This is a genomic window from Kitasatospora sp. NPDC058046 (assembly GCF_042885595.1).
In the GTDB taxonomy this organism is placed as follows: Bacteria; Actinomycetota; Actinomycetes; order Streptomycetales; family Streptomycetaceae; genus Kitasatospora.
Genome location: NZ_JBHVRS010000001.1, coordinates 136706 through 193501, shown reverse-complemented (window position 1 = coordinate 193501; position 56796 = coordinate 136706). Strand labels below are relative to the sequence as shown.

Sequence of the window (56796 nt, the reverse complement as noted above, 5' to 3'; positions counted from 1 at the left end):
GCATCCAGGTGCTGCCGCCGGACGTCAACGAGTCGGACTCGGACTTCACCCCGCACGGTGACACCCTGGTCCGGTTCGGCCTGACCGCCATCCGCAACGTCGGCGGGCCGGTCGTCGACTCGATGATCCGGACCCGGAAGGCGAAGGGGAAGTTCGCGTCCTTCCCCGACTTCCTGGACAAGGTGGAGTCGGTGGTCTGCAACAAGCGGACCGTCGAATCGCTGATCAAGGCCGGCGCCTTCGACTCGCTCGGCCACACCCGCAAGGGCCTGAGCGCCCAGTTCGAGCCGATGATCGACAACGTCGTCGACGTGAAGCGCAAGCAGGCGGTCGGACAGTACGACCTCTTCGGCGGCGACACCGCCTCCGAGGAGCCGAGCTTCGGACTGGACGTCGTCTTCTCCGAGGAGGAGTGGGAGAAGTCCTTCCTGCTCACCCAGGAGCGGGAGATGCTCGGCCTGTACGTCTCCTCGCACCCGCTGCACGGCATCGAGCACGTGCTCGCCGACAAGGCGGACTGCGCGGTGGCCGACCTCGCGGAGCGGCCGGACGGGACGATCGTCACCATCGGCGGCATCATCTCGGGCCTCCAGCGGAAGATGACCAAGCAGGGCAACGCCTGGGCGATCGCGACCGTCGAGGACCTGGCCGGCTCCATCGACTGCATGTTCTTCCCGGCCAGCTACCAGCTGGTCTCCTCGCAGCTGGCCGAGGACGCCGTCGTCTTCGTGCGCGGCAAGCTGGACAAGCGGGAGGACGTGCCGCGGCTGATGGGGATGGAGCTGTCCGTCCCCGACCTGTCGAACGCGCACGCCGAGGCGCCGATCACCATCCTCATCCCGAGCGCGAAGGTCACCCCGCCGCTGGTGGCCCGGCTCGGCGAGGTGCTCGGGAGCCACCGGGGCACCACCGAGGTGCGGGTGCGGCTGGAGGGCCGCGACAAGACCACGGTGCTGCGGCTCGACCGGCACCGGGTGAAGTCCGACCCGGCGCTGTTCGGGGACCTGAAGCAGCTGCTCGGGCCGAGCTGCCTGGCGGGCTAGGACGGAGACGGAAGGCCCGGGGCGTTCGCTGCGGCGGACACCCGGGCCTTTCGCGTACGGGGGAGGGGCCCGTCTCAGGTGCCGCCGCCGAGGCCCGGGGGGACCGCCGTGTGCAGCGCCGAGACGAAGGCGGAGATGGCCGGGTGGGAGCCGGCGCCGGCGCGGAACGCGGCCCGGGTGCGGCGGTACATCGGCAGGCGGGTGAGGACGACGCCGGGCGGGAGGCCGGCCGTGCCCAGCTGGGGGACCAGGGCGACGCCCTGGCCGGCCGCCACCAGGGCCAGCACGGTGGTGAAGTCGTCGATCTGGTGCCGGATGCGGGGCGCGAAGCCCGCCGCCTCGCAGGCGCGGACGGCCATGGTGTGGCAGAGCGTGCCGGGCGAGGACATGATCCACGGCGCGCCGCGCTGCTCGGCGACGGTGCCCGGGACGCGGGCGGCCAGGTACATGGGCTCGGTGAAGACCGGGCGGGTCACCGCGAGGCCCGGCTCCGGGTCGGTCGGGACGAGGTCGTACTCGTGCACCAGCGCCACGTCCAGCTCGCCCGCCCGAAGCGCCGCGCCGACGGCCGCCGGGTCCACCTCGGTGACCATCGGCTCCAGCCCCGGGTGCCAGCCGGCCAGCTCCGCGAGCACCGCCGGGATGATCGCCCGGGCCGCCGAGGGGTAGGTGCCGATCCGCAGCGGACCGGCCAACCCCCGCTTGGCGTGGGCGAGTTCGGCACCGGCCTGCTCCAGCAGGGCGAGCACCGCCTCGGCGTGCCGGACGAGGTTGCGCCCCGCCGGGGTGAGGGTGACCCGCCGCCCGGTGCGCTCCAGCAGCGGGACGCCCGCCTCCTTCTCCAGGACGGACAGCTGCTGGGACACCGCCGAGGGGCTGAAGGAGAGCGCCTCGGCGACGGCCGCGATGGTGCCGAGGTGGGCGAGTTCGCGCAGCAGGCGCAGGCGTCGGACGTCCAGCATCCGTCCAGGCTAGCCGAGCATCGGCTGAGCTTACGAGAAGCGTCGGAAATGTGAACTGGACCTGGGCGATCAGCGGGCCGCAGGATCGTGGACATGGAACTCAAGGGCATCCACGTCCCCCTGATCACCCCGTTCGCCGCCGACGGCTCCGTCGCCCTCGACGCGCTGGAGAAGCTCGCGCACGAGGTCCTGGACGCCGGGGCGGCCGGGCTGGTCGCCCTCGGCACCACCGGCGAGCCGGCCGCGCTGACCGCGGGGGAGCGGGACGCGGTGGTCGACGTCGCCGCGGCCGCCTGCGCCGCGCGGGGGGCCCAGCTGACCGTCGGCGCCTCCGGCGGCGACACCCGGACCGTCGGCGAGGCGCTGGCCGCGCTCGGCGCGCGGGTGCCGGGGGCGGCGGCGCTGGTCACCACGCCGTCCTTCGTCCGGGCCGGCGAGGCCGGGACGGTCGCGCACTTCCGGGCGCTGGCCGCGAGCAGCCCGCTGCCGCTGGTCGTCTACCACATCCCGTACCGCACCGGGCAGCAGCTCTCCACCGCCGCGCTGCGCGAACTCGCCGCGATCGAGGGCGTGGTGGGCGTCAAGTACGCGACCGGCGGGCTGGACCAGACGGCCGCCGAGCTGCTCGCCGACGCCCCCGAGGGGTTCGCCTTCCTCACCGGCGAGGACGCCTTCCTCTCGCCGATGCTGGCGCTCGGCGCGGCCGGCGGCATCCTCGCCTCCGCGCACCTGGCGACCGCCCGGTTCGTCGAGCTGACGGAGGCCTGGCAGGCCGGGGACGTGGCGCGGGCCCGGGCGCTCGGGCACCGGCTGACCGGGCTGGCGCTGTCCGCCTTCACGGCGCCGAACCCGACGGTGACCAAGGGCGTGCTGCACGCCCAGGGCCGGATCCCGACCCCGGACGTGCGGCTGCCGCTGCTGCCGGCCGGGCGGGCCGAGGTGGAGGCGGCGCTGGCCCTCGCCAGTGGTCTGGACCACTAGCGCACTCTCACGTCGTGGAACGCCAGGTCGTACGACGCCCGTGACAAGGCATGATGGGCGGAGTGCGGCTGTGAACAGCACCTTTCAGAGGAGTAGTCGGAGATGAAGATCGGCATTGTCGGTGCCACCGGCCAGGTCGGCGGCGTGGTCCGCGAGATCCTGGCGGAGCGCAACGTTCCGGTGGAGCAGCTGCGGCTGTTCGCCTCGGCCCGCTCGGCCGGGCGCACGCTGCCCTGGCAGGGCACCGAGGTCACCGTCGAGGACGCGGCCACGGCCGACTACACCGGCCTGGACATCGTGATCTTCTCGGCGGGCGGCTCGACCTCCAAGGCCCTGGCCCCCAAGGTCGCCGCGGCCGGTGCCGTCGTGATCGACAACTCCTCCGCCTGGCGCCGCGACCCCGAGGTCCCGCTGGTCGTCTCCGAGGTCAACCCGGAGGCCGTCGCGGACCGCCCCAAGGGCATCATCGCCAACCCGAACTGCACCACCATGGCCGCCATGCCCGTGCTGCGCCCGCTGCACGAGGAGGCCGGCCTGGCCGCGCTCGTCGTCTCCACCTACCAGGCCGTCTCCGGCAGCGGTGTGGCCGGCGTCGCGGAGCTCCAGGACCAGGCCGCCAAGGTCGTGGAGCTCGGCGCCGCCGCGCTCGCCCACGACGGCGCCGCCGTCGAGTTCCCGGAGCCCAAGGTCTACCAGCGGCCGATCGCCTTCAACGTGGTGCCGCTGGCCGGCTCCCTCGTGGACGACGGCTCCAACGAGACCGACGAGGAGCAGAAGCTCCGCCACGAGAGCCGCAAGATCCTCGGCATCCCGGAGCTGAAGGTCGCCGGCACCTGCGTGCGCGTCCCGGTCTTCTCCGGCCACTCGCTGCAGATCAACGCCCGCTTCGAGCGCCCGATCAGCCCCGAGCGGGCCGTCGAGCTGCTCACCGGCGCCCCCGGCGTCGAGCTGTCCGACATCCCCACCCCGCTCCAGGCCGCCGGCCAGGACCCGAGCTACGTCGGCCGCATCCGGGTGGACGAGACGGTGGACAACGGCCTGTCGCTGTTCGTCTCGAACGACAACCTGCGCAAGGGCGCCGCGCTGAACGCGGTCCAGCTGGCCGAGCTGGTCGCCGCCGAGCTCGAGGGCTGAGCGCCCCTGAGCTCAAGGGCTGAGCACCTCCGGGTGAACCCCATCGGCTGAGCGCCACCGGGGTGAAGCACCGGCCGGGACATTGGCCGGACCACCGCCGCGTGACCTCGGGCGGGCCCCGTCGTTGTACGGGGCCCGCCTTCGCTTTTGTTTGCTCCTCGTTGGGACGGCCGTTGCGCTACCGGGACAACCGGCGAGGTTCGGCAGGCGAACCGCGGGTAAAAGGTGACCCAACGATCGGGCGACGACGGGGGCCCCTCACCTCGGCACGCCCGGACGGCGGGCGGACCGCCCATTCCCGAATCGACCCACCCGACTGATTCCGAGGGCGAGCGAAAAGAGGTGCGCGATGGACCGCTGTGTCGTCCTGGTGGACGCCGGATATCTGCTGGGCGCCGCCGCCAGCCTGCTCGCGGGGGATCCGTCCCGCTCCAAGGTCACCGTGAACCACACGGCCCTGATCGCCGCACTGCGCGAACGCGCCGAGGCCGAGACAGGCCTGCCGCTGCTGCGGATCTACTGGTTCGACGCCGCGCCCGACCGGCGCCCGATGCCCGAGCACCGGCGGCTGCGGGTACTGCCCCGGGTCACCGTACGGCTCGGCGCCCTCACCCGGGCCGAGGGGCGCTGGGTGCAGAAGGGCGTGGACGCCGCGATGCACGCCGAACTCTCCGAACTCGCCCGCAACCGGGCCTGCGCCGACGTCGTGCTGATCACCGGCGACGGGGACCTGCTGCCCGGCATGATGACCGCCAAGGAGCACGGGGTGGCCGTCCACCTGTGGGCCCTCCAGGCCGCCGACGGCGACTTCAACCAGTCCGAGGACCTGGTCGGCGAGGCGGACGAGCGGCGGGTGCTCGACCGGGAGTGGATCGAGGGGTCCTTCTCCCTGCGGGAGCACTCCAGCATGTTCCCGGCCCCGGGGGCCCGGCAGGAGATCGCCAAGATCCTCGCCGCCCCGCCCGCCGCCCCGCTGCCCACCGTGGTGCCGCCGGTGGTCCGCCCGGCAGCCACGGCCGCGGCCCCGGCGGACGCCCCCGCCACCGACGGACAGCCGCAGCCGGCCGCGGCCGCGCTCAAGGTCGTACCGACACCGAAGGACCTGGCCGGGCGGGCCTCCTCCGTCACCCCGGTCACCGCGCTCACCCCGGTGGCGAACGGCAGCAACGGCCACGGCGTGAACGGGAACGGGGCCGTCGCGCAGACCGGGCCGGTGCTGCGCTGGTCCTCCGACCGCGGCTGGGTGGACCGGCCCGTCCCGGAGCCCGCCGTCACCGCCGGCGACAGCCTGCCCACCCTCGCCCAGCTCACCACCGCCGAGCAGCGCTGGGCCGACCGCGAGGAGGACATCACCTCCATCGGCGGCGACGCCCACGAGGTCGGGCAGGTCTTCGCCCGCCGCTGGAGCGAACGCGTCGGCGACGCGGAAAGACTGACCATGCTCTGGCCCGACTACCCGCGCATCCCGCACCGGGTGGACGGCGAGCTGCTGCGCTACGCCGCCCGCTTCGGGCTGCTGGCGCACAAGGACGACCAGATCGACGAGCACGACCGCTACGCCATCCGGGCCGGGTTCTGGAAGGAACTGGCGGCGCGGGTGCCGGGCGGGTCGATGGTCGTCGACGACTGAGCCGGGCGGCGGACCGAGCGGGCCCGACGGCCGGGGCGGCGCGACGACCCAGGGGGTCCGAGGGCCGCGGCGGCCCGGCGGACGACCCGCCAGGTCGGCGGCCCGGGCGCGGGCGGGGCCCCGTTGTCCGGTTCGCCCGTATGAGCGCGTAGAGTCTTCGGTCGTGAGCGAGACGGCGGGGCGAGCACCCGAGGAACCCCTGCCGTGCGTGGCCGTGCGCGACCTGGTCAGGACGTACCGCAGCGGACGCGGCGCGGCCGCCACCGAGATCCGGGCCAACGACGGGATCAGCCTCACCGTCCGCCAGGGCGAGGTCTTCGGGCTGCTCGGGCCGAACGGAGCCGGCAAGTCGACGCTGGTGCGCCAGCTCACCGGACTGCTGCGCCCCGACTCGGGCTCCGTCGAACTCCTCGGCCACGACATCGTGCGGCACCCCGAGCGGGCCGCCCGGCTGCTCGGCTACCTCGGGCAGGAATCCACCGCGCTGGACGAGCTGACGGTCGCGCTCGCCGCCGAGACCACCGGACGGCTGCGCGGACTCACCCGGGCGCAGGCCCGCGGCGCGGCCGCCGACGTGCTGACCGAACTCGGGCTGGAGCCGATCGCCGCCCGGCCGCTCGCCAAGCTGTCCGGCGGACAGCGGCGGCTCGCCTGCTTCGCGGCCACCCTGGTGGGGGAGCGCCCGCTGCTCGTCCTGGACGAGCCCACCACCGGCATGGACCCCGTCGCCCGGCGGGCCGTGTGGAGCGCCGTGGACCGGCGGCGCGCCGAGCACGGGACGACGGTGCTGCTGGTCACCCACAACGTGATCGAGGCCGAGACGGTGCTCGACCGGGTCGCCGTGGTCGACGACGGCCGGGTGATCGCCTGCGACACGCCCGGCGGGCTCAAGGCGCTGGTGGACGGCGACGTCCGGCTCGACCTGGTCTGGCGGGACGAGGCGCCGCTCGGCGTGCCCGCCGTCGCCGCGCTGCGCGAACGGGCCGAGTGCACCGGGCGCCGCTGGACCGTCCGCACCACCCCCGAGCAGGCCCGCGAACTGGTCGCCGCCGTCACCACCGGCCCGGCCTTCGCCGCGCTCGACGACTTCACCCTCGCCACCCCGAGCCTTGAGGACGCCTACCTCAAGCTGGGCGGCCGCCACGGAGGACTGGCCAAGTGACGCTGCTCTCGGTGCCGCCGCGGACCGACCGGTCCACGGCCGCCCCCGCCCCGCTCGCCCCCGCGGCCAGGCTGCTGCCGGCGCTCGCGGCCGTGTACCGGGCGCAGCTCGCCCGGGCACGGGTGGCGCGCATCCCGCTGCTGTTCGTGGCCACCTTCCAGTCCGTCGGCATCCTGGTGATGATGCGGGGCGTGGTGGACGCCGGGCAGTCCTCGGCGGCGCGGTCGGTGGTCGCCGGGTCGAGCGTGCTGGTGGTGGCGTTCGTCGCGCTGAACCTGCTCGCCCAGTACTTCGGGAAGCTGCGGGCCACCGGCGGGCTCGACCACTACGCGACGCTGCCGGTGCCGGCCGCCTCGGTGGTGCTGGGGACGGCCGCCGCGTACGCCTCCTTCACGCTGCCCGGGACGCTCGCCACGGCGGCGTTCGGGGCGGTGATGTTCGGGCTGCCGCTCGGGCAGCTGTGGGTGCTGCTGGCGGTCGTGCCGCTGGCCGGGGCCGCGCTGTCGGGGCTGGGGGCGGCCTGCGGGCTGCTGGCGCCGCGCCAGGAGCTCGCGACGATGCTCGGGCAGCTCGGGATGTCGGCCGCCCTGCTGCTGGGCGTGCTGCCGGTGGACCACCTCCCGCAGCCGGTGCAGTGGCTGCGGGACCTGCTGCCGTCCACGTACGGGGTGGACGCCTTCGCGCGGACCTTCGCGCCGGACCCGGACTGGGCGCTGGTGCTCGTGGACCTGGCGGTCTGCGCGGGGGTGGGCGTGGTGTCGCTGGCCGTCGCCACCTGGGCGTACCGGCGGGCGGTCTCGCGGTAGGGCGTCCCGCGGCCGGGCGTCCGGTAGCGGGCCCACGACCGGTGGGCACGGTGGCGGGTACGGGTGGGTCGTCCGGGTGGCCGTCGTGAAACGATGGGGCGCGTGACCGTACCGAACACACCTCCGGATCCCGCGCCCGCCGATGTGCAGGCGGTGCCGGACGCAGCGCCCGACCCGTTCGCGCCGCCGTACGGGGCCACCGCCCTCGGGCACGGGACGATTCCGCTGGGGCGGCGGCTGCTGCCGGAGGTCCGGGTCGGGGCGGGCGTCGTGGTCGCCTGCCTGGTGGCCGGTCTGGTGATGGCCGGGCTGTGGGCCTGGCTGGCGCCGAAGGTGCCGCTGGTGGTGGACGGCGACCGCATCCTCTACGCCGACCCCGAGGGCGAGCAGCGGGCCGGGGCCGACGCGGTGTTCGTGCTGATCGGCCTGGGGGCCGGGATCCTGACCGCGCTCGGCGCCTTCCTGGTGACCCGGCGGCGCGGCGGCGGCATCGCGGTCGCGCTGGGACTGGCCGTCGGCGGGCTGCTCGGATCGATCGGGGCCTGGCGGATCGGGCGGTGGCTCGGGCCGAGCGGCGACCTGATCGGCGAGGCCCGGCGGGTCGGCAACGGCGGGCACTTCGACGCGGGCATCGACCTGGGGGCGCTGGGGGCGCTGCTGGTCTGGCCGATGACGGCGATGGTGGTGCTGCTCCTGCTCTCGGCCGCGTTCGGGAAGCGGGAGGAGGACCCGCCGCCGTACTGGGCACCGGTGGCGCAGGCTCCGCTGGCGGGGCCCCCGGTGATGCCCCCGACGGGGCCCTCGGCGGGGCCCTCCGCGGAGGCGCCGGCCGGGCCGTGGGCCGGGCCGGGTGCGGGCAGCGGCGCCGGAAACGGTCCGGGGAGCGGTACGGAGCGCTGAGCGTGGTCGGGCGCGGGGTGGTGCGGGTCGTCCCGCACCGGCCCCGCGCCCTCGCTTTTCCCCCGGGGAGGGGCATTCCCCCGGGGACGGTGCTTCAGCGGGCGATGGGGGCGGTGTCGGCCCTCGTGAGGGCGACGAGGTCGGTGGGGGCCAGTTCGACTTCGAGGCCGCGGCGGCCCGCCGAGACGTAGACGGTGGGGTGGCCGAGCGCGCTGACGTCGACGACGGTGCGCAGCGGCCGGCGCTGGCCCAGCGGGGAGATGCCGCCGAGGACGTAGCCGCTGCTGCGCTCGGCGGCGGCCGGGTCGGCCATGGCGGCACGCTTGCCGCCGACGGCCGCCGCCAGGGCCTTGAGGTCGAGCTGGCCGGCGACCGGGACCACACCGACGGTGAGGGTGCCGTCCACGTCGGCGACGAGGGTCTTGAAGACCCGCTCGGGGGCGATGCCGAGGACCTCGGCGGCCTCGCCGCCGTAGGAGGCGGCGGCCGGGTCGTGGTCGTAGGCGTGCACCGTGAACGGGACGGCGGCGGCTTCCAGGGCGACGGTGGCGGGTGTGCCCTGGCCGCCCTTCCTGGTCTTCTTGGCCATGCGGGGTCCTCGGGGTCCTTGAGGTCCTTGGGGTCCTCGGTCAGTTCGGGCTGAAGGACTGGCGGGTGAGGTCGACCGCGGGCAGCGACGGCAGCCAGCTGAGGACGGCCGACTCGCGGCGCAGCAGGTCGAGCTCGGCGCGCAGCCGTTGGGCGGTGTCCGGGCAGGCGAGCAGCTGCTGCTTGACCGGGGTCTCGAACACCGAGGCGGCGGCGACCAGGTAGGAGAGCACCTGGGGGTCGTCCGGGAGCTCCTGGTGGCCGACGGTGCTCGCCTCGCGGGCGCCGGCCAGGCGCTTCTGGTAGACCCGGAACGCCCGCTCGACCTCGGAGGCCAGCGCGCCGGAGCCCTCGCCCGGGCGCTCCTCGATCAGCTCCGTCTCCCCGGTCAGGTACGGGCCGGAGACGTCCACCGAGCGCAGCCGGAACCGGGTGGTGCCGGTGACCAGCAGCTCGTAGCGGCCGTCCGGCTGGTGCTGGACGGAGGCGATGTCGGCGACGCAGCCGACCTGGAAGACCGCCTCCAGCGGGTCCCCGGTGACGGTGCCGAGGCCGTCCAGCGGACCGGCCGGGCCCTCCTCGGGCCTGACCCGGGCGACCTCCCGGCCGTCCCTGATCGCGAGCACGCCGAACCGCCGGGGAGTCTCCTCGGGCTGTTCGAGCAGATCGGCGACGAGACGGCGGTAGCGCTCCTCGAAGACGTTCAGGGGCAGCACCAGGCCCGGGTAGAGCACGGTGTTCAGCGGGAAGAGCGGCAGCCGTTCTGTCACGGCGGACAGCGTAGTTCCCCGGACGGGGGCCTTGTCGCACGGTGGACGGGCCCGGCCGCTCGCCGGGCCCGTCCACCGGAGGGCTCAACCGCGCTGGAGCATCCGCGTGGCGCCGGCCACGACCGTGGAGGCGAGCAGCCAGCCGACCACGACCAGCCCGGCGGAGATCCACTGGGTGAGGCCGCCGGGGTTCCAGCCGCCCTGGTTGAGGTCCACGATCGGCAGCAGCTGGTTGAGGGTGTACAGCACCGGGTTCCAGTGCGGGCGCTCGTCGGCCTTGAGCGGATCCAGCGGGTGGGTGGCGAACCAGAGGCTGCCGAGAACCCAGGCGAGCAGCAGCCACAGGCCCGCCCGGCCCGGGCGGTAGCCGTAGCCGACGGTCGCGTCCTGGACCGCGCCCCAGACCCGGGCCGGCAGCGGCAGGGTGCGGCGGCGCCGGCGCTGCTTGGCGTACAGCACCTCGCGGGCGTCGTCGTCGGCGCCGTCGCGGCGCAGGGCGGCCGCGAGCTGCTCGTAGGACTCGGGCTGGAAGTCCACCGAGGAGCCCTCCAGCCAGGCGATCCGCTGCTGGACGGGGAAGGCGCCGACCGGGCGCAGGTTCTCGTAGACGAAGCCGGTGAGGCCCAGGTGCTTGCCGAGCGGCCAGGCCTCCGGGGTGTCGACCAGGTTGCCGACCCGGGCCCGGGAGAGCGAGACGGTGCCGGTCGGGCGGACCTTGCAGGTGAAGCGCAGCTCCGGGGTGTGGATGCGGCGCAGCGAGAGCTCGTCCTCGCCCTCCAGGTGGAACTCGCCGGAGACCAGGCAGGCGCCGTCGAAGCGGCTGTCGGACAGCCGTACCCGGCCGAAGGCGCGGAACGGGGTGACGGGCCCGTCGGGCGGCGGGTTCTCGCCGTAGCCGGAGCCGTAGTAGCCGCGGGAGCCGACCCAGCCGAGGTCGGCGGAGCCGGTCAGGTAGAGGGTGTGGCCGACGGTGACCCGTACGGCGTTGAGGCAGGTGGGATTGTGCCGCCGGTCGGCGCGCAGCTGGGCGCCGCGCAGCGAGAGCCGGCCGCCTATCCGGGCGGTGCGCACGCTCAGCTCGCCCCGGGTCTCCAGGCGTTCGGCCTCGAAGTCCTGGTTGACGGTGATCCCGTCGGCGGAGACGGCGCGGCCGTGGCGGTCGCCGCCGACGACGGTCTGGTTGAGCAGCAGGTCGGTGCCGATCCGGGCGTCGGTGAGCCGGATGCCGTCGGGGACGCGGCAGCGGGCGAGGTGGAGGTCGCCGGTGGTGGAGAGCCGGGAGGCCTCCAGCCGGGGGATCAGGCAGTTCACGAAGCGCAGCGTGGAGGCCGCCGCCTCGGAGATGAGGATCTTGTGCGCGAAGCGGCAGTCGTGCAGCTCGACGTAGTCGTCGATGGCGCCCCCGGCCAGGTTGAGCGCGCCGGTGACCAGGACGCCGCTGAACCGCAGCGAGGCGACCCGCCCGGGGGCGGGCTCCGGTCCTACCAGCAGCAGATGGGCGAGCACCTCGGCGCGGACGGTGCGGTCGGGGCCCCAGGGGGCGTCGCCGAAGGGGTCGTCGGTGTTGGCTTCGCCACTGCGGCGGTCCAGGATCTCGCCCTGGCGGTAGGCCTCCCAGAGCGCGCGTTCCGTGTCCGTCCAGCCCTCTGGAGCGCGCTCCGCCATGGTTTTCCCCGTCCCCCCGGTCGTCTCGCCTTTCGTATCACGGACTGAAATGCGGGACCAGCGGTTCCGGCCACTCCTTACACTGGGTGGCGTGATCTCTCGAATCGACCTCCGCGGCTCGCTGGACGACCCGCGTGACCTGCTGCCCCGTGCCGAGTTCGACGTCGCGGCCGCCCTGGAGAAGGTGCGGCCGATCGCCGAGGACGTACGCCATCGCGGGGTCGCGGCGCTGATCGAGATCACCGAACGCTTCGACGGCGTCCGGCTGGAGTCGACCCGGGTCCCGGCCGAGCAGCTGACCGAGGCCCTGGAGACGCTGGACCCGAAGGTGCGGGCCGCCCTGGAGGAGTCGATCCGCCGGGCCCGCGCCGTGCACGCCGACCAGCGCCGCACCGGGCACACCACCCAGGTGGTGCCGGGCGGCACGGTCACCCAGCGCTGGGTGCCGGTCGAGCGGGTCGGCCTGTACGTGCCGGGCGGGCTGGCGGTCTACCCGTCCTCCGTGGTGATGAACGTGGTGCCGGCCCAGGAGGCGGGCGTCCGGGGCATCGCCGTCACCTCGCCGCCGCAGAAGGAGTTCGGGGGGAGCGTCCACCCGGCCATCCTGGCGGCCTGCGCGCTGCTCGGCGTGGACGAGGTCTACTCCGTCGGCGGCGCCCAGGCGGTCGCGATGTTCGCCCTCGGCACCGAGGAGTGCGCGCCGGTGAACGTGGTCACCGGCCCCGGCAACATCTACGTGGCCGCCGCCAAGCGCTACTTCGCCGGCCGGATCGGCATCGACTCCGAGGCCGGCCCGACCGAGATCGCCGTCCTCGCCGACGACAGCGCGCTGCCGTCCGACGTCGCCGCCGACCTGATCAGCCAGGCCGAGCACGGCCCGACCTCCGGCTCGGTGCTGGTCACCGACTCCCCGGCGCTCGCCGACGCGGTCGAGGCCGAGCTGGCCGTGCAGGTCGCGCGGACCAAGCACGGCGAGCGGGTGGCCGAGGCGCTCGGCGGCCGGCAGTCCGGCATCATCCTGGTCGACGACCTGGAGCAGGGCCTCGCCGTGGTCAACGCGTACGCGGCCGAGCACCTGGAGATCCAGACCCGCGACGCCCACGCGGTGGCCGCCCGGGTGGTCAACGCCGGCGCGATCTTCATCGGCCGCTGGACCCCGGTCTCGCTGGGCGACTACGCGGCCGGCTCCAACCACGTGCTGCCGACCGGCGGCTGCGCCTGCCACTCCTCCGGGCTGTCGGTGCAGACCTTCCTGCGCGGCGTCCAGGTCGTCGAGTACGACCGGGAGGCGCTGGCGGACGTCGCCGCGCACGTGGTCAACCTGGCGAACGCCGAGGACCTGCCGGGGCACGGGGACGCCATCAAGGCTCGCTTCGATTGGACGGTTCCGGGATCGTGACTGCCATCGACGACCTGCCGATCCGGGACGAGCTGCGCGGCCAGTCCCCGTACGGCGCGCCGCAGCTGGACGTGCCCGTCCAGCTGAACACCAACGAGAACCCGTACCCGCTGCCCGAGGAGCTGGTCGCCCGGATCGCCGAGCGCGTCGCCGAGGCCGCCCGCGGGCTGAACCGCTACCCCGACCGGGACGCGGTCGAGCTGCGCGAGGGCCTCGCCGCGTACCTCGGGAAGACCACCGGCTTCCCGGTCGCCCGGGAGCAGGTCTGGGCCGCCAACGGCTCCAACGAGGTGCTCCAGCAGCTGCTGCAGACCTTCGGCGGCCCCGGCCGCAGCGCGCTCGGCTTCGAGCCCTCGTACTCGATGCACGCGCTGATCTCCCGGGGCACCGGCACCGCCTGGATCTCCGGCCCGCGCAACGACGACTTCACCATCGACGTGGACGCCGCCGTCACCGCCATCGCGGAGCACCGGCCGAACGTGGTGTTCATCTGTTCGCCCAACAACCCGACCGGCACCGCCGTGGACGCCGACACCGTGCTGCGGCTGTACGAGGCCGCGCAGGCCGCCCGGCCCAGCCTGGTCGTGGTGGACGAGGCGTACGTCGAGTTCTCGCACCGCGCCTCGCTGCTGCCGCTGATCGAGGGCCGCCCCAACCTGGTGGTCAGCCGCACCATGTCCAAGGCCTTCGGCGCGGCCGGCCTGCGCCTGGGCTACCTGGCCGCCGACCCGGCCGTGGTGGACGCCGTCCAGCTGGTGCGCCTGCCGTACCACCTGTCGGCCGTCACCCAGGCCACCGCGCTGGCCTGCCTGGAGCACACCGACACCCTGCTCGGGTACGTCGGGCGGCTCAAGCAGGAGCGCGACCGGCTGGTCGACGCGCTGCGGGGGATGGGCCTGGAGGTCACCGACTCGGACGCCAACTTCGTCCAGTTCGGCCGCTTCGCCGACACCCACGCGGTGTGGCAGGCCATCCTCGACCAGGGCGTCCTGGTCCGCGACAACGGCGTCCCCGGGTGGCTGCGCGTCACCGCCGGCACGCCCGCCGAGAACGACGCCTTCCTGGACGCCGTCCGTTCTGTGATCAAGGAGCTCTAACCCCATGTCCCGCATCGGACGCGTCGAGCGCACCACCAAGGAGACCTCGGTCCTGGTCGAGATAGACCTCGACGGCACCGGGAGGACCGACATCTCCACCGGCGTCGGCTTCTACGACCACATGCTCGACCAGCTCGGCCGGCACGGCCTGTTCGACCTCACCGTCAAGACCGACGGCGACCTGCACATCGACACCCACCACACCATCGAGGACACCGCCCTCGCGCTCGGCGCCGCCTTCAAGCAGGCGCTCGGCGACAAGGTGGGCATCTACCGCTTCGGCAACTGCACAGTGCCGCTGGACGAGTCGCTCGCCCAGGTCACCGTGGACCTCTCCGGCCGGCCGTACCTGGTGCACACCGAGCCCGAGGGCATCGCCCCGATGATCGGCTCGTACGACACCACGATGACCCGGCACATCCTGGAGTCCTTCGTGGCCCAGGCGCAGGTCGCGCTGCACGTCCACGTGCCGTACGGGCGCAACGCGCACCACATCGTGGAGTGCCAGTTCAAGGCGCTGGCCCGGGCGCTGCGCTACGCCGCCGAGCGCGACCCGCGCGCGGCCGGAATCCTCCCGTCCACCAAGGGTGCGCTGTGAGCAATACTGCGATGATCCTCATCTTCGTCGGCCTCTTCCTGGCCGGCGGAGTCATCTCCTTCTGGAAGCAGAAGCAGTCGAAGAGCGTCATCCTGGTGCTGGCCTTCGGCGCCGTGATGTGCCTGGCCTCCGGCCTCATGCGCCTGTAACACCCGCCGTAGAGAGACTGGACACCTGAACATGGGCAAGAACGTCGTCGTCCTCGACTACGGCTCCGGCAACCTCCGCTCCGCGCAGCGCGCCCTGGAGCGGACCGGGGCGGACGTCACGGTCAGCTCCGACTACGACACCGCGATGGCCGCGGACGGCCTGCTCGTCCCCGGCGTGGGCGCCTACGAGGCCTGCATGCGCGGGCTCAAGTCCGTCCGCGGGGACTGGATCATCGGCCGCCGGCTCTCCGGAGGCCGACCGGTCATGGGCATCTGCGTCGGCATGCAGATCCTCTTCGAGAAGGGGGTCGAGCACGGCGTGGAGACGGCCGGCTGCGACGAGTGGCCGGGCGTCGTCGAGCCGCTGGAGGCCCCCGTCGTCCCGCACATGGGCTGGAACACCGTGGACGTCCCCGAGGGCAGCCGGATGTTCGCCGGCCTCGACCCGGAGACCCGCTTCTACTTCGTGCACTCCTACGGGGTGCGGCACTGGGAGCTGGAGACCCACAGCGCGCGGATCAACCCGCCGCTGGTCACCTGGGCCACCCACGGGCAGCCGTTCGTCGCGGCCGTCGAGAACGGCCCGCTGTGGGCCACCCAGTTCCACCCCGAGAAGTCCGGCGACGCCGGCGCCGCCCTGCTGACCAACTGGGTCAACACCCTCTGACTTTCTGAGAGTTGGATCTCTGATGAGCCTCGAACTGCTGCCCGCCGTCGACGTCCGTGACGGCCAGGCCGTCCGCCTGGTCAAGGGCGCCTCCGGCACCGAGACCTCCTTCGGCGAGCCGCTCGCCGCCGCCCTCGCCTGGCAGAACGCCGGCGCCGAGTGGCTGCACCTGGTCGACCTCGACGCCGCCTTCGGCACCGGCAGCAACTACGAGCTGCTGCGCGAGGTCACCGGACAGCTGGACGTCAAGGTCGAGCTGTCCGGCGGCATCCGCGACGACGAGTCGCTCGCCCGCGCGCTCGCCACCGGCTGCACCCGGGTCAACCTCGGCACCGCCGCCCTGGAGGCCCCCGAGTGGGTCGCCAAGGCCATCGCCGAGCACGGCGACAAGATCGCCGTCGGCCTGGACGTGGTCGGCACCACCCTGCGCGGCCGCGGCTGGACCCGCGACGGCGGCCAGCTCTTCGACGTGCTGGCCCGGCTGAACGCGGAGGGCTGCGCCCGCTACGTCGTCACCGACGTCAACCGGGACGGCACCCTGACCGGCCCCAACCTCCAGCTGCTGCGCGACGTCTGCGCCGCGACCGACCGGCCCGTGGTCGCCTCCGGCGGCGTCTCCTCGCTCGACGACCTGCGCGCCATCGCCTCGCTCGTGGGCGAGGGTGTCGAGGGCGCCATCGTGGGCAAGGCACTCTACGAGCAGAAGTTCACCCTCGAAGAGGCCCTGGAGGCGGTTTCAGGATGACGGACGGTCGGATCGTACGCGGGCAGGTCGTAGCGGGTCGGGTCGTCGCCGGGCAGGTCGTGGCCGGTCGGGTCGGCGGATTCTCCCCCTGGGAGGACGAGTTCGGCTACTCCCGGGCCGTCGCCGCGGGCGACCACGTGCACGTGGCCGGCTCCACCGCCTGGGTGGACGGCCGGATCGAGCACGAGGGCGACCCGTACCGGCAGACCCTCGCCGCGTTCGGCGTCGGGCTCACCGCCCTGGCCGCGTACGGTCTGACCACCGACGACGTGGTCCGCACCCGGATGTACATCACCCACGTCCGCGACGCCGAGGAGGTGGGCCGCGCCCACCGCGAACTCTTCGACGCCGCACGCCCGGTGGCCACCATGGTGGTGGTCGACGGGCTGATCGACTCCCGGATGCTGGTCGAGGTCGAACTCGACGCGTACCGGTCCGGACTGGCAAAGACCCTGGAAGCCCCGGAAATCCCGGACGCCCCGGAAGTTTCGGACGTCCCGGAAGCCTCGGAAGCCCTGGAAGTTGTGGAAGGCGAACAGCCGTGACCCTCGCAGTACGTGTCATCCCCTGCCTGGACGTGGACGCCGGGCGGGTGGTCAAGGGCGTCAACTTCCAGAACCTGCGCGACGCCGGCGACCCGGTCGAGATGGCCAAGCTCTACGACGCCGAAGGCGCCGACGAGCTGACCTTCCTCGACATCACCGCCTCCTCCGGCGACCGGGAGACCACCTACGACGTGGTCCGCCGCACCGCCGAACAGGTCTTCATCCCGCTCACGGTGGGCGGCGGCATCCGTGCCGTCGAGGACGTCGACAAGCTGCTGCGGGCCGGCGCCGACAAGGTCGGCGTCAACACCGCGGCCATCGCCCGGCCGGAGCTGGTCCGCGAGATCGCCCAGCGGTTCGGGCGGCAGGTCCTGGTGCTCTCGGTGGACGCCCGGCGCTGCCCGCCCGGGACGGAGACCGAGTCCGGCTTCGAGGTCACCACCCACGGCGGGCGGCAGGGCACCGGGCTCGACGCCGTCGCCTGGGCGGGCCGCGCCGCCGAACTCGGCGCGGGCGAGATCCTGCTCAACTCGATGGACGCGGACGGCACCAAGGACGGCTACGACCTGGAGCTGATCCGGGCCGTGCGCAAGAGCGTCTCGGTGCCGGTGATCGCCTCCGGCGGCGCGGGCAAGCTCGCGGACTTCGCGCCGGCCGTCGACGCGGGCGCGGACGCGGTGCTGGCCGCCAGCGTGTTCCACTTCGGGGACCTGCGGATCGGCGAGGTCAAGGGCGCGCTGCGGGAGGCCGGGCACCCGGTGCGGTGAGTTCTTCGCGGTGCTTGTTCGCGTTCGCGTTCGCGTTCGTGAACAAGCACCGCGGCTGTTGTGCTCAGGCCTGGTACGTGGTGGTTCGCTCAGGCCTGGTTCGGGTCGCCCTTGATCAGCGCGAAGGGGGCGCCGTTCGGGTCCGCGACCCACGCGATCCGGCCGACGTTCTTCACGTTCTCGGGCCCCATCAGTACCGAGCCACCGGCCGCCGTCGCCTTGGCCACCCGCGCGTCCACGTCCGCGGTCGCGAAGTACGGCGTCCAGGCGGACGGCTGCGCCGGGGCCATGGTCGGCGCGATGCCGCCGAAGCTGGTCGCCTGCTGGTCGCCCTCGGCGGTGGAGACCACCCGGTAGCTCATCCCCGGCGACGGCTCGAAGTTCTCCACCCGCCAGCCGAACAGCTTCTCGTAGAAGGCGAAGGCGACGTCCGGGGCGGAGGTGTGCAGCTCGGCCCAGACCAGGGCGCCCTCCTCGGACACCGCGTCCAGCCCCTTGGTGCTCCCCGCCTGCCAGACGGCGAAATCGGCGCCCTGCGGGTCGGTGAGCGCGGCGAACCGCCCCTCCTGCATGACGTCCGACGGCGGCACCCGGACGCCGGCGCCGGCCTGCTCGGCCGCCTTGGCGGTGGCGTCCGCGTCGGCGGTGCGGAAGTACGTCGTCCACGCGGACCGCGCGCCCTGGTCGAGGTGACCGATGGCGCCGACGGTCCTGCCGTCCAGCTGGACGAACCCGTAGCCGCCGGTCCCGGGGATCTCCAGGAACGTCCAGCCGAACACCTTGTTGTAGAACCCGGCGGTGGCGGGGATGTCCGGGCTGCCCAGGTCGATCCAGCAGGGCGAGCCGATGGGGAAGTCGGTGGTGAGCATGTGCGGGGTGCCCTTCGACGGAGGGACGGCCGGGCGTGCCCGGGTCGGACCCCGGCCACCTGCGAGTCTGCACCCGGGGTCTGACATCCGCAGCCGGGGGAGGCCGCCGGGGCCCGCTGTGAGCCGCGTCACTTCCCCGCCCGCCGTGCAGCAGCCGGCGGGCGGGCGCCGTCAAGAGGGTGGAAAAGACGGCGGCAGAGAGTGAGGCCACGGGTGAGGCTGCGCAGGGGCAGTCCCGGGATCGACTTCGTCGAGTTCGTGGAACAGCGTTCGGGCGCGCTGTTCCGCACGGCGTACGTGCTCACCGGCGACGCCCACACCGCGGAGGACCTCGTCCAGGAGGCCCTGGAACGGGCCTGCCGGCACTGGCGGCGGGTCGCGCGCGCCGAGGTGCCCGAGGCGTACGTGCGCCGGATCCTCGTGAACCTGGCCAACGACCGCTGGCGGCGCCTGCACCGCTCGGGCGAGCGCCCCGCGCCGGAGCCCGCCGTCGAGCACCCCGACCCCCGCGACGCCTACCGGTCGGTGGAACTGCGCGCCGAACTCGTCGCGGCGCTGCACACCCTGCCGATGGGGATGCGCACCGTGGTCGTCCTGTACTACCTCCACGACCTGGGGGACCGGGAGATCGCGCAGACCCTCGACATCTCCCCGGGCGCCGTGCGCTCGCAACTCTCCCGCGGGCTCGCGAAACTGCGGGCCGCGCTGCCCAGGCAGGACGCCCCGTCCGCGTCGTCGACCCCGCGTGAAGGTGCGTGATGATCCGCTTCCCGCCCCAGGACCCCGTCCCCACCCCAGGGCCCGACCCCGACTCCGACTTCGACAAGGAACTCCTCGCCGCCATGACCCTGTTCGCCGACACCACCGCCACCCCCGTGATCGACGCCGCCGGAATCCGGCGCACGGTCCGCCGGCGCACCGCCCTCACCGGGGCCGCGGCCGTGGCGGCGGTGGCCGCCATCGCCACGGGCGCGGCCCTGCTCCTGCCCGGATCGCCGAGCGGCGGCGACCGCCCGGCCGGGACCGCGCCGGCCCCGGCCGTCCACTCCGCGCCCCCGTCCCCCTCCGCCTCCCCTTCCTCCCTTTCCGCGACCAAAGGCACCCCGTCCCCCGTCGCCCCGCCCGCACCCGGCGCCACGACCGTGACCGTCCCCCCGGTCGCCGGCCTGACCCGGGACGCCGCCACCCGGCTGCTCGACGCGGCCGGACTGCACTACGAGGTCCACGAACTCACCGACTGGAAGCTGCCCGCCGGCTCGGTCATCAACTCCGCGCCCCTGCCCGGGCACACCACGGCGATGGACACCCCCGTCCAGCTCTTCATCTCCAAGGGCCGCCCCGGAAGCTGACCGCCCGCGCCCGCGGCCCCGCCCGCGAGCGTCGCCCCTCGGCATGCCGAGAGGCCACACCGGCTTCCGCCCCTCTGCTATTTCGGGGGCAGCGGCAGGACGTGGCGGAGGGCTTCGAGGGCGTCGGGGTCGCCGTCGACGGTGAGGGTGGTCAGGGCGCCGCGGCCGTAGGTGAAGAGCACGAGCTCGGCGGGTTCGCCGGTGAGGCGGACGGTGGGGGAGCCGGCGGGGCCGACGGTGAGGGAACGGCCGTCGGGGTGGACGAGCGCCAGCCGGACGGGGGAGCGGCGGCCGGCCTCCAGGCGGGCGATCATGGGGAGACGGCGCCAGAGGGCCTCGGCCCGGCCGGGCGGGACCGGCTGCGGGGTCCAGTCGTCGGCCGCGCGCAGCACGTCCTCGGCGTGGACGAAGTACTCGACGGTGTTCGCCGCCTCGTCCGCGCCGGGCAGGGCGAACGGCGAGTAGACCGGAGGCCCCGCCCGGAACAGCCGCACCAACTCCTCGTACGGCCGCTCGGCGTACCCGTCCTGCACCCGCCGCGTCCACCCGGCCAGCGCCCCGACCCGGATCCCCGCCGCCGCATCGGGCCGCCGCTCCCGGACCACCAGGTGCGCGGCCAGATCCCGGGTCGTCCACCCCTCACAGAGGGTGGGGGCGTCCGGCCCGGCAGCGGTGAGGAGTTGGGCGAGCCGGTGGCGTTCGGCGAGGGCATGGTTCGACATGGTGGAAGCCTATGGGCTCATCTGCCCACCGGGCCCGGTCGGTTGCGGCGCAGCGCCGACCCGTTCGGATGCGGGCCCTCCGAAAACCGCTTGGAGCAGGTCTCGCTGTGCTCCTGGTACCGCCGGCTCCGCCCGCGAGGACCCGGAACTTCTGCGCGAGGGCGGGCAGGACCGGCCCCCAGCTGCCGTGGTCGCCCCACGAGCCGTGCACCAGGACCAGCGGCTCGCCGTCCCCGTCCACCTCGTAGAAGAGCTCGACCCCGTTCACCGCGACCCGTGGCATGTCCGCCCTCCTCGCCCGCAGACGGCGGTCGCCGCCGGGGCCATTGAGGCACCCCGGGCCCGGCCCCGCAACCGCGACGGGCCCGACACCACGCACACGGCCGCCCCGCGCGATTGGGGCGGATCAAAGCCCTGACGGGACGGAAGCCCGAACCGAGACCACGGAGCCGTCGGTCGGGCAGCCGGCCGACTCCTCCCGGGTCGTGGTCGGGAGGGTGTCGCCGGGGCCGACGGGGGTTCTGTATCGGGTGGGTATCAGGGAGCGCTTGGTTGTCCATCGAATGGGCGCGCCGGTCCGTGCGAAGGGGTGGACAGGGTGCGGGAGTACGGCGGCCCCCCTCGGTGGTCGGGCCGATCGCACCTGGGATGACCTGGGGTTTCGCGTAGGAGAGGGGGTGTGGGAATGGCGTCGCAGGTCCTGCCGTGCGCCGGGGGCGTGTTCGGTGCCTGCCGTATCGTCCCCTTGTGGCTGCCGTCCCGTGGGCAGTCGGCTGGTCACCGGACCGTTCGAACAGGAGCCATCCGCCCGTGTCATCTTCCGCCCCGGCTGGGGCTTCCTCGCGCCCGGTCCGCGTGCTGCTGGTGGAGGACGACGATCTGATGCGCCGGTCCTTCACGGTCGCGCTGGAACGTTACGGCTACGAGATGGCGGCCGCCGCCGACGGTCTGAGCGGGCTGGAGATCTTCCGTGACGGGAGTTTCGACCTGCTGATCCTCGACGTGATGCTGCCTGGGCTGGACGGGATCGGCCTGTGCAGGAGAGTCCGGGAGACCAGCCTGGTACCCGTCCTGATGATGTCCGCCCGTGGCGACGGGCTCGACGTCGTCGCCGGCCTGGAGGCCGGGGCGGACGACTACGTGGTCAAGCCCGTGGACACCTACGTGCTGGTCGCACGCATCCGCTCGTTGCTGCGGCGGGCCACCTACACGCCGTCCGCCGCCTCTCAGCCCGAGCGCGTCACTGCCGGGGCGCCGCCCGCCGACGGGGAGGTGCTGGTGTTCGGGGACCTGCGCCTCGACACCGCCGGACTGGAGGTGGCCGTCGCCGGAGAACCGGTGGCGCTCACCCCGACCGAGCTGAAGCTGCTCCTGGAGTTCGCCGCACACCCGGGCGTGGTTCTGGAGCGGCACACCCTGCTGCGCAACGTCTGGGACTACGGCTGGGACGGCGACAGCCGGGTCGTGGACCTGTGCGTGCAGCGGCTGCGCAGGAAGCTGGGGCGGGAGCGGATCGAGACGGTCCGCGGCTTCGGCTACAAGTTCAGGCGCTGAGCCCGGTGCGCGGGTTCCGCCGGCCGCGGCCGGCCCGGGCGTCCCTGCGGTGGAAGATCGCCGCGCTGGCGGCGGCCACGGCCTGCCTGGTCGTGGCGGCGGTGGGCGTGCTCGTGCACCTGTGGACCGCCCGCGACATCCGGAGCCGGGCCGAGGCGCAGGCCTTCAACGCCGTGTACTCGGCCATGGACGTCTATCGACGCACCGGAACTCTGGCGGACGGAGCCGGACTCGACCCGGCCGAGCTGCCCGCCGAGCTGCGCCACCCGGCCGACGACGCCCGGCACACGGTCTACGACGGGCGGGTCGACGGACCCCTCGGGCCGTCCGTCTGGGCCGCCCAGCGAACCGCCGGCCCCGGCAGCCCGGTCCTCGCCGTCCGGGTCAACACGGGCCCGCAACTCTACGGACTGCACCGGCTCGACCTGACCATGACCGTCGCGTCGCTGGTCGCGCTCGCGGCGGCCACGCCTCTGGCCGTCTACGGCGCCGGGCTGGTCGCCCGTCGGCTGCGGCAGGTCTCCGAAACCGCGGTCCGGATCTCCGCCGGTGACCTCGATGCCCGGACCGGGCCCACCGGGGGCAACGACGAGGTCGCCGACATCGCGGCCACCGTCGATCTCATGGCCGACAGCCTCGGCCGGCGGCTGCGCACCGAGCGCCAGTTCACCGCGGACGTGGCTCACGAGCTGCGCACACCCGTCGGCGGCCTGCTGGCCACCGTCGACCTGCTGCCGCCCGGCGAGACCGAGGACCTGCTCCGCGCCAGGGTGCGCGACCTGCGCGCCCTGGTCGAGGACCTCCTCGAGATCTCCCGCCTGGACGCCGGGGCCGAGCAGCCGGTCCGCGCCCGGGTTCCGCTCGGCGAGGTCGTCGCCGATGCCGTGGCGCGCACCGGCCTCGACGCCGAGGTCACCGTCGCCGCCGCGCACGGCCCGGCCGCCGCGCACGGCCCGGAGGACGCGCACCGCTCGGAGGACGCCACGACCGTGGAGACCGACCCGCGCCGCCTGGAACGGATCGTCAGCAACCTCGTCGTCAACGCCCACCGCCACGGACGGGCCCCGGTGCGGGTCACCGTCGAGGGCCGCACCGTCGTGGTGCGCGACCACGGCCTCGGCTTCCCGGCAGACCTGCTGCTCCACGGCCCGCGTCGCTTCCACAGCGGCGCCGCCGAGCGCGGTTCGGGCCACGGCCTGGGCCTGACCATTGCCCTCGGACAGGCTCGGCTGCTCGGCGCCGAGCTTCACCTGGACAACGCCCCGGACGGTGGGGCCGTCGCCACTCTGCGCCTGCCGGCCTGACCGCCCGGCTCCGCGGAACCGCTACGAAGCGGAGCGGACGCCGATACACGCCGGCGCGGGTCCCGATACGTCGCCCGGACACCCTTCGAAGTGCACCGTCCGCACCGAAGAGGAGTCCCCGTGACCACCGTCCCCCTCACCCCGTACCCGCCGGACCCGGCCCCCGGGATCGCGGCCGCCACCACCGACCTGACGAAGGTCTACGGCAGCGGCGACACCCGGGTCGTGGCCCTGGACCGGGTCAGCATCGGCTTCCGGGAGAGCGAGTTCACCGCGATCATGGGCCCCTCCGGCTGCGGCAAGTCCACTCTGATGCACTGCGCCGCCGGGCTCGACACCCCCACCTCCGGCGGCGTCCGCATCGGCACCACCGAGCTGGGCTCCTTGCGCGACCGGCCGCTGACCCGGCTGCGCCGCGACCGGATCGGCTTCGTCTTCCAGGCGTTCAACCTGCTGCCGACGCTGACCGCGCTGGAGAACATCACGCTGCCGCTGAGCATCGCCGGCCGCCACCCCGACCGGCAGTGGCTGGACCGCGTGGTCTCCATGGTCGGCCTCTCCGAGCGCCTCGACCACCGGCCCGCGCAGCTGTCCGGCGGTCAGCAGCAGCGCGTCGCGGTCGCCCGCGCCCTCGCTTCGCGGCCCGCGATCGTCTTCGGCGACGAGCCCACCGGCAACCTCGACTCCCGCTCCGGCGCCGAGGTCCTCGGCTTCCTGCGCGACTCGGTGCGCGAACTCGGCCAGACCGTGGTCATGGTCACCCACGACCCCGTCGCCGCCGGCTACGCCGACCGCGTGGTGTTCCTCTCCGACGGACGGCTTGTCGACGAGATGACCCGCCCCACCCCGGACCGGGTCCTCGACGTCATGAAGCGCTTCGACACCCGCGCCCGCACCAGCTGACCCGCGCCCGCACATCCCCGTCGCTCCCACGCCCCGCCGCTCCCATGCCCCGTCCCTCCCACGCCCCCGGAAGCCGAACCCATGCTGAGAACAGCCGTGCGCAACGTCCTGGCGCACAAGGCCCGACTGGCCATGACCGTCCTCGCGGTCTGCCTGGGTGTCGCATTCGCCAGCGGCACCCTCGTCTTCGCGGACTCGGCCGCGGCCGCCTACCGCGCCGCCGCGTCGAGGAACTTCGCCGACATCGCGGTCACCGTCACCGCACGACAGGCCCCGGCCGGGGCCGCCGCGGACCAGCCGGACAGCGTCCTCGACGACGCGCTCGCCCGGCGACTGGCCGCCGTCCCCGGTGTCGCCGCCGTGCGGCCGTCCGTCGACGGCCGGGCCGCCCTGAACGCGGCGGACGGTACCCCGTTGCGGGTCAGGCCGGGCGCGAACCCGGCCGCCGCCTACGTACCCGGCCCCGACGGCGAGGACCGCCGCCACCCCCTCGCCGCAGGCCGCGCCCCGGCGGACGGCGACGAGATCGCCGTGGACAGCGGCACCGCTGCCGCCGGGCACCTGCACGTCGGTGACTCGGTCACGCTGGCCACCGACGGCCCGGCCATGACCATGCGGCTCGTCGGCATCGTCACCACCACGGACACCCGGGTGCTCGCGGGCGGCACCCTCGTCCTGTTCGACCGGGCGACCGCCCAGCGACTGTTCGCCACTTCGGGCCACTACACCGCGATCGACCTGTCCGCCGCGGCCGGCACCGGCCAGTCCGAACTCGCCCGGCGGGTCGCCACCGTGCTCCCGCCCGACAGGGCCGAGGTCACCACCGCCGCCGCCCGGGCCGCCCAGCAGGCGGTCTACGTCGGCACCCTGACGCGGGGCTACCAGAAGATGCCGACGGTCTTCGCCGGAATCGCGCTGTTCATCGGGTCCTTCCTGGTCATCAACACCTTCACCATGCTCGTCACCCGGCGCACCCGGGAGATCGCGTTGCTCCGGGCGATCGGAGCCTCACGCCGTCAGGTGGTCCGGTCCGTCCTCGTGGAGGCCGTCCTGGTCGGGCTCGCCGCCTCGGCGGCCGGGTTCGTCCTCGGCCTCGGCATCGCCGCCGTCCTGCCCGGCCTGCTGAGCACCGGCGGGGACCTGCTGCCCGACGGCCCGCTGGTCATCGGCCCGCGCCCCGTCCTGGCGGCGCTCGGCGTCGGGGTGGGGGTCACCGTGCTCGCCGCCTGGCTGCCTGCCCGCAAGGCCGCACGCGTCGCGCCCGTCGAGGCGTTGCGTACGGCGCAGCAGCCGCCCGCCGGCCGGTTCCGCGTCCGCGCCGTCGCGGGGCTCGCCCTCCTCGCCCTGGGCGTCGGCCTGCTCGTCCCGCTCACCGGCGCGAAGGACGCCTCGGAGGGGAACCTGCGCGGCGCGATGCTCGGCTGCGGCGTCCTCGTCCTCGCCCTGATCGTGCTGGCGCCGCTACTCGTGGGCCCGGCGATCCGGCTGATCGGCCGCCTGACCGGCCGTTCCGGGATCACCGGCCACCTCGCACAGCAGAACGCGCTGCGCGACCCGCGGCGCACCGCCGCCACCGCCGCCACCCTGCTGGTCAGCACCGCGCTGGTGACCGGCCTCGCCGTCATCGGCAACTCCACCGGGCAGGCGCTCGACCGTCAGGCCGCGGCCGGCCTCGGCGCCGAATACGTGATCAGCACCCGCACCACCACGACCGGCGTCGACCCGGCCGCCGTCCAGCGAGTCGCCCACACCGCCGGGGTGCGGGCCGCGAGCGCCGTCGCGGACTCCGTCCTGTTCATCGGCGGCCGGGTCCGTGACATCTCCGGTGTCGACCCCGACTCCGTGGACGACGTCATGAGGCTCGACTTCCTCAGCGGCTCCGCGAAGGACCTCGGGCCCGGCCGGATCGCCGTCTCCAGCACCATCGCCCGGGAGAGCGGCCTGAGCACCGGCAGCCAGGTCGACGCCACCATCGGCCGGAGCCGGACCTTCGCCAAGTACACCGTCGTGGGCGTCTACCAGGACAATCCCACCGCCCACGACGCCCTCGGCGCCCGCGCCGAGGTGCAGCAGGACGGCTTCCTGCCGGACTCCGTCCAGCGGATCCTGGTCCGCACCGACCCCGGCTCGGTCTCCCCCGCCACCGAGGACCGGTTGCGTGCCGCCGTCGGCAACAACCCGCTGCTGAAGGTGCAGGACCGGCCCGCACTCGTCCGCGAGGCCGCGGGCACCATGGGCAACCTGCTGACCCTGATGTACGGGCTGCTCGCCATCGGCGTCGTGATCGCGGGGCTCGGCATCGTGAACACCCTGGCCATCTCGGTCGCCGAACGAACCCGCGAGATCGGTGTACTGCGCGCCATCGGCATGGACCGCGCGGGCGTCCGGCGGATGATCCGCCTGGAAGCGGTGACCGTCGCGGGCTTCGGCACCCTGCTCGGCCTGGCCGGCGGCCTGTTCGGCGCTTGGGCCGTCGGAGCGTTGGCCAACGGCGCGATGAAGCAGTACTCCCTGGCGCTGCCCTGGGGGACCCTGCTCCTCGTCTGCCTGCTGTCCCTCGCGGTCGGCGCTCTCGCCGCCGCCGTACCGGCCCGCCGGGCAGCCGCCCTGAAGCCGCTCGAAGCCGTCGCGGAGGCGTGACCCCCAACCTGGGGCCACCCGGCACCTCAGCTTCGAACCCCGCACCCGTGAACAGGTCGAAGCGATCACCGCCCGCTCCATCGACTCCGCGCGCGCCACCCCGCGCACCGAGTACTGCCTCACCGTCACCCGGCGCGGTGAACACCGGCTGATCGGCTACGCGCGGCTGGCCACCGAGCCACAACAGGCCGCGACCATCGGGTTCGCCCTCCATCCGGCCGCGTGGGGCAAGGGCCTCGCCGCCTCGCCGTCGGGGCGAGGCAGCGAGGCGCGGGAAGCTTTTCTCTCGGGGATTCTTTGTTTCTTCCGACCCCTTCCCCTGCGTGGGAAGGGGTCGGAAGAAACAATTTTCTTTTATTTGAATTTCCTCTATCCAGGATAGGTTTCCTGCGGCGTCACCCCAGGGTGCAGCCGGTTGGTGAGCCGGTCTCGGATGGCGGGTCTACCGACCTTCAGGTCCCGGCGGGCCGCCCGTACGGGGCGAGTTTGGCGAAGCGGCTGCCAGGTGGGGGCCGGGTGGGCCATCCTCGTGGCCATGACCTCCGAGCAGCCGCCGTCCGCAGTCGGCTCCCGCCCGTCCCGCGGCCTGGTCCTCACCGTTGCCGCCGTGCTGGTCGTCCTGCTCGCGGTGGTGGCCACCGCGGTGCTGTGGCCGGACGACAAGAAGCCGGCCGCCGCGCCGCCGCCGCCCACGCCGACTCCCACGGCCACCCAGACGCCGACACCCACCCCTACGCCCACGCCGCAGCCGCCGTACGCGTTCTTCCCGGTCGGCGCCTGCTTCGACCACCCGCAGCTGAGCCCGGTGATCACCAAGCCGGAGGAACGCCCCTGCGTAGGCGACCACGACGGCGAGGTGATCGCCGACCTCAAGCTCGCGGACGGGATCACCGGCGACATCCCGCTGGCGCTTGCCATGCGCGACGGCTGCAAGGAGGTCGAAGCCGCCGCCAAGGCCCGCCAGGGCGACGGAAAGACCTACTACGGCCGCCAGTTCGGCCCGGCGATGGCCAACTACCAGCAGGGCTGGCGCGACTACACCTGCACCCTGGCCGCCAGCAACAAGCAGGGCGGCCCCAAGCTCACCGGGCAGCTGCACCCGTAGCGGCTCCGGCGGGGGAGCGAGGCGGGTGCGGCGGGGCGGGCTGACACAATGGGGCGCATGTCCACCACACCCGCCGCTCCCGGCAGCACCGCCCTCGCCCCCGAGATCGCCGCGCGGCTCAAGCGCTCCGAGGACGGGCTGGTCCCGGCCATCGCCCAGCAGTACGACACCGGCGAGGTGCTGATGCTCGGGTGGATGGACGACGAGGCGCTGCACCGCACCCTCACCACGGGCCGCTGCACCTACTGGAGCCGCAGCCGCCGTGAGTACTGGGTGAAGGGCGACACCTCGGGCCACGTCCAGGCGGTCAAGTCGGTGGCCCTGGACTGCGACGGCGACACCCTGCTGGTCAGGGTCGACCAGAGCGGCGCGGCCTGCCACACCGGCGACCGCACCTGCTTCGACGCCGACGTGCTTCCGCTCTCCTGACCCCAGTCCACTCGAAGAACTCAAGAAGGTGCCGCCCGTCATGGATCTCGAAGCCTTCCGCAAGCTCGCCGTCGACACCCGGGTCATCCCGGTCACCCGCAGGCTCCTCGCGGACGGTCTCACCCCGATCGGCCTCTACCGCACCCTCGCCGAGGAGCGGCCCGGCACCTTCCTGCTGGAGTCCGCCGAGCAGGGCCGCAGCTGGTCGCGCTACTCCTTCGTCGGGGTGCGCAGCGCCGCCGCGCTGACCGTCGGCCCGGACGGCGGGGCCCGCTGGCTCGGCACCCCGCCGGTCGGCATCCCCACCGCCGGCGACCCGCTGGAGGTGCTGCGCGCCACCCTCCAGGCGCTGCACACCCCGCGGCTGGAGGACGACGGCCTGCCCCCGCTCACCGGCGGCCTGGTCGGCTACCTCGGCTACGACATCGTCCGCCGGCTGGAGAAGCTGCCCGACCTCAACCCGGACGACCTGGGCCTGCCCGAGCTGACCATGCTGCTCGCCACCGACCTCGCGGTGCTCGACCACGTCGACGGCACGGTGCTGCTGATCGCCAACGCCGTCAACCACAACGACCTGGCCAGCGGCGCGGACGAGGCCTGGGCGGACGCGGTGGCCCGGCTGGACGCGATGGAGGCCGAGCTGTCCAAGCCGGTCGACCCGGGCCTGGCCACCTTCACCCCGGCCGGCCCGGGCGAGGTGCACTCGCCGTTCGGTGGCGAGCCGTACCGGGCCGCGGTGGAGACGATCAAGGAGCGGATCCGGGCCGGCGAGGCCTTCCAGGTGGTGCCCTCGCAGCGCTTCGAGGCGCCCTGCCCGGCCTCCGCGCTGGACGTCTACCGGGTGCTGCGCACCACCAACCCCAGCCCGTACATGTACCTGTTCCGCTTCCCCGGGCCGGACGGCGGGGCCGAGGGCGGCTTCGACGTGGTCGGCTCCAGCCCGGAGGCGCTGGTCAAGGTCACCGACGGCGAGGCGATGCTGCACCCGATCGCCGGCACCCGGCACCGCGGCGACACCCCGCAGGAGGACGCGGAGCTGGCCGCCGAGCTGCTCGCCGACCCCAAGGAGCGGGCCGAGCACCTGATGCTGGTGGACCTCGGCCGCAACGACCTCGGCCGGGTCTGCGAGCCGGGCAGCGTCGAGGTGGTCGACTTCATGCACATCGAGCGCTACAGCCACGTGATGCACATCGTGTCGACGGTGACCGGCACGGTCGCCCCGGGGCGGACCGCCTTCGACGTGCTGACCGCCTGCTTCCCGGCCGGCACCCTCTCCGGCGCGCCCAAGCCGCGGGCGATGCGGATCATCGAGGAGCTGGAGCCCACCCGCCGCGGCCTGTACGGCGGCTGCGTCGGCTACCTGGACTTCGCCGGGGACTCGGACACCGCGATCGCGATCCGCACCGCGGTGCTGCGCGACGGCACCGCGTACGTGCAGGCCGGCGCGGGCGTGGTCGCCGACTCCGACCCGCACGGCGAGGACACCGAGTGCCGCAACAAGGCGGCCGCCGTGCTGCGGGCGGTCGCCACCGCCAATACGCTGCGGACGCCGGAACTGTCCTGACGTGTGAGGAGGCGGCCGGGATGCCCGAGGCGCCGTACGACGAGCTGCGCTGGGAGGCCGTTTTCGGGACGGCCTCCCAGATCCGGGAAGGGCTCGCGGGGGCGGGGCGGGTGCTGTCCGGGGTCCTGATCGACTTCCCGGCCGCGCACGGCCCGCTCGCCCCGGACCTGGTGGTGGTCGCCCCCGGCGCCGCCCGCACCGCCCGGGGCCGGTACGGGGCCGCGGACGCCGAGGCGGTGCTGGAGGTGGCGCACCCGGGCCGTGACCACGTCTTCGCGCGGGCCTGCGCGGAGAGCGGCGTGCCGCTGTACGTGGTGGTCGATCCGGCGGCGGCGGTCTGCACCGTGCACACCGCGCCGTCCCCCGAGGGGGTGTACCGGGAGGCGGAGCGGGTGCCGTTCGGCAACGACCTGTTCCTGCCGCTCGGCGGTCGCACGGTGGTGCTGCGGACGGACGGGTTCCCCACGCCGTAACCCACCCCGCCCGCCGCCCCGCCCGACGGCTCGCCCGACGGCCCGTTCCCCACCCCGGGTACGGACCCCGGCGTCGGTCGGGGGATAGTGGACGGGTGACCGCTGAGCAGACCCCCGCCCCCGCCGCCCCCAGCCGCCGCACCCTCGGCATCATGCTGCTGCTGACCGTGCTGAGCGCCGTGCTGGTGCTGACCGCGGTCGGGCGGACCTGGGCCGAGGGCCGGGCCGGCACCCTGGACGTGTCCGTCACCGGCGGCAGGATCTCCGAACTGCCCGGCGGGCTGGCCCTGGTGGGCCTCGCCGCGGCCGTCGCGGTGTTCGCGGTGCGCGGCGCCGGCCGGCTGGCGGTCGGCGCGCTGACCCTGCTGGCCGGGCTCGGCGCGGCCGCCGCCTCGGTGGCCGGGGCCGGCGACACCGCCGCGCTGGACGCCGAGGCCGCCCGCAAGCTGGCGCTGACCGGTTCGGCGGCCACCGAGGTCTCGCACACCGCCTGGCCCTGGGTCGCGCTGGTCGGCGGGGTCCTGCTGGCCCTGGCCGGACTGCTCACCCTGCGCTACGGCCGGGGCTGGCCGGCCATGGGCAGCCGCTACGAGGCGCCGACCCGCAAGGCCCCGGCGCGGACCGAGACGCCGGGCGACCTGTGGAAGGCCCTGGACCGGGGCGAGGACCCGACCGCGGTGTGAGCCGCGCGCACGTGACGCGGCCCGCGCGCATGTGACGCGATAGACCCGCCACCCGCTTTGGGCCGTCGGTGTGTGGCCCGGCACAATGGAACCCGTCAACCCGCCGGCGGCCCCGCAGGCCCGGCCGGGCCCCGAGAGCCAAGGAGCACCACTCAGATGGCAGCAGCAGCACACGGCCACACCACCGCCGCCTGGACCGGCGTCGTCATCTCCTTCGTCGGCTTCGGCGTCGCGGGCGTCGCCATGATCCTGCCGTCGGTTCTGCTCGTCTGGGTCGGCCTGGCGGTCATCCTGGCCGGTGGCGTGGTCGGCAAGGCCATGTCCCTCGCGGGCATGGGCAAGCAGCCCAGCGCCAACGTCTACAAGTCGGCCGAGGAGCAGCTCGCGGCCCGTGAGGCCCGCGCCGCCGTCGCCGCCTGACGACGGGCTCGTCGCACCACACGACCACACGTTTGTCGTACATCGGAACGGCGGGCGCGCCACGCCCGCCGTTTCGTCGTGTCCGGGCCCGACCCGGGCAGAATCGGGGCGTGAACGCCGCCCCCACCGCTTCCACCGCCTCCGCCCCGCCGCCCGTGCGGCGCCGGCTGAGCCCGCCGCTGACCGCGCTGGCGGCGGTGGCCGTCCCCGCCGCGTACGTCGCCGTGGTGGACCCGAACACCCCCGGGCACTACCCCGAGTGCCCGTTCCTGACCGCCACCGGCTGGTGGTGCCCCGGCTGCGGGGGGCTGCGCTGCGTCCACGCGCTGAGCCACGGGGACCTCACCGGCGCCCTGCACGACAACGCCGTCGTGGTCCTGCTGTTCGGCGTACTGGCGGTGCTGTGGCTGCGCTGGGGCTGGGCCGCGCTGACCGGCGGGCCGCCGCCCAGGATCACCGTCGGGGGCCGGCGGTGGGCGCTGATCGCCCTGCTGGTGCTGGTGTTCACAGTGGTGCGCAACTCGGGGGTCGGTGCCGGGCTGGCGCCGCCGCTGGTCTGACCGGGCCGCGCGACCGCCGCGTCCCGGCTGCCGTACCGCGGCCGCTGACCGTGGTCCTCGACCGCGCGGCCGCCGCTTCCCGTACGCCCTGACGCCACGTCCCGGCCACCGGTCGCGGCCGGCTCGGAGAGCGTCCGAAAACCGGTGCGAAGACCGTCCGAAAACCGGTGCACGCCCGGTGAAGCCGCAGCTGGGGACCGCCGGAGCGGGAGTCCGGTCCGCGAGACGCGGTTCGAACCGGTGCGCCCCCCGCCCCCGGGTGCCGATACCATCGAAGAGTCGGTGGGCTGTCGCCCGCCGGCTCACGCCGGCCAACTGGCAGAAAAGATGGGGGCTCCTGAGTGAGTGTGCTCGACTCGATCATCGAAGGGGTCCGCGAGGACCTCGCCGAGCGGCAGGCCCTGGTCTCCCTGGACGAGCTCAAGGCGCTGGCCGCCAAGGCTCCGGAGGCCAAGGACGGCGTCGCCGCCCTCCGGGGCGACGGGGTCCGGGTGATCTGCGAGGTGAAGCGCTCCAGCCCGTCCAAGGGCGCCCTGGCCTCGATCGCCGATCCGGCCGCCCTGGCGGTGGACTACGCGGCCGGCGGTGCCGCCGCGATCAGCGTGCTGACCGAGCAGCGCCGCTTCGGCGGTTCGCTGGCCGACCTGGACGCCGTCCGCGCCGCGGTGGACACCCCGCTGCTGCGCAAGGACTTCATCGTCACCGCCTACCAGCTGTGGGAGGCCCGTGCGCACGGCGCCGACCTCGCGCTGCTGATCGTCGCGGCCCTCGACCAGCCGGCCCTGGTGTCGCTGATCGAGCGCGCCGAGTCGATCGGCCTCACCCCGCTGGTCGAGGTGCACGACGAGGAGGAGATCAAGCGCGCGGTGGACGCCGGCGCCCGGATCATCGGCGTCAACGCCCGCAACCTGAAGACGCTCGAGGTGGACCGCAACACCTTCGAGAACGTCGCCCACGCCATCCCGGACGGCATCGTCAAGATCGCCGAGTCCGGTGTGCGCGGCCCGCTGGACGTGATCAACTACGCCAACCTCGGCGCCGACGCGGTGCTGGTCGGCGAGTCCCTGGTGACCGGCAAGGACCCGCGCGCCGCGGTCGCCGACCTGGTCGCCGCCGGGGCCCACCCCGCCGTCCGGCACAAGGACTGACCCCCACCCCATGAAGATCGCCGCCCGACTCGCCCCCGGTTGCCGCCCGCGCGGCTGCCGCGCGCCCGCACGCCGGGTGCTGGGGCGTCGGGTGCGGTACGTCATCGGGTGCGAGCCCGGGCAGGTGCCGGGACGGCGATGGCGCGTGACGTCCGGCTGAAGCCCAGCCGGGAAGACGTCGTTGTCGTCCATCTCCGTTCAAGGGAAACCACCATGTCCGAAAAGGACTACCTGCCCGGCGCCCAGGTGCCGGACGCGCGCGGCTACTTCGGCGCGTACGGCGGCCGCTTCATCCCCGAGGCGCTGGTCGCCGCGGTCGAGCAGGTCGCCGAGGAGTACGAGAAGGCCAAGACCGACCCGGCCTTCACCGCCGAGCTCGACGCGCTGCTCAAGGACTACACCGGGCGCCCGAGCCCGCTGACCGACGTGCACCGCTTCTCCGCCGAGGCGGGCGGCGCGCGCATCCTGCTCAAGCGCGAGGACCTCAACCACACCGGCTCGCACAAGATCAACAACGTGCTGGGCCAGGCGCTGCTCACCAAGCGGATGGGCAAGACCCGGATCATCGCCGAGACCGGCGCCGGCCAGCACGGCGTGGCCACCGCGACCGCCTGCGCCCTGTTCGGCTTCGACTGCACCATCTACATGGGCGAGGTCGACACCCAGCGCCAGGCGCTCAACGTCGCCCGGATGCGGATGCTCGGCGCCGAGGTGGTGGCCGTCAAGTCCGGCAGCCGGACGCTCAAGGACGCCATCAACGAGGCGTTCCGGGACTGGGTCGCCAACGTCGACTCCACCCACTACCTGTTCGGCACCGTCGCCGGGCCGCACCCCTTCCCGATGATGGTCCGGGACTTCCACCGGGTCATCGGCGTCGAGGCGCGGCAGCAGGTGCTCGACCGGACCGGCCGGCTGCCCGACGCGGTCGTGGCCTGCGTCGGCGGCGGCTCCAACGCGATGGGGATCTTCCACGAGTTCATCCCGGACGCCGGGGTGCGGCTGATCGGCTGCGAGGCGGCCGGCGAGGGCGCCGAGACGCCCCGGCACGCGGCCACCCTCACCAAGGGGGACCCGGGCGTGCTGCACGGCTCCCGGACGTACGTCCTCCAGGACGAGGACGGGCAGACCATCGAGTCGCACTCGATCTCGGCCGGGCTGGACTACCCGGGCGTCGGGCCGGAGCACGCCTGGCTGAAGGACACCGGGCGGGCCGAGTACCGTCCGGTCACCGACGACGCCGCGATGCAGGCGCTGCGGCTGCTGTCCCGCACCGAGGGGATCATCCCGGCCATCGAGAGCGCCCACGCGCTCGCCGGGGCGCTGGAGCTGGGGCGCGAGCTCGGGCCGGAGGCGACCATCCTGGTCTCGCTGTCGGGACGCGGGGACAAGGACATGCACACCGCAGCCGAGTACTTCGGGCTGTACGACGAGCCGGGGGCCGGGTCCGCCGGGCCGGCCGACTCCGCCGAGGGGGGTAAGTGATCATGGCTTCCAAGCTGAGCGACATCCTGGCCGCGGCCAAGGCCGAGGACCGGGCCGCGCTGATCGGCTACCTGCCGGCCGGGTTCCCGACCGTGGACGGCGGCATCCGGGCGGTCAACGCCCTGATCGAGGGCGGCTGCGACGTGGTCGAGGTCGGACTGCCGCACTCCGACCCGGTGCTGGACGGCGCCGTCATCCAGACCGCCGACGACATCGCGCTGCGGGGCGGCGTGCGGATCAAGGACGTGCTGCGCACCGTCCAGGAGGCCGCCTCCGCGCACCCCGCGGCGGCGGTGCTGGTGATGACGTACTGGAACCCGGTCGACCGCTACGGGGTGGCACGGTTCGCCGCCGACCTGGCGGCCGCGGGCGGGGCCGGCTGCATCCTGCCGGACCTGCCGGTGGAGGAGTCCGAGGAGTGGCGCAAGGCGGCGGACGAGCACGGTCTGGACACCGTGTTCGTGGTCGCCCCCAGCAGCAAGGACGCGCGGCTGGCGGAGGTCACGGCGGCGGGCAGCGGGTTCGTGTACGCGGCCGCGGTGATGGGCGTGACCGGGACGCGGTCGGCCGTCGGCTCGATGGCCGAGGACCTGGTCGCCCGGACCCGGGCCACCACCGACCTGCCCGTCTGCGTCGGGCTCGGGGTCTCGGACGCGGTGCAGGCGGCGGAGGTCGCCCGGTTCGCGGACGGGGTCATCGTGGGGTCGGCGTTCGTGAAGCGGATCCTGGCCGCGGGCGAGGACGAGGAAGCGGCGCTGGACGCGGTGCGGGCCCTGGCCGGGGAGCTGGCCTCGGGCGTGCGGCGGAGCTGACGCGCGGTAGGACCATCAGGCCGGCGGCCCCCCACTCCCGAGGAGTGGGGGGCCGCCGGCCTTTCGTGGGTGTGTTTCCGGGGCCGCGCTCCTGAGGGGCGCGGCCCCGGGCGCGCGGCATTTGCCGTGCGCGCCGACCGGAGTGCGGACCCGAACGGGTGAACAAGGGGTGGGGACACGCATCAGGCGGGGTTGGCGGACGTTGAGTGGAGGGAGGAGTGCACGAACGGTTGCCGGGGCGAGCGGGAAGGGGTGAGCCGGTGCGGAGTGTCCAGCGGGCCGTCCTGCTGCGGGCGGCGGCGGCCGTGGTGGTGCTCGTCGGCGCGGTCGGGGTGCACGTGGAGGTGGGCCACGCGTTGGCGAAGCGGGGCGCCGAGCGGGCGGAGCGGGAGGCGGTGGCGTGCGCGGAGGCGGCCCGGCACCCCGACCTGTTCGAGGCGGGGTGGTTGGCGGGGTGCCGCTGACGCACGGGTGTTCGGACTGTTCGGACGGAACGTCACTCATCCGGCGTCATTCCCGACCGCGGAGAAACCCCCCTCCGCCCCCGACGGTTCCTCAGGGAGTGAACGAGTTTCCCGAGGGGGGTTCCCTGATGACCGCGCAGCCCGGTGGCTCCGCGCCCACGCCGACGGCGGGGCGGCCGGTGCCGGCCTGGAGCGAGTGGCTCGGCACGGCCGTCCGGCTCGGCCTCGCGGTGGTCTGGGGGTGGGCCGGGCTGGCGAAGATCTCCGACCCGGCGGAGGCCGCGCAGGCCGTCCGGGCCTACGAGATCCTCCCCGAGGGCCTGGTCAAGCCGATCGGCTACGGCCTGCCGTTCCTGGAGCTGGCGCTGGCCCTGCTGCTGGTGGTGGGCCTCGGCGTCCGGCTGGTGGCCGGGGTCTCCGCGCTCCTGCTGCTGGCCTTCATCGCCGGGATCGCCTCCGCCTGGGCGCGCGGCATCTCGATCGACTGCGGCTGCTTCGGCGGCGGCGGGCACGTCGACGCGTCCCAGACGGAGTACCTCCAGGAGATCCTGCGCGACACCGGGTTCCTGCTGCTGGCCGGGTGGCTGCTGTGGCGGCCCCGCACCCGCCTGTCGGCGGACGGCCGGCTGGCGAGCTGACCCCCACATCCCTGCACCCCGACGAAGGCCCCGACCGTGGATGTCAACGCAATGAGCGAGAAGAACCGAGAAGGCAAGCGCACCGCCCGTGAGCGGATGCAGGAGCAGCGGGCGGCCGACGAGGCCTCCTCCCGGCGCAAGAAGAAGCTGATCGTGGGCGGCTCCGTGCTCGCGGTGATCGCCGCCGCGGTGATCGTCGGCGTCGTGGTGCAGAACCAGCGCTCCAAGCCGGAGACGCCGGTCGCCGCCCCGGCCGGGACGATCGGCGACAAGAACCTGGTCATCCCGGTCGGCGCCGACAACGCGCCCTCCGTCCTCACCGTCTACGAGGACCCGCGCTGCCCCGCCTGCGGCACCTTCGAGCGCGAGTTCTCGTCGACCATCGACCAGCTGGAGGACGCCGGGAAGATCTACACGAACTACCACATCGTGTCGTTCATCGACCGGGCCGTGGCGGGCAAGGGCTCCCGGAACGGCGCCAACGCGCTGGGCTGCGCCCAGGACGCCGGGCACTTCCGGGACTTCCACGACGTGCTGTACCGCAACCAGCCGGACGAGACCAACGACGCCTTCGGTGACAAGGCCGTGCTGCTCGGCCTGGCCAAGCAGGTCAACGGCCTGGACACGCCCGCGTTCCAGTCCTGCGTCAAGGACAGCCGGTTCGGCGGCTGGGTGTCCGCGGTGCAGCAGGACTTCGACAAGTCCAGCTTCAAGTCCACGCCGACGGTGCTGCTCAACGGCCAGCCGGTCTACCCGAAGAACGGCAGCGAGGAGATCACCCCGGCGAACCTGGCGAAGTGGGTGGACGCCGCGAACCAGGGCAAGCAGCTGGGCACGGCGGGTTCGCACGGGCAGACCCCGGCGCCGACCGGCACCGCCTCGGAGGCCAACAACCCGTCGCCGACGGCCGGCTGAGCCCGCCGGGCCGCGCCGCCCCGCCCCGTCCGGAGGCGGCGGCGCGGCCCGTTGTTCGGTTTCTGTGACCCCAAGGGTGTCCGAGCGGGCCTTCGGACCCTGTAGCGTCGGAACTGCCATGGATATCGCCTACATTCCCAGCCCGTCGCGGGGCGTCCTGTACCTCGGACCGATCCCGCTGCGCGCCTACGCCTTCTGCATCATCCTCGGTGTCGTCGTGGCCGTCTGGCTCGGCAGCAAGCGCTGGGTCGCCCGGGGCGGTGCCAAGCACACCGTCGGCGACATCGCCGTGTGGGCCGTGCCGTTCGGCCTGGTCGGCGGCCGCCTCTACCACGTGATCACCGACGGCGGCCGCCTGTACTTCGCCGAGGGGAAGAACCCCTGGGACGCCCTCAAGATCTGGGAGGGCGGCCTCGGCATCTGGGGCGCGGTCGCGCTGGGCGCGGTCGGCGCCTGGATCGGCGCCCGCCGCCGGGGCGTGCCGCTGCCCGCGTACGCCGACGCCATCGCGCCGGGCATCGCCCTCGCGCAGGCGCTGGGCCGCTGGGGCAACTACTTCAACCAGGAGCTGTACGGCCGGTCGACCACCCTGCCGTGGGGCCTGGAGATCGACAAGACGCTGCCCAACGGCGAGGTCGTGAAGGGCGTCTACCAGCCGACCTTCCTGTACGAGTCGCTGTGGTGCGTCGGTGTCGCGCTGCTGGTGATCTGGGCGGACCGCCGCTTCACGCTGGGCCACGGCCGGGCGTTCGCGCTGTACGTGGCCGCGTACACGGTGGGCCGGTTCTGGATCGAGTGGCTGCGGATCGACGACGCGCACGTCTACTTCGGCCTGCGGCTGAACGACTGGGTGTCCATCGCGGTGTTCGTGGGCGCGGTGGCGTACTTCGTGATCGTGGGCAGGAAGCGGCCCGGGCGGGAGGACCCGGCGAGCATCGATCCGGCCGCGCAGGAGGAGCGGGACGCCGCGGCGGAGGCCGCCGCGACGGGCGGTGCCGTGACGGAGGCCGCCCGGGGCGAGGGCAAGGGCGGCAAGAAGGCCGGGAAGGCCGAGGAAAAGGCCGACGGCAAGGCCGAGGAGAAGGCCGACGGCAAGCCGGTTCTGCGGAAGCCGGCCGGGCCCGTGGACGGGAAGCCGGCCGCCGAGACGGTCGGCGAGGACGTCAAGAACCCGATCTGACCTGGGAGTTCCCCCGGCTGAGGCCACCCTTCGCGAGGCTCGCGAAGGGTGGCCTCAGTGGTGTTCGGACAGCCTTACTTTGCTGGAAATGCCCAGGTCAGACGGGCTACGTTCAGGGCTGACGAACGACGACGGAGGGGAACGACGATGAGTGCGACCATGATGGAGGCCGACGCCGGGCACCAGCCCCGGATACCCGCGGCGGACCACCACCGGGACGTCAACGGCGGCTGGCTGCGGCCGGCCGTGTTCGGCGCGGTGGACGGGCTGGTGTCCAACTTCGCGCTGATGACCGGCGTGGTCGGCGGGGCGGCGTCCAACGGGACGGTGATCCTGACCGGGCTGGCGGGCCTGGCGGCCGGTGCCTGCTCGATGGCGGCGGGGGAGTACACCTCGGTGGCCTCGCAGCGGGAGCTGGTGCAGGCCGAGATCGAGGCCGAGCGGCTGGAGCTGAGCCGCAACCCGCACGGGGAGCTGGCCGAGCTGGCCCAGCTGTACGTCTCGCGCGGGGTGGACCCGGAGCTGGCCCACGAGGTGGCCCGGCAGCTGTCCGCGGACCCGGAGCTGGCCCTGGAGGTGCACGCCCGGGAGGAGCTGGGCGTCGACCCGACCGACCTGCCCTCGCCGCTGGTGGCGGCCGGCTCGTCGTTCCTGTGCTTCGCGCTCGGTGCGCTGCTGCCGCTGCTGCCGTACCTGCTGGGGGCGACCGCGCTGCTGCCGGCGATGCTGCTGGCGGGGGCCGGGCTGTTCCTGTGCGGCGCGGTGGTGGCCCGGGTGACGGCGCGCAGTTGGTGGTTCAGCGGGCTGCGGCAGCTGGTGCTGGGCGGCGCGGCGGCCGGGGTGACCTACCTGCTCGGGTGGCTGATCGGCGGCCATCTGGGGTGACCATGGAGTGCATGGTTATGCTGGTGAGTGGGTGACATTTCACACATGGGCCTCGGACGGCGCCTGGCAGTGTCTCAGCATCCGGGCCTCCGAGCCGCGGATTCGCATCCGCGGACGGGCTCCCGGGATGGATTCCCAGGCGTCCATGATCGGCTTCTGTGGCGGCCCGGTTTCGCCCCTGTTTCAGGCGGTGGACGGTTGGGCACAATCGTCGGGACGTGCACTGTGGCACGTCCTCTCACACGCCCCCCGACCTGCGCGCCGTCCCGCCATGTGGACGGGATATTCCGCTTCTCGGGATCGTGGGCATCATGTAACTCGCACGACACCGCACCATCGCATCAGGGCCAACGTCGTCCCTCCTTGCACCACCTTGCCGAAAGACGACGACGGGAGAGCCGATGCTGTCTGCATCCATGCACTCCGCCAACGAGCCCCAGGCCGGCGCCGCCCGCCAGCCGTACGCGCTCGTGCCGGATGCGCGACCTGCTGCCCAGGGCCTGTACGACCCGCGGAACGAGCACGACGCCTGTGGCGTCGGTTTCGTCGCCACGCTGACGGGCATCGCCGACCACACCATCGTCGAGCAGGCGCTGAACGTCCTGCGCAACCTGGAGCACCGCGGCGCCACCGGCGCCGAGCCGGACTCCGGCGACGGCGCCGGCATCCTGACCCAGGTCCCGGACGCCTTCCTGCGCGGGAAGGTCCCCTTCGAGCTCCCGGCGGCCGGCTCCTACGCCGTCGGCATCGCCTTCCTCCCCGAGGACGACGACAAGGACGCCGCCGCCGTCGCGCGGATCGAGGCCATCGCCGCCGAGGAGGGCACGACCGTCCTCGGCTGGCGCGACGTCCCCGTCACCCCGGACCTGCTCGGCGCCACCGCGCGCAGCGTGATGCCGCGGTTCCGGCAGCTCTTCCTGGCGAAGGACGGCACGGCCGGCATCGAGCTCGACCGGACCGCCTTCGTGGTCCGCAAGCGGGCCGAGCGCGAGGCCGGGGTGTACTTCCCGTCGCTGTCCGCGCGCACCATCGTCTACAAGGGCATGCTGACCACCGGCCAGCTGGAGCCCTTCTTCCCCGACCTGTCGGACCGCGGCTACGCGTCCGCGATCGGCCTGGTGCACTCGCGGTTCTCCACCAACACCTTCCCGAGCTGGCCGCTCGCCCACCCGTACCGCTTCGTCGCGCACAACGGCGAGATCAACACGGTCAAGGGCAACCGCAACTGGATGCACGCCCGGGAGTCGCAGCTCGCGACCGACCTCATCCCCGCCAACGGCAAGGGCCAGGGCCTGGAGCGGATCTTCCCGATCTGCACGCCGGAGCACTCCGACTCCGCCTCCTTCGACGAGGTCCTGGAGCTGCTCCACCTCGGCGGCCGCTCGCTGCCGCACTCGGTGCTGATGATGATCCCGGAGGCGTGGGAGAACCACGCCACCATGAGCCCGGACCGCCGCGCCTTCTACCAGTACCACTCCAACCTGATGGAGCCCTGGGACGGCCCGGCCTGCGTCACCTTCACCGACGGCAACCAGATCGGCGCCGTACTCGACCGCAACGGCCTGCGCCCGGCCCGGTACTGGATCACCGAGGACGGCCTGGTCGTCCTCTCCTCCGAGGTCGGCGTCCTCGACATCGAGCAGGAGAAGGTCGTCCGGAAGGGCCGCCTCCAGCCCGGCCGGATGTTCCTGGTGGACACCGCCGAGGGCCGGATCGTCCCGGACGAGGAGGTCAAGTCCGCCCTCGCCGCCGAGCACCCTTACCAGGAGTGGGTCGACGGCGGGCAGATCCAGCTCGCCAAGCTGCCCGAGCGCGAGCACATCTTCCACACCCACGCCTCCGTCACCCGCCGCCAGCAGACCTTCGGCTACACCGAGGAGGAGCTGCGGGTCATCCTCGCGCCGATGGCGCGCACCGGCGCCGAGGCGCTCGGCTCGATGGGCACCGACTCGCCGATCGCCGCGCTGAGCGAGAAGCCGCGCCTGCTGTTCGACTACTTCGTGCAGCTCTTCGCGCAGGTCACCAACCCGCCGCTGGACGCCATCCGCGAGGAGCTCGTCACCTCGCTGCTGTCCAACCTCGGCCCGGAGGGCAACCTGCTGGCCGCCGAGGCCGCGTCCTGCCGCTCGGTCGGGATCACCTTCCCCGTGATCGACAACGACGAGCTCGCCAAGCTCGTCCACATCAACGCCGACGGCGACCAGCCCGGCCTGAAGGCCGTCACGCTCTCCGGCCTCTACAAGGTCGCCTCCGGCGGCGAGGGCCTGGCCTCCCGGCTCGCCGAGATCGCCGCCGAGGCCGACGCGGCGATCGCCGACGGCGCCCGGATCGTCGTGCTCTCCGACCGGCACTCCGACGCCGAGCACGCGCCGATCCCCTCGCTGCTGCTCACCTCGGCCGTGCACCACCACCTGATCCGCACCAAGCAGCGCACCCGGGTGTCGCTGCTGGTCGAGGCGGGCGACGTCCGCGAGGTGCACCACGTCGCGCTGCTGATCGGCTACGGCGCCGGGGCGGTCAACCCGTACCTGGCGATGGAGTCCGTCGAGGACCTGGTCGCCCAGGGTGTGTTCATCGAGGGCGTCGAGCCCGAGAAGGCGATCCGCAACCTGATCAAGGCGCTCGGCAAGGGCGTGCTCAAGGTCATGTCCAAGATGGGCATCTCGACCGTCGCCTCCTACCGCGGCGCCCAGGTCTTCGAGGCCATCGGCCTCTCCCAGGGCCTCGTCGACGGCTACTTCTCCGGCACCACCACCAAGCTCGGCGGCATCGGCCTGGAGGAGATCGCCCGCGAGACCGCCGCCCGGCACGCCAAGGCGTACCCGGCCTCCGGCATCCCGGCCGCGCACCGCGCGCTGGAGATCGGCGGCGAGTACCAGTGGCGCCGCGAGGGCGAGCCGCACCTGTTCGACCCGGACACCGTCTTCCGCCTCCAGCACGCCACCCGCAACCGCCGGTACGACATCTTCAAGCAGTACACGGACCGGGTGAACGAGCAGTCCGAGCGGCTGATGACGCTGCGCGGCCTGTTCCGGCTGAACGGCCTGGAGCGGGAGCCGATCCCGGTCGAGGAGGTCGAGCCGGTCTCCGCGATCGTCCGGCGCTTCTCCACCGGCGCCATGTCGTACGGCTCGATCTCCCGCGAGGCGCACGAGACCCTGGCCATCGCGATGAACCGCCTCGGCGGCAAGTCCAACACCGGCGAGGGCGGCGAGGATCCGGACCGCCTGTACGACCCGGAGCGCCGCTCGGCGATCAAGCAGGTCGCCTCCGGCCGGTTCGGCGTCACCTCCGAGTACCTCGTCAACGCCGACGACATCCAGATCAAGATGGCCCAGGGCGCCAAGCCCGGCGAGGGCGGCCAGCTGCCCGGCCACAAGGTCTACCCGTGGGTCGCCAGGACCCGGCACTCCACCCCGGGCGTCGGCCTGATCTCGCCGCCGCCGCACCACGACATCTACTCGATCGAGGACCTGGCGCAGCTGATCCACGACCTCAAGAACGCCAACCCGGCGGCCCGCATCCACGTGAAGCTGGTCTCCGAGGTCGGCGTCGGCACGGTCGCGGCCGGCGTGTCCAAGGCGCACGCCGACGTCGTCCTGGTCTCCGGGCACGACGGCGGGACGGGCGCCTCGCCGCTCACCTCGCTGAAGCACGCGGGCGGCCCCTGGGAGCTCGGCCTCGCCGAGACCCAGCAGACCCTGCTGCTCAACGGGCTGCGCGACCGCATCGTCGTCCAGACCGACGGCCAGCTGAAGACCGGCCGCGACGTGGTCATCGCCGCGCTGCTCGGCGCCGAGGAGTTCGGCTTCGCGACCGCCCCGCTGGTGGTCTCCGGCTGCATCATGATGCGGGTCTGCCACCTGGACACCTGCCCGGTCGGCGTCGCCACCCAGAACCCGGTGCTGCGCGAGCGGTTCTCCGGCAAGCCCGAGTTCGTGGTCAACTTCTTCGAGTTCATCGCCGAGGAGGTCCGGGAGATCCTGGCCTCGCTGGGCTTCCGCTCGATCGAGGAGGCCGTCGGCCGCGCCGAGCACATCGACGCCCGGGCCGCGATCGACCACTGGAAGGCCGCCGGGCTGGACCTCGCCCCGCTGTTCCACGTGCCGGCGCTGCCCGAGGGGGCCGCCCGCCACCGCACCACCACCCAGGACCACGCGCTGGACAAGGCCCTGGACAACCAGCTGATCGCCCTGGCCGAGGACGCGCTGGAGCGCGGCGAGACCGTCCGGATCCAGCTGCCGATCCGCAACGTCAACCGCACCGTCGGCACCATGCTCGGCCACGAGGTGACCAAGCGGTACCGGGGCGAGGGCCTGCCGGAGGGGACCATCGACGTCACCTTCACCGGCTCCGCCGGGCAGTCCTTCGGCGCGTTCCTGCCGCGCGGCGTGACCCTGCGGCTGGAGGGCGACGCCAACGACTACGTCGGCAAGGGCCTCTCCGGCGGCGTGGTGATCGTCCGCCCGGCCCGCGAGGCGGCCGCCATCGGCAACGACGCGCAGAACCACGTCATCGCCGGCAACACCATCGGCTACGGCGCCACCGCGGGCCGCGTCCACCTGCGCGGCAAGGCCGGCGAGCGCTTCGCCGTCCGCAACTCCGGGGCCACCCTGGTGGTCGAGGGCGTCGGCGACCACGGCCTGGAGTACATGACCGGCGGCCGGGTGGTCGTCCTCGGCGAGACCGGGCGCAACCTCGCGGCGGGCATGTCCGGCGGCATCGCGTACGTCCTGGACCTGCGCCCCGCGAACGTCAACGACGGCATGGTGGGCATCGAGGCCCCCACCGCCGCCGACCGCGACTGGCTGCGCGAGACCGTGCAGCAGCACTACGAGGAGACCGGCTCCACCGTCGCCGCCGAACTCCTGGCGGACTGGGGCAGCGGGGTCTCCCGCTTCTCCAAGATCATGCCGACCGACTACAAGGCAGTGCTCGCCGCCAAGGACGCCGCTGAGCGCGATGGCCTCTCCGAGGCCGAGACCACTCGCAAGATGATGGAGGCGGCTAATGGCTGACCCCAAGGGCTTCCTGACCACGCCCAAGCAGCTGGCCGAGCGCCGCCCCGTGGACGTCCGTCTGCGGGACTGGAACGAGGTCTACGTCGAGCGCAGCCTCCTGCCGATCATCACCAAGCAGGCCGGCCGCTGCATGGACTGCGGCATCCCGTTCTGCCACAACGGCTGCCCGCTCGGGAACCTCATCCCCGAGTGGAACGACCTGGCCTACCGGGACGACTTCGTCGGCGCGATCGAGCGGCTGCACGCCACCAACAACTTCCCGGAGTTCACCGGCCGCCTGTGCCCGGCCCCGTGCGAGTCCGCGTGCGTCCTCGGCATCAACCAGGACGCGGTGACCATCAAGAACGTCGAGGTCACCATCATCGACAAGGCCTGGGACCGCGGCGGGGTCACCCCGCAGGTCCCGGAGCGGCTCTCCGGCAAGACCGTCGCCGTCGTCGGCTCCGGCCCGGCCGGCCTCGCCGCCGCCCAGCAGCTCACCCGCGCCGGGCACACCGTCGTCGTGTACGAGCGGGCCGACCGGATCGGCGGACTGCTGCGCTACGGCATCCCCGAGTTCAAGATGGAGAAGCGCCACATCAACCGCCGCATCGAGCAGATGCGGGCGGAGGGCACCCGGTTCCGCACCGGCGTGCACGTCGGCGAGGACATCACCGGGCAGCAGCTGCGCGAGCGCTTCGACGCCGTGGTCGTCGCGGCCGGCGCCACCACCGCCCGCGACCTGCCGGTGCCCGGGCGCGAGCTCAAGGGCGTCCACCAGGCCATGGAGTACCTGCCGCTGGCCAACAAGGTGCAGGAGGGCGACTTCGTGGAGTCGCCGATCAGCGCCAAGGGCAAGCACGTGGTCGTGATCGGCGGCGGCGACACCGGCGCGGACTGCGTCGGCACCGCCCACCGGCAGGGGGCGGCCTCCGTCACCCAGCTGGAGATCATGCCGCGGCCCGGCGAGGACCGGCCCGGGCACCAGCCGTGGCCGACCATGCCGATGACGTACAAGGTCACCTCCGCGCACGAGGAGGGCGGCGAGCGGATCTACTCGGTCAGCACCACCCACTTCAGTGGCGACGAGGACGGCAACGTCCAGGAGCTGCACCTCGTCGAGGTCGAGTTCAGGGACGGCCGCTTCGAGCAGGTCCCCGGCACCGAGCGGGCCATCCCGGCCCAGCTGGTCACCCTGGCCATGGGCTTCACCGGGACGGACGTGCGCAACGGGCTGGTCGAGCAGCTGGGAGCGGACCTCGACGCGCGCGGTAACATTGCCCGCGATGGCCGGTTCGCCACCAATGTCGATGGCGTGTACGTCTGCGGAGACGCCGGCCGTGGCCAGTCGCTGATCGTCTGGGCCATCGCGGAAGGCCGCTCGGCCGCCGCGGCGGTGGACAAGTACCTCGGCGGCAAGACCCCGCTTCCCGCGCCGATCCGGCCCACCGACCGCCCCCTGGTGGTCTGACGGGCCCCGGACGCTCCGACCGGCCCACCCCGAACCCCCGGCGCCGCATCGCCGGGAGCTCAACCCGCTGCCCCCGTCAGAGTCGCCGGGCCAACGCGGTCTCCTGGCGCCTGCCCTCTTCCCCGACCAGTTGGAGGGCGGGCGCCGTCGCGTACCCCCGCGGCGGCCCCTGAGCCCTCCCCGGGCCGCGGCAACTCTCGGACAAACGGCCGGAGTTGTTCGGCGCCCGGCGGGTTCCGGGACAGTGGGCTGTTGTTCGTCGGTGCCAGGTGGCAGACTGCGGCCGACGGCCGGGGGGCTGGGCGAGCGCGGAGGATGACGTCGATGGGCACGACTCAGGCAGGCGGGGGCGCCACGGTACGGCGCCTGCTGCTCGGTACCCAGCTGCGCAAGCTCCGCGAGGCCAGAGGCGTCAGCCGGGAGGAGGCCGGGTACTCGATCCGGGCCTCCGAGTCCAAGATCAGCCGCATGGAGCTCGGCCGGGTCGGCTTCAAGGAGCGCGACGTCGCCGACCTGCTCACCCTGTACGGGGTCGAGGTCGAACAGGAGCGGGCCACCGTCCTCGGACTCCTGCGCGACGCCAACGCCAGCTCCTGGTGGCACGAGTACGGGGACGTCCTGCCCGGCTGGTTCCAGAACTACCTGGGACTGGAGGAGGCCGCGGCCGAGATCCGCAGCTACGAGGTCCAGTTCGTCCACGGGCTGCTCCAGACCGCCGACTACGCCCGGGCCGTGGTCACCGCCGGCTGCCACGCCACCGGGCCGGAGGAGATCGAGCGCCGGGTCGACGTACGGCTCAAGCGGCAGGCCGTGCTGACCGGCGAGCGGGCGCCGCGGCTGGTCGCGGTACTGGACGAGGCCGCGCTGCGCCGGCCCTGGGGCGGCGCGGAGCTGATGCGCGGCCAGCTGGACCGGCTGCTGGAGCTGAGCGAACTGCCCAACGTCCGGCTCCAGGTGCTGCCGCTGGGCAACGCCGGGCTGAGCGCCGAGAGCGGCGCGTTCACCGTCCTGGGCTTCGCCGAGGCCGAACTGTCGGACGTGGTGTACCTGGAGCAGTTCACTACCGCGCTCTACCTGGACAAGCCCGCCGAGGTGGCCGAGTACCGGCACGCGATGGACGACCTGGTCGCCGACAGCCTGAGCCCGGCACTGACCCGCGACCTGCTGCATTCCGTGCGCCAGGAACTGTAATACGTCAGTACGATGATCCCCCATCAGGTCGGGTGCATGAGAGGGATCAGATGTCGTACTTCTCCGAGTTGGCCCTGCAGTACATCGATGGCGAATGGCGCAGCGGCAGCGGCTCCTGGGACATCGTCGACGTCGACCCCTACACCGGTGACAAGCTCGCCACCATCACCGTCGCCACCGTCGCCGAGGTCGACCTGGCCTACCGCGCCGCCGAGCGCGCCCAGAAGCAGTGGGCCGCCACCAACCCCTACCAGCGGCGGCTGGTCTTCGAGCGCGCGCTGCGGCTGCTGGAGGAGCGCGAGCCGGAGATCGTCCAGGCGGTCATGGCGGAACTCGGCGGCACCGCGCTGAAGGCGGGCTTCGAACTGTCGCTGGTCAAGGACGTGCTGCGGGAGTGCCTGCACCTGTCGGTGGCCCCCGAGGGCCGGCTGCTGACCTCGCCCGCCCAGGGCCGGGAGAACCGCCTCTACCGGCTGCCGGTCGGCGTGGTCGGCGTGATCAGCCCGTTCAACTTCCCGCTGTTCCTGGCGCTCAAGGCCGTCGCCCCGGCGCTCGCGCTCGGCAACGGCGTCGTCCTCAAGCCGCACCAGGAGACCCCGGTGGTCGGCGGCGGGCTGATCGCCAAGCTCTTCGAGGACGCGGGGCTCCCGCCCGGCCTGCTGAACGTGGTGATCACCGACATCGCCGAGATCGGCGACAGCTTCCTGGAGCACCCGGTGCCCAAGGTGATCTCCTTCACCGGCTCCGACAAGGTCGGCCGGCACGTCGCCACCGTCGCCGCCGGGCACTTCAAGCGCACCGTCCTGGAACTCGGCGGCAACAGCGCGCTGATCGTGCTGGACGACGCCGACGTGGACCACGCCGTGGACGCCGCGGTGTTCAGCCGCTTCGTCCACCAGGGGCAGGTCTGCATGGCCGCCAACCGGGTGCTGGTGGACCGGTCCGTCGAGGCCGAGTTCACCGAGAAGTTCGTCGCCAAGGTCGCCTCGCTCACCGTCGGCGACCCGCGGGACCCGGCCACCCACATCGGCCCGCTGATCAACCCCGTCCAGGCCGACGGCCTGCGCGCCCAGGTCGACCAGGCCGTCGCGGCCGGCGCCACCGCGCTGCTGCGCGGCGACACGGTCGGCAGCCTGATGGAGCCGGTGGTCCTCACCGGCCTCGCCGAGGACGCGCCGATCCTGCGGACCGAACTCTTCGGCCCGGTCGTCCTGCTGGTGCCCTTCGACGGCGAGGACGAGGCCGTCCGGCTCGCCAACGCCACGCCCTTCGGACTCAGCGGTGCGGTGCACACCGGGAACACCGAGCGCGGCGTGAAGCTCGCCCAGCGGATCGAGACCGGCATGATCCACGTCAACGGCGGCACCATCGCCGACGAGCCGGGCGTGCCCTTCGGCGGCGAGAAGAACTCCGGCGTCGGCCGCCTCAACGGCGAGTCCACGGTGGACGCCTTCACCACCCTGAAGTGGATATCCGTCCAGCACGAGCGCGCGGTCTTCCCCTTCTGACCCGCGGTTCGGACGCGAGGGCCTCCCGGCGGCTGCCGCCGGGAGGCCCGTGGCGTCAGGCGGGGTAGCGGAGCAGGGCGTCGGTGGCGAGCTCGAAGCCGAAGGGGGCCGGGAGCGGGACCGGGTCGCCGAACTTGCCGTTCCAGCGCCAGCGGTAGCCGCTGTCGGACGGCTCGGCGTAGAGCGTCAGGTCGCCCTCGCGCGGGTCGATCAGCAGGTACAGCGGGATGGCCATGAGCGGGTAGTCGCGGACCTTGCCGACCAGGTCGTTCTCCGGGTTCGACGGGGAGACGATCTCCACCGCGATGGCCGCCTGCTCGGCGGGGACCTGGTTCCCGCCCTCCTCCAGCGCCGAGAGGGGGATGTAGGTCAGGTCGGGGTTGCGGAGCTTGCCGACGTTCGGGGAGGCGAGGTCGGTGTTCTCGCTCGGCATCGTTCCGGCGGGGCGGTGGGCGTCGAACTGCTCGCGGACGAGCAGCAGGTTGCGCTGGTGGATCACCGAGGGGCCGGCCATCATGATGATCTCGTCGCCGGAGATCTCGATCTTCCACCCGGCCGGAGGCGTCAGGCTCTCCGCGTAGGCCAGCAGCCTCGCGTGGCGCTCGGGGATCTGGAACTCGCTCATGGCGCCATTCTTCCACCGGACAGGCCGAAAGGCCGTCGCCGGACGGGGCGACGGCCTTTCGCTCGGGGAGTGCGGATCAGAAGACCGGCTGGCCGGCGCGGACCAGGCGCCAGGAGTCGGTGAAGAACTCGGCGGGGTCGATGACGCCCTTGGCCTTCACCCAGGCGATCATGGTGTTGCGGATCTCGTCGGAGTTCGACCAGACCATCTTGGCCTTGGCGACGTGCGGGAAGTTGCCGCCGCCGTTGGCACGGTAGTTGTTGACGGCCAGGACGAACTCCGCGGCCGGGTCGATCGGCTTGCCCTGGAAGGACAGGTTGACGATCCGCGAGCCCTTCGGCTGGGCGATGTCGATGTCGTAGCTCAGGCCGTAGAGCGAGTCGTAGTTGTAGTCCGGGGTGGCCTCGGCGCCGGTCAGCTTGTCCTTGTCGACCGGGGCGCCCGGGGCGAGCTGGTTGTAGTACTTGACCGAGTACTCCAGGTAGTCCTTGAGCTGGGCGCCCGTCAGGATGCGGGCCTCCAGGGTGTTCTCGTAGATGTAGAGGCCCGCGGCGTCGCGCAGCTTCACCTGGCCGGACGGGATCAGGGCGGTGCGGTTGAACGGGGCGGCCTGGGCCAGCACCGGGAGGTTGGCGTACTGCCCGCCCGCCAGCGCGGCCTTGACGGCGTCGGCCTGGACCCGGCCGATCAGGTCGATGATCGGGGTGGCCTTGAAGGGGGCGTCGGCGATCGACAGCGCGATCTTGCTGGTGCCGATGTTCTGGTTGACGTACGCGACGACCTTCTTGTGCTGCCCGGCGATCGCGTCGGTGATCTCCGGGTTCTCCGGCACGGTGTTGGAGTTCAGCAGCCGGGAGGAGACCGAGGCGACCTTCCAGGCGCCGCCGGTGAACTCGACCTCGAAGTCGAAGCAGGTCAGCCGCTGGCCGTAGCAGAGCGGCTCGGAGAGGACGACCGTGCGGCCGGTCTTCTTGTTGACGACCAGGCGCTGCGGGACCTCCTTGTGGGCGTGGCCCACCAGCACCGCGTCGATGTCCGGGACGGTCTCCGCCAGCGCGACCGAGACGTTCTCGGCCCACGGCAGCTGGTCGCCCCAGGTGGTCGCCTCGTCGCAGCCGGAGTGCGCCGAGACCACGATGACGTCCGCGCCCGCGGCCTTCATCTTCGGCACCCAGGTGGCGGCGGTCTCCACGATGCCCGGGAAGACCATCTTGCCGCTGACGTTGGCCTTGTCCCAGATCGCGATGCCCGGGTTGGTCAGGCCGAGGATGCCGACCCGCACCGGACGGCCGCCGCCCAGGCGCAGCTCCTTGATCACGTACGGCTTGAAGGCCGGCTTCTCGTTCTTCGCGTTCAGCGCGTTGGCGCCCAGCAGCGGGAACTCCAGCTGCTCCTCGTAGGCCTTCAGGAGCGGGATGCCGTAGTTGAACTCGTGGTTGCCGAGCGCGGCGGCGTCGTACTCCATGAGGTTCATGGCGACGGCCATCGGGTGGTCCGGCACGGTGTTGGCCTCGGTGTCGATCGACTCGATCCGGGCGTAGTAGTAGGACAGCTGGGTGCCCTGGATGGTGTCGCCGGAGTCGATGAGCAGGCAGCGGTCCCAGCCCTTCTCCTCGCGCACCTGGTTGGCCAGCGTGGAGATCTTGGCGAGGCCGACCGCGTTGTGGGCCTTGTCGGTGTACTCGGCGTCGGTGAAGTAGTCCCAGTTGAGCACCCGGCCGTGCAGGTCGGTGGTGCCCATGACGGTGAAGGCCTGCGTGCGCGGCTTGCGCTGCTGGCCCTTGGCGGCCGCCGCGTCCGGCTGGGCGGCCGCGGCGGAGGGGGCGGCGGCCAGGGCGGCACCGCCGGCCAGGGCTGCGCCGGCGGCGGTGGCGGCGGACCGGGTGACGAAGTCACGGCGGTTCAGGGTCATGGACGACTCTCCCGAGTGGGACGACGGCGGATGGACCGTCAACTGGTGTTCGTGAACAAAAGTGTGCGTGCACGCGTCGACGCGCGTAGAGGGACGCGCGTAGAAGTGTGCCGTGCGAGCCGGGGTGCTGAATAGCCCCCCGACCTGTCCAGGAGGTGAGATCTTGGCGACTCGTTCGTGACGGGCGTGGGGGAGACGTGGGGTGGTACGGAGGTGCGGAGTGGTACGGAGGTGCGGGGTGGCCGGCGCGGGCCGGCCGACGCCCGGTCAGGCCAGCTCGCCCGCCAACCGGTCGACCTCGCGGCCCAGCTGGACCGCCGGGTCCGGATCGTCCGGCCCCGCCCAGGGCTGCCAGGTCCGCGCCCGCAGGTAGCCGGCCACCGCGACCGGCAGCCGGTCCCGGACGATCCGCTCCGCCACCGGGCCCGGGCCGGCCGCGCGCAGCGCCGCCAGCAGGCCGTCCACCCCGGCGGAGGGCGGCAGCGGCACGGTGTCCAGGTAGGCGGCCAGCGCCACCAGCTCCGGGTCGGGCGCGGGGGCGGGCTCCGGTGCGGGGACCGGCTCCGGCTTGGGGGCCGGAGGGGCGACCCCCAGGGGCTCCGCCACCGGAGGCGCGGAGACCCCGGGCGGCCCCGGCGGAAGCGGCGGCGGGGGCTTCGGGCCGGGCGCCAGCAGCGCGCCCGCCCCGTACAGCCCGGCCACCACGACCAGCCACCAGCCCTTGGTCACGTCGGTGAGGTGCAGCACCAGCCCGGCCGCGCCACCGGCGCAGCCGACCAGGTTCTTCGGCGACTCCAGGTAGCGCAGCAGCCGGGAACCGACCCCGTCACTGGTAGCCACGGATCTCCTCGAACACCCCGTCCAGCGAGCCCGTCCCGTCGAACAGCTTGCCGCCGCTCAGGTCCGCGATCCCCTGGAGCTGGTTCACCGCCGCCTCCCCGAACCTGATCGGGAACACCGGGATGGCCTTCTCCCCGGCCGGCAGCGCGTCGTGGAAGCGTTTGAAGTCGCCGTCCGTCGCACCGGCGTTGCTCTCCCCGTCGGTCATCAGCACGATCGAGGTGAACCGGTCGTCGCCGGCCGCGGCCTGTTGGCGCTCGATCACCCGGTACGCCTCCTCCAGTGAGGAGTACACCGCCGTCCCGCCCGAGGCGGTCAGCGACTGCACGTCCGCGTTGATCGAGGCCAGCTCCGCTTCCGGGCCCGGACTGCCGCCGGTCGGCGGCACCAGGTGGGTCCTGGTCCACTTCACCGCGGAGGCGAAGGAGAGCAGCGTGATCTCCTCGCGGTTCCGGAAGCGGCGCACCCCCCGGCTGTCGTCCGTCCCGGTCAGTCTGGCCAGTGCGTTCTTCAGCGCGGCGATCCGTGAGCCCTCCATCGAGCCCGAGGTGTCCAGCACGTACACCGTCCGGGACGGGCGGCGCAGCTCGTTCTGGTAGGCGGCCAGCAGGCCGTCCGCGACCGCTCGGGAGCCCGGGAACGGCAGCTCCGGGCGGAGGTCCGAGGGCAGCCCCGGTGCCGCCGTGGCGTCCGGGGCCACCGGGCGGCGCAGTGTCACGTCGGAGATGCGCCGCTGCACGTCCTTCTTCAGGAGGTACGACGTCAGCCGCAGGAAGGACTCGCGCTCGCTCGGCGCGGTGCTCGACAGCAGGGTCAGTGGATAGGTCGCCGACACCTGGCCGTCCACCGGGCGCACCACCGTGAACTGCTTGGCCGGCGGCAGCGTCCGGTTCATCGACAGGAGCACCGACTCGTAGTTGATCAGTGCGTCCACCGTGCCCGTCTCGGCCCGGGTGTACGACTGCGCCAGCCAGCCCGAGGAACCGGAGGTCAGCCGCTGGCCGGTGAAGAACCGCTTCAGGGCCGGGGTCTCCTTCTGCACGTCCTCCTGGGTCAGTGCCGCGCTCGCGTTCGAGAAGGCCGAGGCGACCGCGACCAGCGTGGACAGTCCCGAGTTCGACCGGGTCGGATCGGCCATCCCGTATGACAGCTTCCCGGCCGAGGCCGCGTCCCCGATCTGCGACCAGGTGACCTTCGAGCCGTCGCCCCAGCCGAGCCCGTCGAGCATCGAGGTGCGCACCCCGACCGCCACCGGTGAGGCCATCACCGGGACCTCCGACACCAGCTTGTCCTGTGCGGCGGGGTCCAGGCGGAGGTACTGGTTGGACGGGAACCAGATGGCGTCGTACTTGCCGTCCGTCCGACGGAGGGACACCGCGTCCGCGCCGTCCAGGGTGCCCGTCCAGGAGAACTGCACCGTCACCCCGGTCGCCTTCCGGGCGTCCTCCAGGATCGGTGCCAGGTCCTGGAGTTCGCTGCCGGCCAGGACCCGGAGCACCCCGGGCCGGGCCGTCTCGGCCGGAGGGTCGGTGGGACTGGGGGAGCTGCCGGAGGATGTGCACGCCGTCGCCACCAGCAGCGCCGTGAGGACCGGCACCAGCCAACGGGTCTTGCCGGCCGGGCTGTTGCTCACCGGTCCTCCTTGGCCTTGGTGGACAGCACCTTGAGCCACTGGGACTCGGGCGGGGACTTCATGGCGTTCGCCGTCGGGTTCGACATGAAGACCGGGCCCTTCCGCGTCGGCTCCGCGTTCCACGTCGGCGTGCTCTTGTTGCGGAAGCCGTGCTTGGTCTCCAACTCCTGGAGTCGCCGGTTGTCCTTCAACAGGTTGGCCAGCTTCTCGCCTTGGCTGTTCTTGGCGACGATCGTGTGGTCGGTCTGGTACGCCGTGTCGGGGTAGAGGACCACGGTGTCGGGGTCCTGGAGTTCGGTGGCCTCCGACTCGTAGGTGAACACCAGGCTGTTGCTGCTGCGCCGGAAGTCGTTGAGGAGTTCCTCCGTGGTGCCCTTCTGCGCGCCCTGCTGTTTCGTCGCCAGTCGCAGGGTCGGTAGCACCGCGGTCGCCTCGGCGTCGCTGTGCACCGGGTTGTACCCGTTCAGCAGATAGGAGAGGAGGGCGATGTAGGTCGAGCCGGAGGACGAGGAGAGGGGATCGGTGGTGGTGATGATGATGTTCGAACGGCCCAGCCCCTGATCGGCCTTCCAGCCCGCCAGATCCGGCCAGGAGCGGCCCCTGCCCAGCTCCGTGAGGTAGGAGTTCATGTTGAGGCTCCACACATTGGTGGCCGCGTCCTGTGCCGCCAGGCCGTTGGCCTTCAGCAGCTCCGCCGCCGGCCGGTGCGCGAGCACCACCATCGGCGAGGAGAACGGACTGTTGAGCGCCTGGCTGATCTGGGCGTCGTCGCTGATCTTCTTCGCGATCTCGTAGTTGGCCGGGAAGGCGAAGTCGTAGTCGTCCTTCAGGTTCTTGCCGATCATCGTGAGGGAGCCCATGGGGTACGACTCCACCCTCAGCCCCTCATCCTTCAGCGCTTTCACCACTTCGGGGTCCTTGAAGAACTCGGCCTTCTCCGATCCGATCTCCCCCTTCAACGTCACGACCTTGTCCGAGTCATCGAGGACCAGCACGCAGGCCACCCCGCCCAGCAGAGCCAGAGCAGCCGCCACGCTCACTGCGCGTTTCATGCCGAACGCTTCCCCCTCGTCCGCTCCTTCGTCCGGGTGGTCACCCGGGCTCCCGGGGATTCACCCGGGGGTGACGAGCGTCCCGCCGGGCAGGGAGCGAGGGCGGAAGCAACGGTGAACCAGGGGTGAACACCCCTTCACGGAATCGCATCGACGGGCGGCGCGCGCGGCGTGCGGCACGCGCGCGGAACGGGAGTCGAGCCGGGTGTTCGGACGGCGGTCCGAGGATGTGTCAGATTGTTCAACTCGCCTTACGGCAACGGTCATCCCGCAGTCCGGACCCGCGTCGAGGTTACGCGTCGGTAATGCCTAGTCTCAGCACTATGCGCCGAGCAAAAATCGTCTGTACCCTCGGGCCCGCCACCGACTCGTACGACCAGATCAAATCCCTGGTCGACGCCGGGATGGACATCGCCCGACTGAACCTCAGCCACGGCCTGCACGCCGAGCACGAGGAACGCTACCGCCGCGTCCGCAAGGCCGCCGACGAGACCGGCCGCAGCGTCGGCGTCCTCGTCGACCTTCAAGGCCCGAAGATCCGGCTCGACACCTTCGCCCACGGGCCGGTACTTCTCGAACGCGGCGACGAGTTCACCATCTCCACCGACAAGGACGTCGTGGGGGACAAGGACCGCTGCGGAACCACCTACTCCGGGCTCGCCGGGGACGTCGGCCGCGGGGAGCGCATCCTGGTCGACGACGGCCGGGTCACCCTGGAGGTCGTCGCCGTCGACGGGCCGCACGTACGGTGCCTCGTCATCGAGGGCGGCCTGGTCTCCGACCACAAGGGCCTCAACCTCCCCGGCGTCTCCGTCTCCGTCCCCGCACTCAGCGACAAGGACGTCGCCGACCTGCGGTGGGCACTGCGGACCGGGGCCGACCTCATCGCGCTCTCGTTCGTCCGCAGCGGACGGGACATCGAGGACGTCCACCGGATCATGGCGGAGGAGGGGCGGCACGTCCCGGTCATCGCCAAGATCGAGAAGCCGCAGGCGGTGGACAACCTGGAGTCCGTCGTCGACGCCTTCGACGGGATCATGGTGGCCCGCGGCGACCTGGGCGTGGAGATGCCCCTCGAACAGGTCCCGCTGGTCCAGAAGCGCGCCATCAAGCTCGCCCGCCGCAACGCCAAGCCGGTCATCGTCGCGACCCAGATGCTCGACTCGATGATCAACACCTCCCGGCCGACCCGCGCCGAGGCCTCCGACGTCGCCAACGCCGTCCTCGACGGGACGGACGCGGTGATGCTCTCCGGCGAGACCTCCGTCGGCAAGTACCCCGTCGAGACGGTCAAGACCATGGCCCGGATCGTCGAGGCCGCCGAGAACGACATCCTGGCCGCCGGCCTCCCGCCGCTCACCACCGGCAACAAGCCGCGCACCCAGGGCGGCGCCGTCGCCCGCGCGGCCGCCGAGATCGGCGACTTCCTGCACGCCAAGTACCTGATCGCCTTCACCCAGTCCGGCGACACCGCCCGCCGGCTCACCCGCTACCGCTCGCCCATCCCCGTCCTCGCCTTCACCTACGAACCGGCCGTACGCAGCCAACTCGCCCTCACCTGGGGCGTGGAGACCTTCCTCGGGCCGTTCGCCCCGACCACCGACCAGATGGTCGAACAGGTCGACGCGGCCCTCCTCTCCCTCGGCCGCTGCCAGAAGGGCGACATCGTCGTCATCACCGCCGGCTCACCCCCCGGCCTGGCCGGCTCCACCAACCTCGTCCGCGTCCACCACGTGGGGACGTTGGACGCCTGAGGCCCCTCGGCGGCGGGGGCCCGCCCGGGCGCGCCCCCCGCCCGACAGTGGGGCCCGGCGGGGGGGCCAGCCGGGCCGGGTGGTATAAAAAAAAAAACCAGGC

At 73.1% G+C, this 56796-nt stretch carries 53 protein-coding genes and 1 pseudogene (1 of these 54 running past the window's edge); 43 read left to right on the top strand and 11 right to left on the bottom strand.

Annotated elements, in window-relative coordinates; translation table 11 throughout:
* Positions 1-1043: the final stretch of a DNA polymerase III subunit alpha gene (gene dnaE / locus ACFVU7_RS00905; RefSeq protein ID WP_049649549.1), read on the top strand. The gene continues 2491 nt to the left of window position 1, outside the view; the window shows 1043 of its 3534 coding nt (coding positions 2492-3534); its start codon lies beyond the left edge, outside the window; its stop codon occupies positions 1041-1043.
* Between the two features lie 74 nt (positions 1044-1117).
* Here dnaE and ACFVU7_RS00900 read toward each other — a convergent pair whose 3' ends face one another.
* Positions 1118-2005, bottom strand: coding sequence for a LysR family transcriptional regulator (locus tag ACFVU7_RS00900; protein WP_049649550.1), 888 nt, complete (start codon positions 2003-2005; stop codon positions 1118-1120).
* 93 nt (positions 2006-2098) lie between these two features.
* On the opposite strand from ACFVU7_RS00900, the gene ACFVU7_RS00895 reads away from it, so the two are divergent.
* The 6 genes from ACFVU7_RS00895 (at position 2099) to ACFVU7_RS00870 (ending at position 8618) form a co-directional block, all read left to right on the top strand.
* Positions 2099-2986, top strand: coding sequence for a dihydrodipicolinate synthase family protein (locus ACFVU7_RS00895; RefSeq protein ID WP_117487416.1), 888 nt, complete (start codon positions 2099-2101; stop codon positions 2984-2986).
* Between the two features lie 102 nt (positions 2987-3088).
* Entirely contained in the window at positions 3089-4120 is a 1032-nt protein-coding gene (locus ACFVU7_RS00890; RefSeq protein ID WP_388043641.1) for an aspartate-semialdehyde dehydrogenase, read from the top strand.
* A gap of 349 nt (positions 4121-4469) precedes the next feature.
* Positions 4470-5750 (top strand): NYN domain-containing protein, encoded by a 1281-nt coding sequence (locus tag ACFVU7_RS00885; protein WP_049650375.1) that lies wholly within the window; start codon positions 4470-4472, stop codon positions 5748-5750.
* A gap of 163 nt (positions 5751-5913) precedes the next feature.
* On the top strand, positions 5914-6912 hold the full coding sequence (locus tag ACFVU7_RS00880) for an ABC transporter ATP-binding protein (protein WP_234348270.1): 999 nt from the start codon (positions 5914-5916) through the stop codon (positions 6910-6912).
* A complete protein-coding gene (locus ACFVU7_RS00875; protein ID WP_074000930.1) occupies positions 6909-7718 on the top strand; it encodes an ABC transporter permease in 810 nt (269 codons plus the stop codon). Before ACFVU7_RS00880 ends, ACFVU7_RS00875 begins: the two co-directional genes overlap by 4 nt.
* Before the next feature lie 102 nt (positions 7719-7820).
* Positions 7821-8618, top strand: a complete 798-nt coding sequence (locus ACFVU7_RS00870; protein WP_388043639.1) for an ABC transporter permease — start codon at positions 7821-7823, stop codon at positions 8616-8618.
* A gap of 94 nt (positions 8619-8712) precedes the next feature.
* On the opposite strand, the gene ybaK is transcribed toward ACFVU7_RS00870, so the two are convergent.
* The 3 genes from ybaK to ACFVU7_RS00855 form a co-directional block, all read right to left on the bottom strand.
* Positions 8713-9207, bottom strand: coding sequence for a Cys-tRNA(Pro) deacylase (gene ybaK / locus ACFVU7_RS00865; RefSeq protein ID WP_049650372.1), 495 nt, complete (start codon positions 9205-9207; stop codon positions 8713-8715).
* A 40-nt stretch (positions 9208-9247) separates the two neighbouring features.
* Positions 9248-9985, bottom strand: a complete 738-nt coding sequence (locus tag ACFVU7_RS00860) for an LON peptidase substrate-binding domain-containing protein (protein WP_380776787.1) — start codon at positions 9983-9985, stop codon at positions 9248-9250.
* 75 nt (positions 9986-10060) lie between these two features.
* Positions 10061-11641: an oxidoreductase gene (locus ACFVU7_RS00855; protein ID WP_388043637.1), complete on the bottom strand. Its 1581-nt coding sequence runs from the start codon at positions 11639-11641 to the stop codon at positions 10061-10063.
* Between the two features lie 91 nt (positions 11642-11732).
* Here ACFVU7_RS00855 and hisD point away from each other — a divergent pair, with 91 nt between their 5' ends.
* The 8 genes from hisD to hisF are packed head-to-tail and all read left to right on the top strand — an operon-like array spanning position 11733 to position 17608.
* Entirely contained in the window at positions 11733-13040 is a 1308-nt protein-coding gene (gene hisD / locus ACFVU7_RS00850) for a histidinol dehydrogenase (protein ID WP_074000935.1), read from the top strand.
* A complete protein-coding gene (locus tag ACFVU7_RS00845; RefSeq protein WP_074000936.1) occupies positions 13037-14137 on the top strand; it encodes a histidinol-phosphate transaminase in 1101 nt (366 codons plus the stop codon). The genes hisD and ACFVU7_RS00845 overlap by 4 nt, the downstream gene beginning before the upstream one ends.
* A 4-nt stretch (positions 14138-14141) precedes the next feature.
* Complete coding sequence (gene hisB, locus ACFVU7_RS00840; RefSeq protein WP_074000937.1) at positions 14142-14735, top strand: imidazoleglycerol-phosphate dehydratase HisB; 594 nt, start codon at positions 14142-14144, stop codon at positions 14733-14735.
* Positions 14736-14746: 11 nt separating this feature from the next.
* Entirely contained in the window at positions 14747-14884 is a 138-nt protein-coding gene (locus tag ACFVU7_RS00835; RefSeq protein WP_049650367.1) for a hypothetical protein, read from the top strand.
* Between the two features lie 31 nt (positions 14885-14915).
* Positions 14916-15551, top strand: coding sequence for an imidazole glycerol phosphate synthase subunit HisH (hisH, locus tag ACFVU7_RS00830; RefSeq protein ID WP_117487410.1), 636 nt, complete (start codon positions 14916-14918; stop codon positions 15549-15551).
* Positions 15552-15570: 19 nt separating this feature from the next.
* A complete protein-coding gene (priA, locus tag ACFVU7_RS00825) occupies positions 15571-16296 on the top strand; it encodes a bifunctional 1-(5-phosphoribosyl)-5-((5-phosphoribosylamino)methylideneamino)imidazole-4-carboxamide isomerase/phosphoribosylanthranilate isomerase PriA (RefSeq protein ID WP_107086387.1) in 726 nt (241 codons plus the stop codon).
* On the top strand, positions 16293-16841 hold the full coding sequence (locus ACFVU7_RS00820) for a RidA family protein (RefSeq protein WP_117487408.1): 549 nt from the start codon (positions 16293-16295) through the stop codon (positions 16839-16841). The genes priA and ACFVU7_RS00820 overlap by 4 nt, the downstream gene beginning before the upstream one ends.
* Positions 16838-17608 (top strand): imidazole glycerol phosphate synthase subunit HisF, encoded by a 771-nt coding sequence (hisF, locus tag ACFVU7_RS00815; RefSeq protein WP_049650364.1) that lies wholly within the window; start codon positions 16838-16840, stop codon positions 17606-17608. Before ACFVU7_RS00820 ends, hisF begins: the two co-directional genes overlap by 4 nt.
* 89 nt (positions 17609-17697) lie before the next feature.
* Here hisF and ACFVU7_RS00810 read toward each other — a convergent pair whose 3' ends face one another.
* Positions 17698-18477, bottom strand: coding sequence for a VOC family protein (locus tag ACFVU7_RS00810; protein WP_388043634.1), 780 nt, complete (start codon positions 18475-18477; stop codon positions 17698-17700).
* A 219-nt stretch (positions 18478-18696) separates the two neighbouring features.
* Here ACFVU7_RS00810 and ACFVU7_RS00805 point away from each other — a divergent pair, with 219 nt between their 5' ends.
* Together ACFVU7_RS00805 and ACFVU7_RS00800 are read left to right on the top strand one after the other, a co-directional pair.
* Positions 18697-19236, top strand: a complete 540-nt coding sequence (locus ACFVU7_RS00805) for a SigE family RNA polymerase sigma factor (protein WP_255357401.1) — start codon at positions 18697-18699, stop codon at positions 19234-19236.
* Positions 19236-19826: a PASTA domain-containing protein gene (locus ACFVU7_RS00800; protein ID WP_388043633.1), complete on the top strand. Its 591-nt coding sequence runs from the start codon at positions 19236-19238 to the stop codon at positions 19824-19826. Before ACFVU7_RS00805 ends, ACFVU7_RS00800 begins: the two co-directional genes overlap by 1 nt.
* A 77-nt stretch (positions 19827-19903) precedes the next feature.
* Here ACFVU7_RS00800 and ACFVU7_RS00795 read toward each other — a convergent pair whose 3' ends face one another.
* Complete coding sequence (locus tag ACFVU7_RS00795) at positions 19904-20548, bottom strand: TIGR03085 family metal-binding protein (protein ID WP_380744673.1); 645 nt, start codon at positions 20546-20548, stop codon at positions 19904-19906.
* 882 nt (positions 20549-21430) lie between these two features.
* On the opposite strand from ACFVU7_RS00795, the gene cseB reads away from it, so the two are divergent.
* The 25 genes and pseudogenes from cseB (at position 21431) to ACFVU7_RS00670 (ending at position 48877) form a co-directional block, all read left to right on the top strand.
* Positions 21431-22102 (top strand): two-component system response regulator CseB, encoded by a 672-nt coding sequence (cseB, locus tag ACFVU7_RS00790; protein ID WP_234348271.1) that lies wholly within the window; start codon positions 21431-21433, stop codon positions 22100-22102.
* Positions 22103-22107: 5 nt separating this feature from the next.
* Positions 22108-23406 carry an ATP-binding protein gene (locus tag ACFVU7_RS00785; protein WP_388043631.1) on the top strand — a complete coding sequence of 433 codons (1299 nt, stop codon included), beginning with the start codon at positions 22108-22110 and terminating at the stop codon, positions 23404-23406.
* 168 nt (positions 23407-23574) lie between these two features.
* Complete coding sequence (locus ACFVU7_RS00780) at positions 23575-24309, top strand: ABC transporter ATP-binding protein (protein WP_388044161.1); 735 nt, start codon at positions 23575-23577, stop codon at positions 24307-24309.
* 81 nt (positions 24310-24390) lie between these two features.
* A complete protein-coding gene (locus ACFVU7_RS00775; protein ID WP_388043629.1) occupies positions 24391-26949 on the top strand; it encodes an ABC transporter permease in 2559 nt (852 codons plus the stop codon).
* 25 nt (positions 26950-26974) lie between these two features.
* A pseudogene (locus tag ACFVU7_RS00770) lies at positions 26975-27331 on the top strand (GNAT family N-acetyltransferase); the annotation flags it as partial.
* A gap of 153 nt (positions 27332-27484) precedes the next feature.
* Positions 27485-28054: a hypothetical protein gene (locus ACFVU7_RS00765; RefSeq protein ID WP_159028385.1), complete on the top strand. Its 570-nt coding sequence runs from the start codon at positions 27485-27487 to the stop codon at positions 28052-28054.
* A 57-nt stretch (positions 28055-28111) separates the two neighbouring features.
* Entirely contained in the window at positions 28112-28483 is a 372-nt protein-coding gene (gene hisI, locus ACFVU7_RS00760) for a phosphoribosyl-AMP cyclohydrolase (RefSeq protein ID WP_074000946.1), read from the top strand.
* A 40-nt stretch (positions 28484-28523) separates the two neighbouring features.
* Complete coding sequence (locus tag ACFVU7_RS00755) at positions 28524-30047, top strand: anthranilate synthase component I (protein ID WP_049650355.1); 1524 nt, start codon at positions 28524-28526, stop codon at positions 30045-30047.
* Positions 30048-30067: 20 nt separating this feature from the next.
* A complete protein-coding gene (locus ACFVU7_RS00750; RefSeq protein WP_053111997.1) occupies positions 30068-30520 on the top strand; it encodes a Uma2 family endonuclease in 453 nt (150 codons plus the stop codon).
* 95 nt (positions 30521-30615) lie between these two features.
* The gene (locus ACFVU7_RS00745; protein ID WP_074000947.1) at positions 30616-31203 is read left to right on the top strand and encodes a TIGR02234 family membrane protein; all 588 of its coding nucleotides are present in this window, start codon (positions 30616-30618) and stop codon (positions 31201-31203) included.
* Positions 31204-31359: 156 nt separating this feature from the next.
* Positions 31360-31623, top strand: coding sequence for an HGxxPAAW family protein (locus ACFVU7_RS00740; protein WP_049651218.1), 264 nt, complete (start codon positions 31360-31362; stop codon positions 31621-31623).
* Between the two features lie 110 nt (positions 31624-31733).
* On the top strand, positions 31734-32183 hold the full coding sequence (locus ACFVU7_RS00735) for a DUF2752 domain-containing protein (RefSeq protein ID WP_049651217.1): 450 nt from the start codon (positions 31734-31736) through the stop codon (positions 32181-32183).
* Positions 32184-32524: 341 nt separating this feature from the next.
* The gene (trpC, locus tag ACFVU7_RS00730) at positions 32525-33331 is read left to right on the top strand and encodes an indole-3-glycerol phosphate synthase TrpC (RefSeq protein ID WP_380745113.1); all 807 of its coding nucleotides are present in this window, start codon (positions 32525-32527) and stop codon (positions 33329-33331) included.
* A gap of 10 nt (positions 33332-33341) precedes the next feature.
* The gene (gene trpM / locus ACFVU7_RS00725) at positions 33342-33491 is read left to right on the top strand and encodes a tryptophan biosynthesis modulator TrpM (protein ID WP_188296911.1); all 150 of its coding nucleotides are present in this window, start codon (positions 33342-33344) and stop codon (positions 33489-33491) included.
* Between the two features lie 53 nt (positions 33492-33544).
* A complete protein-coding gene (trpB, locus tag ACFVU7_RS00720; protein WP_074000949.1) occupies positions 33545-34813 on the top strand; it encodes a tryptophan synthase subunit beta in 1269 nt (422 codons plus the stop codon).
* Positions 34814-34815: 2 nt separating this feature from the next.
* The gene (trpA, locus tag ACFVU7_RS00715; protein ID WP_049651221.1) at positions 34816-35625 is read left to right on the top strand and encodes a tryptophan synthase subunit alpha; all 810 of its coding nucleotides are present in this window, start codon (positions 34816-34818) and stop codon (positions 35623-35625) included.
* Between the two features lie 260 nt (positions 35626-35885).
* Positions 35886-36089, top strand: coding sequence for a hypothetical protein (locus ACFVU7_RS00710; RefSeq protein ID WP_049651214.1), 204 nt, complete (start codon positions 35886-35888; stop codon positions 36087-36089).
* Between the two features lie 128 nt (positions 36090-36217).
* The gene (locus ACFVU7_RS00705; RefSeq protein WP_380782916.1) at positions 36218-36727 is read left to right on the top strand and encodes a MauE/DoxX family redox-associated membrane protein; all 510 of its coding nucleotides are present in this window, start codon (positions 36218-36220) and stop codon (positions 36725-36727) included.
* A gap of 51 nt (positions 36728-36778) precedes the next feature.
* The gene (locus ACFVU7_RS00700; protein ID WP_388043625.1) at positions 36779-37642 is read left to right on the top strand and encodes a DsbA family protein; all 864 of its coding nucleotides are present in this window, start codon (positions 36779-36781) and stop codon (positions 37640-37642) included.
* A gap of 118 nt (positions 37643-37760) precedes the next feature.
* On the top strand, positions 37761-38822 hold the full coding sequence (gene lgt, locus ACFVU7_RS00695) for a prolipoprotein diacylglyceryl transferase (RefSeq protein ID WP_388043623.1): 1062 nt from the start codon (positions 37761-37763) through the stop codon (positions 38820-38822).
* Between the two features lie 159 nt (positions 38823-38981).
* Positions 38982-39707, top strand: a complete 726-nt coding sequence (locus tag ACFVU7_RS00690; protein ID WP_107418648.1) for a VIT1/CCC1 transporter family protein — start codon at positions 38982-38984, stop codon at positions 39705-39707.
* A 416-nt stretch (positions 39708-40123) separates the two neighbouring features.
* Positions 40124-44725, top strand: a complete 4602-nt coding sequence (gene gltB, locus ACFVU7_RS00685; RefSeq protein WP_388044159.1) for a glutamate synthase large subunit — start codon at positions 40124-40126, stop codon at positions 44723-44725.
* A complete protein-coding gene (locus tag ACFVU7_RS00680) occupies positions 44718-46178 on the top strand; it encodes a glutamate synthase subunit beta (RefSeq protein WP_049651209.1) in 1461 nt (486 codons plus the stop codon). Before gltB ends, ACFVU7_RS00680 begins: the two co-directional genes overlap by 8 nt.
* Before the next feature lie 324 nt (positions 46179-46502).
* Entirely contained in the window at positions 46503-47369 is an 867-nt protein-coding gene (locus tag ACFVU7_RS00675) for a helix-turn-helix transcriptional regulator (RefSeq protein WP_049651208.1), read from the top strand.
* 50 nt (positions 47370-47419) lie between these two features.
* Positions 47420-48877, top strand: coding sequence for an aldehyde dehydrogenase family protein (locus tag ACFVU7_RS00670; RefSeq protein ID WP_049651207.1), 1458 nt, complete (start codon positions 47420-47422; stop codon positions 48875-48877).
* A 55-nt stretch (positions 48878-48932) separates the two neighbouring features.
* Here the strand turns inward: ACFVU7_RS00670 and ACFVU7_RS00665 are convergent, their stop codons facing one another.
* From ACFVU7_RS00665 to ACFVU7_RS00645, 5 genes are all read right to left on the bottom strand, one after another.
* Positions 48933-49502 carry a Uma2 family endonuclease gene (locus tag ACFVU7_RS00665; RefSeq protein ID WP_074000957.1) on the bottom strand — a complete coding sequence of 190 codons (570 nt, stop codon included), beginning with the start codon at positions 49500-49502 and terminating at the stop codon, positions 48933-48935.
* Between the two features lie 76 nt (positions 49503-49578).
* Entirely contained in the window at positions 49579-51414 is a 1836-nt protein-coding gene (locus ACFVU7_RS00660) for a bifunctional metallophosphatase/5'-nucleotidase (protein WP_380743651.1), read from the bottom strand.
* 267 nt (positions 51415-51681) lie between these two features.
* Positions 51682-52254 (bottom strand): hypothetical protein, encoded by a 573-nt coding sequence (locus tag ACFVU7_RS00655; RefSeq protein ID WP_388043621.1) that lies wholly within the window; start codon positions 52252-52254, stop codon positions 51682-51684.
* Positions 52241-53887 carry a substrate-binding domain-containing protein gene (locus ACFVU7_RS00650; protein ID WP_074000960.1) on the bottom strand — a complete coding sequence of 549 codons (1647 nt, stop codon included), beginning with the start codon at positions 53885-53887 and terminating at the stop codon, positions 52241-52243. Before ACFVU7_RS00650 ends, ACFVU7_RS00655 begins: the two co-directional genes overlap by 14 nt.
* Positions 53884-54939, bottom strand: coding sequence for a substrate-binding domain-containing protein (locus ACFVU7_RS00645; RefSeq protein ID WP_079271776.1), 1056 nt, complete (start codon positions 54937-54939; stop codon positions 53884-53886). Before ACFVU7_RS00645 ends, ACFVU7_RS00650 begins: the two co-directional genes overlap by 4 nt.
* Before the next feature lie 323 nt (positions 54940-55262).
* Here ACFVU7_RS00645 and pyk point away from each other — a divergent pair, with 323 nt between their 5' ends.
* Complete coding sequence (gene pyk / locus ACFVU7_RS00640) at positions 55263-56693, top strand: pyruvate kinase (protein WP_049651553.1); 1431 nt, start codon at positions 55263-55265, stop codon at positions 56691-56693.
* Positions 56694-56796 lie beyond the last annotated feature (103 nt).

Bases quoted from the DNA above. Each gene is read 5' to 3' on its own strand.
- ACFVU7_RS00900 (WP_049649550.1), bottom strand. From the start codon at position 2,005: ATGCTGGACGTCCGACGCCTGCGCCTGCTGCGCGAACTCGCCCACCTC.
- ACFVU7_RS00705 (WP_380782916.1), top strand. From the start codon at position 36,218: ATGACCGCGCAGCCCGGTGGCTCCGCGCCCACGCCGACGGCGGGGCGG.
- ACFVU7_RS00680 (WP_049651209.1), top strand. From the start codon at position 44,718: ATGGCTGACCCCAAGGGCTTCCTGACCACGCCCAAGCAGCTGGCCGAG.
- hisB (WP_074000937.1), top strand. From the start codon at position 14,142: ATGTCCCGCATCGGACGCGTCGAGCGCACCACCAAGGAGACCTCGGTC.
- gltB (WP_388044159.1), top strand. From the start codon at position 40,124: ATGCACTCCGCCAACGAGCCCCAGGCCGGCGCCGCCCGCCAGCCGTAC.
- ACFVU7_RS00740 (WP_049651218.1), top strand. From the start codon at position 31,360: ATGGCAGCAGCAGCACACGGCCACACCACCGCCGCCTGGACCGGCGTC.
- ACFVU7_RS00755 (WP_049650355.1), top strand. From the start codon at position 28,524: ATGGATCTCGAAGCCTTCCGCAAGCTCGCCGTCGACACCCGGGTCATC.
- ACFVU7_RS00895 (WP_117487416.1), top strand. From the start codon at position 2,099: ATGGAACTCAAGGGCATCCACGTCCCCCTGATCACCCCGTTCGCCGCC.
- ACFVU7_RS00690 (WP_107418648.1), top strand. From the start codon at position 38,982: ATGATGGAGGCCGACGCCGGGCACCAGCCCCGGATACCCGCGGCGGAC.
- ACFVU7_RS00670 (WP_049651207.1), top strand. From the start codon at position 47,420: ATGTCGTACTTCTCCGAGTTGGCCCTGCAGTACATCGATGGCGAATGG.
- ACFVU7_RS00800 (WP_388043633.1), top strand. From the start codon at position 19,236: ATGATCCGCTTCCCGCCCCAGGACCCCGTCCCCACCCCAGGGCCCGAC.
- cseB (WP_234348271.1), top strand. From the start codon at position 21,431: ATGCGCCGGTCCTTCACGGTCGCGCTGGAACGTTACGGCTACGAGATG.
- ybaK (WP_049650372.1), bottom strand. From the start codon at position 9,207: ATGGCCAAGAAGACCAGGAAGGGCGGCCAGGGCACACCCGCCACCGTC.
- trpA (WP_049651221.1), top strand. From the start codon at position 34,816: ATGGCTTCCAAGCTGAGCGACATCCTGGCCGCGGCCAAGGCCGAGGAC.
- ACFVU7_RS00885 (WP_049650375.1), top strand. From the start codon at position 4,470: ATGGACCGCTGTGTCGTCCTGGTGGACGCCGGATATCTGCTGGGCGCC.
- hisH (WP_117487410.1), top strand. From the start codon at position 14,916: ATGGGCAAGAACGTCGTCGTCCTCGACTACGGCTCCGGCAACCTCCGC.
- ACFVU7_RS00775 (WP_388043629.1), top strand. From the start codon at position 24,391: ATGCTGAGAACAGCCGTGCGCAACGTCCTGGCGCACAAGGCCCGACTG.
- ACFVU7_RS00835 (WP_049650367.1), top strand. From the start codon at position 14,747: ATGATCCTCATCTTCGTCGGCCTCTTCCTGGCCGGCGGAGTCATCTCC.
- trpM (WP_188296911.1), top strand. From the start codon at position 33,342: ATGAAGATCGCCGCCCGACTCGCCCCCGGTTGCCGCCCGCGCGGCTGC.
- ACFVU7_RS00855 (WP_388043637.1), bottom strand. From the start codon at position 11,641: ATGGCGGAGCGCGCTCCAGAGGGCTGGACGGACACGGAACGCGCGCTC.
- trpB (WP_074000949.1), top strand. From the start codon at position 33,545: ATGTCCGAAAAGGACTACCTGCCCGGCGCCCAGGTGCCGGACGCGCGC.
- lgt (WP_388043623.1), top strand. From the start codon at position 37,761: ATGGATATCGCCTACATTCCCAGCCCGTCGCGGGGCGTCCTGTACCTC.
- ACFVU7_RS00660 (WP_380743651.1), bottom strand. From the start codon at position 51,414: ATGACCCTGAACCGCCGTGACTTCGTCACCCGGTCCGCCGCCACCGCC.
- ACFVU7_RS00810 (WP_388043634.1), bottom strand. From the start codon at position 18,477: ATGCTCACCACCGACTTCCCCATCGGCTCGCCCTGCTGGATCGACCTG.
- ACFVU7_RS00645 (WP_079271776.1), bottom strand. From the start codon at position 54,939: ATGAAACGCGCAGTGAGCGTGGCGGCTGCTCTGGCTCTGCTGGGCGGG.
- ACFVU7_RS00700 (WP_388043625.1), top strand. From the start codon at position 36,779: ATGAGCGAGAAGAACCGAGAAGGCAAGCGCACCGCCCGTGAGCGGATG.
- ACFVU7_RS00750 (WP_053111997.1), top strand. From the start codon at position 30,068: ATGCCCGAGGCGCCGTACGACGAGCTGCGCTGGGAGGCCGTTTTCGGG.
- hisI (WP_074000946.1), top strand. From the start codon at position 28,112: ATGTCCACCACACCCGCCGCTCCCGGCAGCACCGCCCTCGCCCCCGAG.
- ACFVU7_RS00675 (WP_049651208.1), top strand. From the start codon at position 46,503: ATGGGCACGACTCAGGCAGGCGGGGGCGCCACGGTACGGCGCCTGCTG.
- ACFVU7_RS00665 (WP_074000957.1), bottom strand. From the start codon at position 49,502: ATGAGCGAGTTCCAGATCCCCGAGCGCCACGCGAGGCTGCTGGCCTAC.
- ACFVU7_RS00765 (WP_159028385.1), top strand. From the start codon at position 27,485: ATGACCTCCGAGCAGCCGCCGTCCGCAGTCGGCTCCCGCCCGTCCCGC.
- ACFVU7_RS00795 (WP_380744673.1), bottom strand. From the start codon at position 20,548: ATGTCGAACCATGCCCTCGCCGAACGCCACCGGCTCGCCCAACTCCTC.
- ACFVU7_RS00820 (WP_117487408.1), top strand. From the start codon at position 16,293: ATGACGGACGGTCGGATCGTACGCGGGCAGGTCGTAGCGGGTCGGGTC.
- pyk (WP_049651553.1), top strand. From the start codon at position 55,263: ATGCGCCGAGCAAAAATCGTCTGTACCCTCGGGCCCGCCACCGACTCG.
- ACFVU7_RS00890 (WP_388043641.1), top strand. From the start codon at position 3,089: ATGAAGATCGGCATTGTCGGTGCCACCGGCCAGGTCGGCGGCGTGGTC.